Here is a 56,605-nt window from a genome sequence, read left to right on the forward strand (position 1 = left end):
TTCCAGCAACTGCGTGGCGCAGTGGCCAGCCTGCACGCCGCCGGCATCACCCACAACGACCTGCATGCCTCCAACATCCTGGTCTGCGGCACCACGCCGGTGCTGATCGACTATGCCTCGGCGCTGCGCACGCCACGCTGGCTTCGATCACTGCCGCTGGTGCGGCAGCTTCGTCGCAGCGACCTGGCCAATGTGTTCAAGATGCAACAGCGACTGACCGGTGAAGGACCTACCGCGACGCAGGCCGCTGCGCTGGCCGAGCCGACCTGGGTGCGCGCCATACGCGATGGCTGGCGGCGGTTGTACCGGGTGATCAAGCGGTAAAGGGGGCACCGCTATCGCGAGCGCTGCGACCGGACGATTGCCGACGCGCGCGCAGTTGCAGGAATGGTCTCTCGACGGCGTAGTGCAGGAGCGCGCCGCCGGCGAGCGTCGCCGCCGCATAGACGGCGAATGCAATCAGGCCGCTGCCCTGTAGCCATTCGCCGAGTTGGACATGGACCGCATGCAGTACCAGCATGTGGCTCAGGTAGAGGCTGTAGGACACCGCCGCGATCCATGCCGCGCCCGGCACGCTCCAGCGCCCGATCCAGCTGCGCGTGCTCGCACCGGCCACGACCAGGCTGGCAATGCCTGCCGACAACACCGGCCAGCCGATCGAGTTGCCCCGCAGTCCCGAGCGTTGCTGGAACAACCACATCGTCAGCGCCAAGATCGCCAGGCCGAACGCCGCGAATCCGTTGCCGAGTTTGCCCATGCGCGCCCACAGCCCCGGGCGGTACACCGAGATGGTGGCCAGCACGACGCCGGCCAGCAGGCCATCCAGGCGATTCCAGGTCGGGTAGTAGATGTCTTCGACGAACCAGTTGCGCGGCGGATCGAGCGCGGTGTTGTACAGCCACGTGCCGGTGCGCAACAAGACGCCCGCCAGCACGACGAACACGCACATGCCGATGACCTTCATCACCGATGGCCTGCGCGTCAGCCACCCCGCCAAGGCCGGGAAGGCCAGGTAGAAATGCCCCTCCACGCACAGCGACCACGCGTGCGAGAACGCTGCCTGCGCGTCCGAGAACGCGACATGCGGTTCGTAGTGGGCCTGCAGGTTCATGGTGAACGTTGCGAACTGCCACCACGGGGCAATTCCGTCGCTCTCACGCAGGCCCGGGAAGGCCAGGTAGATCGCCAGCGTCACCGCGAACGCCGGCAGGATCCGGTAGGCGCGGCGCGAGTAGAAGTCGGCGAACGACAGCCGCTCGCCGCGTGCCAGTGGCGCCAGCACCTGGCTGCCGATCAGGAAGCCGCTGAGGACGAAGAAGACGTCCACGCCCATCCAGCCAAAGCGCGACAGCCAGGCGAAATCGGGGCCGAGGCCGCCGACGAGAAACGAATGGAACAGCATCACCCAGATGACGGCGATGGCACGCAACAGCTCCAGTCCGGGAAGTCGGCTCATTGACACATCCTGTGTCGGTACCGCGCCGATCCGTGGCGCGACGGGCCTGTTGGACAGGCCTAGTGCGGAATCTAGAGCGCGTCGCCGTCCATCTCACCGGTGCGGATGCGCACTGCGCGTTCCAGGTCCCAGACGAAGATCTTGCCATCACCGATCTTGCCGGTGCCGGCCGCCTTCATGATCGCTTCGACCACGGCCTCGACCTGGTCGTCGGTGATGGCGACCTCAAGCTTGATCTTGGGCAGGAAGTCGACGACGTATTCCGCGCCGCGGTAGAGCTCGGTATGGCCCTTCTGCCGACCGAAACCCTTGACCTCCGTGGCGGTGATTCCGGCCACGCCGGCTTCGGCCAGCGCCTCGCGGACGTCGTCTAGCTTGAACGGCTTGATCACCGCCATGACCATCTTCATCGCATCTCTCCCGGTCCGGACCGGACCCCTGCTACGCGGCAGGATAGCGAAGACGGCGCCAGCGCGAGTAGCCATGCGCTACAGTGGCCCGCCCGCTCGGAATTTCCTGACAGCAGGTTGCAGCAGACGCCTACGGCGCCCTCACGCCCCCCGCCCCAAGCTGCGATAACTGCTGGAGGACACATCACCCATGATCGACCTCAACCATATCGACGACCTCGCCCGCCGCCTGAGCACCCTGGTCCCGCCGGGCCTGCGTGAGAGCCGCGAGGAGCTCCAGCAGAACTTCAAGTCGGTGCTGCAATCGGGCCTGGCCAAGCTCGACCTGGTCACGCGCGAGGAGTTCGAGGTGCAGCGCGCCGTGCTGCTGCGCACCCGCGAGAAGCTCGACGAGCTGCAGCGCACCGTCGCCGAGCTCGAAGCCCAGCTCGGCGGCAGCGCCACGCCGCGCCACTGACCCGGTTTCACCGTGAACCTGGCACTCGTGCACAGCCGTGCGCGATCGGGCGTTCGCGCGCCGGCGGTTCGGGTCGAGGTCTACCTGGCCGGCGGCCTGCCGTCGATGTCGATCGTCGGCCTGCCCGAGGCGGCGGTGCGCGAGGCCAAGGACCGGGTCCGTGCGGCGATCCAGTGCGCACAGTTCGAATTCCCGGCGCGACGCATCACCGTCAATCTCGCCCCGGCTGACCTGCCCAAGGAAGGCGGGCGCTTCGACCTTGCCATTGCGCTGGGGATCCTGGCCGCCAGCGGGCAGGTCCCGCTGCAGGCACTGAACGACCATGAATTCGTCGGCGAGCTCGGCCTGACCGGCGAGCTGCGCGCGATCGACGGCGCGCTGCCGGCGGCACTGGCCACGGCGCAGGCCGGGCGGCGGCTGATCGTCCCCGCCGGCAATGGCGCCGAGGCCGCGCTCGCCGGCCGGGTCGAAGTGCGCACCGCGCGCACGCTGCTGGAGGTGTGCGCTCACCTGGCAGGTCGCAAGTCGCTGCCGCTGGCCGAAGCGGTGCCGAGCGTGCGCGGCAACCAACCGGATCTGGCCGATGTGCGCGGACAGGCGCATGCGCGGCGCGCGCTGGAGATCGCCGCCGCTGGCGGTCACCACATGCTGCTGATCGGCCCCCCCGGCTGCGGCAAGACCCTGCTCGCCTCGCGCCTGCCCGGCTTGCTGCCGGATGCATCGGAAGCCGAGGCGCTGGAAGCCGCGGCGATCGCCTCGGTCAGTGGCCGCGGCCTCGATCCGGCACGCTGGCGCGAGCGCCCGTTCCGCGCGCCGCACCACACCGCAAGCGCGGTCGCGCTGATCGGCGGCGGCGCGCAACCGCGTCCGGGCGAAGTGTCGATGGCCCACCACGGCGTCCTGTTCCTCGACGAGCTGCCCGAATGGGAGCGGCGCGCGCTGGAGGTGCTGCGCGAGCCGCTCGAGTCGGGGGTGGTAACTGTGTCGCGCGCGGCGCGCAGCGCCGAATTCCCGGCGCGGTTCCAACTGGTGGCGGCGATGAACCCCTGTCCCTGTGGCTGGGCCGGCGATGCCTGCGGCCGCTGCCGTTGCAGCAGCGAGTCGATCACGCGCTATCGCGGCCGCGTATCGGGTCCGCTGCTCGATCGCATCGACCTGCATGTGGAAGTGGCGCGGCTGCCGCCGTCGGAGTTGCGCCCGGATGCGCCGCCCGCCGAAGACACCGCGACAGTGCGGACGCGGGTCGTGGCTGCGCGCGAGCTACAACTGGCGCGTGGCGGCAAGCCCAACTCGCAACTCGGCCAGGCCGAGACGGCGTCGACTTGCCGGCTGTCGGCGGGTGATCACATGTTGCTGGAGCGCGCAGTCGATTCGCTGCAGCTGTCGGCGCGTTCGATGCACCGGATCATGCGGGTGGCGCGGACGATTGCCGATCTTGCAGGCGAGGTGTCGATCGGCACGACACACCTGACCGAAGCGATCGGGTTGCGGCGCGCAGCGCGCGGACTGGAACCGCAGGAAGCCTGAGGGCGCCCCGGGTGCATCACGCTACCCGGGGGCCCGACGTGCGATCAGTTGCTGACGCAGCCCTGGCAGGCGCGGCGGCCTTCCATCATGTTGCGGGCGGCTTCGCGCTCTGCCTGCCACTGGGCCTGGGTCTTGCAGACGCGTTCCTTGCGGGTGCTGCCGAGGATCGGGCGGCGCTCGCAGACCATGCGCTCGTCGTCGTTGCTCTTGTTGACGACCGCTTCGATCCACTCGAGCGTGTTGAAGACTTCGGTCTTCTGCGCTTCGTTGAGTTCGTCGGTGGAGGTCTTGCCGTCGATCGTGCGCAGCATGCGGTCCTGCTTGCTCAGCAGTTCGCTGCGCTGGTCCGGCGTCAGATCCTTGTAGGGACCGGTGCCAGCTTCGACGCCTTCGCGGATCTCGTGTTGCTGGGTGCGGATGTCATCGATCATCAGCACGCGGCTGTCGACGGACGCGAATGCCGGCATGGCCAGGGCCAGGCCCAGCACGGCAGCGGAAAGGAGGCGGAGAACGCGCATCTGTGCGGACCTTGGTGAGGGCCTTCCAAAATAACTTGACCGATTTGGCAATGTCGACTGCCTTTTCGCGCAAATTTCGTTCAGGGTTGTGAAACCGGCTCCCCGTGCGTCCAGACCCGTTCGGCGGGATCGAGCTCGGCGGTCTCCATGACCTGTCCGCGCCAGCCGAAGCCGCAGATGGCCAGCGCCCCCTGGTGGATCGGGTCGAGGCCGAAGGCCTGCTCCAGCTCGACCTCGTTGATCGCGCCGGTGATGAAGGCGCCCAGTCCGGCCTCGGTCGCAGCCAGGTAAAGGGTTTGCGAGATGTGGCCGCCTTCCAGCGCGACCACGCGGTAGCCCTTGGCGTGGTGGCGGTACTTCCAGAAGGTGCGGTCGAAGCGCGGCGACAGCAGTACGACCACGTGGGCGTCGGCGAACCAGTGCTGCTGGGCGACCATGTCCATGACGAACTCGCGCAGCGGCTTGTCCGGCCCGGCCAGCGGTTCGAGCGCGTGCTCCTGCGCCCGGTAGTGGTACAGGCCCGGCGCCACGCCCTCGACGTGCTGGACGATCAGGTAGCACTCCATCGGGTGCAGGCCGCCGCCTGAGGGGACGTTTTTCTTCAGGAACACCATGTCGTCGCTGACGCGCACCTCGGCCTGGGCGGCGAAGACGCGTTGAAGCAGCTGGGCGAACAGTTCATGGGGCACCTTGCGGGCCGGGTCGAAGTTGCGGCAGGTGGCGCGACGGGCGAGGAGGTCGTCGAAGGCGGTAGGGGCGATACGGGGCAAGGGCAGCCTCGCACTGTCATCGGCGTGGCTGGCCCCGACCGATGGCGGCACGCCGAGCACGCTGCGCATTCCTACTGCGGTTCCGGTGCCGCTGTCTTCCATGTTCCTGACGGCATCGACGCCGGTCCAGCGACTGAAGGCATGCAGCGTCGCAGCCAGTGGGTGCCAGTAGACGTCCCGCAATCGTTCGTCGCGCTGGCGCATGTCGGCGTGGCGCTTGCCGCTCCCGATCAACAGCCCTTTGCGTAGCAGCTGCCTGACCGAGTCCGCGTCGGCGTCGATGGATGTCGTGTCGACCCATTGCGCGGGACTGAGCCTGCCAAGCAATTCCCGCTCGGCCTCATCGACTTCCACTTCTTCGCCCAGGTGTGCCGCCAACGCGATCCAGCGGCGCTCCCGCAGCAAGCCATCTCCGCCGCTCAGAAGCACGCCGAGGTCAAAGCTGACCTGCTCACGCGGTTCGAGCAGCAATACCGTGCAACGCCTGACTTTCATGATTCCCCGGGGAGCAGAACAGCCCGGTGACAGGTTAACCCCACTGCGCGCCAGGCGTGGATGCCTGGCACTGCAGGCGGACCCGCTAGACCAGGTGGACCAAGGTGGAACCGCTGGATTGGGCGCCGGCGCATTCGTCCCAACGCGGGTGCCGCTCTTGCTGACGCTTCGGTCTCAATGGACCGGTTCCGGCAGCGCCTTGTGACGAGCAGCACAGACGGTTAGATTCGTGCCCTGTCCGGCCCGCAACGGGCCGTCATCGGGGAAATGGGGAATGGCCGGCAAGAAGACTGCTCCACTGGATGCGAGGTCTGCGGACAAGCTGTTGGACCTGCTTAGCAGCGACAACGACTTCCGCCGATCCTTCAAGAAGGATCCGCGGGCTGCGATGCAAAAGGCAAAGATCGGCGTCGGCGCGGATCCGGCCCTGATGGCCTCGGTAGCCGCCTGTTGCCAGGTAACACGCATCGCCCCGAAGGCCGATGTCATCAAGGCCCGCGTGCAACTCAGGGAAATGCTGCTTGCCGGCCTTTCGCAGCATCCGATTCAGTTGGATGCCGCCAGCAACGCGTCCCTGCGTACCCGCAAGTAATCTGGCAGCGTCGCAGGATTCCACCGGCGATCGAATACCGCCAGGTCTTTCGTGGCGTCTTCCTTGCGGCCGAGCTGCATCTGCAGTTCGGCCGCACGCAGTTGCGACAAGTTGGTGTCCACTACATTGAGCGACTGCTGGCACCAGCCACAGCCAAGCTCGATGTACGCCCGGCCCCGATGCGTGGAAAGCCATTGGGCCTGCGCGAGCGCCTGCTCGGTCTTTCCCGCCTGGGCATAGGCCTCGAGCAGTGCTACCCGGACCTGGAACCGCTCATCCCCGTCGATGGCGTTTTCCAGGTTCGACAGCGCTTCGGCAGGCTTGCCCGATGAGCGAAGGTCATTGGCGACGAGCACGACCATCATGTCGCGCAGCGAGGGCGCGCCAAGCAACGCTTTTTGAGGCTGCAACCGCCTGGCCACCTCGCGTCCGAGTTCGACGTCACCCATCCGCTGCGCCAGGATGCCGGCGGACGCGGCCAGGTATGCGTCATCAAGGGCGCCTGCAGCGTTTCCCGGTGAATCCACTGCCTTCAAGGCGCTGCGCGCAGTGTCGCGGAGCCTGCGCAGGGACGCATCACGGCTGCCTTGCACCCACTCGCTGACCGCAATGGGGAATGTCGCCGCCCTCGCCCGGAACGAACCCGACTCGACGGCCTTGATGACCGATTCGGCCTCCCGGCGCGCCTGCCTCCATTGGCCCCGGTCCAGATAGACCGCGGCGTGGTTGAAGTCATCGCTTTTCACGTCGGCAGCTGCTTTGGCGAACAAGGCCTCTGCCGCGTCGAACTGCCCTTCGGCCGCATTTGCACTGGCGCCGCGCAGTATCGCCTTGCCAACTCCATCGCCCGTGGCGTGGGCGAATGCCGCCTTGGCCTCGTCGTAGTTCTCCAGCGCGAGCTGGAACTGGCCCACCAGATCGGTGGCAAGCGGCGAGAACTCGTACTGTGCCGCTGACGCCCGCTTTGCGAACACCAGACCTTCGGCAAAGCGATTGCGGGAGAACAGGTCGTACCCGACGTTCGCGGCTGCCGGAAAGAAGTCCGGATACATGGCCGACAGTTCGCGCCATCGATCGAGCGCCTGCAGTGGCGCGTCGACCTGGGCCAGCCAGGCATCCAGATACATGGCATCGCGCGGCGGCAGGTGATCACGCAGCTTCGCCGCCTTGCGAAGATTCGCCACGCCACCGGGCAGATCGTCCAGAGCGTTGTGGGCACGCAGCAGTCCGATATAGGCCAGCGCGAACGACCCATCGAGTTTCACGGCATTGGTGTAGAACCCCTTCGCATCCGCGTACTGCCCGCGCCCGTATGCCTTCTGCCCGAGGGCATAGGCGCGAAGGGCGTCGAGGTCGCCGGTGGTTGCTTCCGGAAGCTTGACGGAATCCTTGTCGATGGAGGCAATCGCCTCACCCAGCTTGCCGCGCAACGTCCGGGTGGCTTCGTCGATCGAGCTGAGGGCCGACTCGGCTCCATTTCCGTCGACGGACTCGGCATAGACGGTGGCCTGGGTGTGGGGATCGATCACCTCCACGCTGACGCGCAGCTTGCCGCCAACTTCCGCAACCGTCGGAAGGATCACGGCCCGGGCGCCATCGCGCATCGCAATCTCGGAGGCGATTGCACGGTCCAGGGGCGTTCCTGGTTGAAGCCTCATGCGCTCAAGCGTGTTCCGTGTCTTCATGTCGCTGAGCACGTTCACATACCGCGACTGTTCCAGACTGATCCGGAATGCCTGCTGCAACGAGTCGTCCAGCACCGTCTGACCGGTGAGGTTGCGCAGGTCCGCCACCACCACCCAGTCGCGCTGGTTGAAAGCGATCGCCGGCGCCGGGCGGGTCATGAACCAGATGCCGATGCCAAACATCGCCACCACGGCCGCCTCGGCCACGAGCGAAGCCGGCCGGCGCCACAGCGGGATGTCGCGCCAGGCCTTGGGCGTATTCGGCGGTGCACGCAGTGGGGCGATGCCCGGCTCGCCGACTTCATAGACGTGCTGGCTTTCGGGCATCCCCTTGAAACGCCAGCGGCCATGCGATTTCCACAACAACTGCTGGCCACGCTCGCCCAGTTCGCGCGAGGCGCGATGGGCCAGCGGTTCGGCCACCGACGACAGCAGGATCTGCCCGGGGCGCGCCATCGACATCAGGCGCGCGGCGGTCGGCTTGGCCAGGCCTTCGACTTCCAGCGGCTTGGCGCCGGCAAGAACGGCTTCGTCGGTGTTGCGCCAGGTCAGGACCTCGCCGACATGCAGGCCGGCGCGTGCCTTGATTTCCTTCCCGAGCGAGGCGCTCATCACTTCCAGCGTGCGGACGTAGTCGAGGGCGAAGCCGAGGCCGTCGATCGGGCGCTCGAACATCAGCAGCAGGCCATCGGAGCGGTCAATCAAGCGCCCGCGCCAGCGCTGCTGGAGATCCAGCACGAGCCGGTCGTGGTCACGGAACAGCGTCGCCGTTGCGACATCGCCGATGCTTTCGACCAGGGCGGTCGAGTCGCACAGGTCGGTCAGCAGCAACGTACGCAGTTGCGGTGAGTCGATCGACGGACGATGGGTCATCTCATTCATCGATGGTGCTTCCCTCTTCGGCCTAGGCCGAGGTCAGTTCCGCATCGTGATCCTGCCATTGCACGCAATTGCCGCCCATGCGCTTGGCCCGGTACAGGCCTTCGTCGGCACGGGCGTACCAGTCATTCCAGTCCTTCGTCGCGTCGACCAGGCAGGCGCCGACACTGAGCGGACACATCAGGGGGGCGCCGTGCACCATCTGCATCAGGCCCTGGGCGGTGGAGACGACGAACTCGGCGAAGCGCATCACCTCTTCGCGGTTGTCGGCCACCATCAGCAGGCAGAACTCGTCGCCACCGAGGCGGCAGGCCAGGTCGTCCGGGCCGGCAAGCGAACGCAGGATGTTGGCCACGCCCTGCAGCACACGGTCGCCGATCAGGTGGCCGTGCTCGTCGTTGACCTGCTTGAAGCGGTCGCAGTCGATCAGCAGCAGGCCCATCGCGTGCGGCATGCCAAGCCGGCGGTACTCCTGCAGGTGCAGGGTCAGGCCGCGGCGGTTGTAGAGGTTGGTCAGCTCGTCGGTGCGGACCAGCTCTTCAGTCTGGTTGAGCTGGTGCGTGGCGGCATGGAGGCTGTCGAGCGCGGACTCGAGTTCCTCGTTGCGGCGACGCAGGCGGCGGATCAGGCTCTGTTCGTTGAGCACCACGCGCAGGATCGCGCGACGCAGGAAATATGACACCAGGCCCGGGTCGCATTCGACCAGTCGCTGGAACTCCTCGTGGCGCAATTCGATCAGCAGGCCGTCGCTGGCGGCGACGGCGTCGGCGCTGCGGACGTGGTCGCCGATCAGCAGTCCCAGTTCGCCGAAGAATTCGCAGGGACCCAGGCGCTTGCCGACGAGGTCCTCGCCGAAGTCGAGGTCGATGACACCGCGCGCGATCACGAACATGGTCGTGCCCAGCTCGCCGCGGCGGAACAGCACCTGGCCTGCCTCGATGCGCCGCGAACGGCCAATCTCGGCAAACAATTCGTATTCCGAATCGGTGAGCACCGCCGTCGCCACATCCGCCGACGCCGTGCTGGGAGTGCCTGCGATGATGGTCTCGCGGCTGTGTACCAACGCCGCGTTTTCGCGATTCATCCCACGACCCCGGTCCGTGGTGAAGGTGGAGAATAGCACCTGAACACGGTAAACAACGGTGAAAAGGGGGGTTGGAGGACGCCTGCCCAAGGGTCTTGGCAGGGGTTTTCGGCGCGAAGCTGAGCAGGGCTTGATGTGCGCAGGAAGGCCTCAAAGCAGGCTTTTCCGGGCCCTCCCCTTTGCCGGGAAAAAGGGAGGGCGCCAAAACCGAGACTTTTTCTCAGGCGGCCGCGGCGCGCTTTTCGTGGAACTGCTCTTCCTCGGTCGAGCCCTTCAGCGCCACCGTCGAGGACTTGCCGCCCTGGATGGTCTGGGTCACCGCATCGAAGTAGCCCGTGCCGACTTCGCGCTGGTGCTTGACCGCGGTGAAGCCCTTCTCGGCAGCCGCGAACTCGGCTTCCTGCAGCTCGACGAATGCGCTCATCTGGCGACGGGCGTAACCGTGGGCGAGGTTGAACATGCCGTAGTTGAGGCTGTGGAAGCCGGCCAGGGTGATGAACTGGAACTTGTAGCCGTAGCTGGCGATTTCCTTCTGGAACTTCGCGATCGTGGCGTCGTCGAGGTTCTTCTTCCAGTTGAAGCTGGGCGAGCAGTTGTAGGCCAGCAGCTTGCCGGGGAACTTGGCATGGATGGCTTCTGCGAACTTGCGCGCGAACTCCAGGTCCGGCTTGCCGGTTTCGCACCACACCAGGTCGGCGTACGGCGCGTAGGCGAGGCCGCGGCTGATCGCCTGGTCCAGGCCATTACGGGTCTTGAAGAAGCCTTCGACGGTGCGCTCGCCGGTGATGAAGGGCGCGTCGTTCGGATCGATGTCGGAGGTGATGAGGTCGGCGGCTTCGGCGTCGGTGCGGGCGACGATCAGCGTCGGCACGCCCATGACGTCGGCTGCCAGGCGCGCGGCGACCAGCTTCTCGACCGCTTCGCGCGTCGGCACCAGCACCTTGCCGCCCATGTGGCCGCACTTCTTGACGCTGGCCAGCTGGTCTTCGAAGTGCACGCCGGAGGCGCCCGCCTCGATCATGCCCTTCATCAGCTCGAAGGCATTGAGCACGCCACCGAAGCCGGCCTCGGCGTCGGCCACGATCGGCTGCAGGAAGTCGATGTCGCCGCTGCCTTCGGCGCACTGGATCTGGTCGGCGCGCAGCAGCGTGTTGTTGATGCGGCGCACGACCTGCGGCACCGAGTTGGCCGGGTACAGCGACTGGTCGGGGTACATCTCGCCGGCGATGTTGGCATCGGCGGCGACCTGCCAGCCCGACAGGTAGATGGCCTTGAGGCCGGCCTTGACCTGCTGCATCGCCTGGTTGCCGGTCAGCGCGCCGAGCGCGTTGACGAACGGTTCGCTGTGCAGCGAGGCCCACAGCTTGTTGGCACCGAGCTTGGCGATGGTGTGCTCGACCGGCACGGTGCCGCGCAGGCGCACGACATCCTGGGCGCAATACGGGCGGTCAATGCCGGCCCAGCGCGGGTTGGTGGCCCAGTCGTGGCGGAGTTGTTCGGCGGTGTGCAGTGCGGTGGTCATGGCGGTGCCCTCTGCTTCTTTTTCTGGAGCCCTCCGCTTCAAGGGGAGGGTTGGGTGGGGATGGGTTCGCGTCAGTCGAGTCGGCCGTAGGCCGGCAGGGTGAGAAAGTCCTCCAGCACATCGGCGTGGGTGAGGCGGTCGAGCACGCCGATCGCTTCGTTGATGCGACTGGCGCCGGGCAGGCGTGCGCGGTCGCCGAGGCGGCCGGGCAGGTTGAGGAAGGCGCGTTCGAGCAGGGCGAAGTCGACGGGCGTGCCGTCGTCCAGGTGCAGGCTGTCCCCGGGAGGCACCCGGCCGACCGGCTGATCGGCGTGATGCAGCCATTGCCACAGCTGGGTGCGGGCGATCTCTGCAGTCGCCGCGTCTTCCATCAGCCAGTGGATCGGCACGCAGCCATTGCCGTCGAGCCAGGCGGCGAGGTAGCGCACGCACACTTCCACGTTGCCCTCGAAACCGGCGCGGCTGATCGTGCCCAGCGACGGCTTGATCAGGTCGTCGCGGGTGGCCCACACGTCTTCGCGCAGCACGTGGCGCTGGTTGGGCGTGGGCATGCGCTCGTCGAAGATCTCGCGTGCCAGCGGGATCAGCGCCGGATGCGCGACCCAGGTGCCGTCGTGGCCGGCAGTGACTTCGCGCAGTTTGTCTGCGCGCACCTTGGCCATCGCGATTTCGTTCGCAGCCTCGTCGCCGCTGATCGGGATCTGCGCGGCCATGCCGCCCATCGCATGGGCACCGCGCTTGTGGCAGGTCTGGATCAGCAGTTCCGAGTAGGCCTTGAGGAACGGCTGGGTCATCGTGACCTGGGCACGCTCGGGCAACACCTTGTCGCGATGGCGGCGGAACGTCTTGATGTACGAGAACACGTAATCCCAGCGGCCGCAGTTGAGGCCGGCGACGCGCGTGCGCAGAGCATGCAGGATCTCGTCCATCTCGAACACCGCCGGCAGCGTCTCGATCAGCACGGTGACCTTGATCTGCCCCGGCGGCAGGCGCAGCTCGCGCTCGACATGGTCGATCACGTCGTTCCAGAGCTGCGCCTCTTCCATCGACTGCAGCTTGGGCAGGTAGAAATAGGGTCCGCGATCCTTCGCGGCGAGCACGTCCGAGTTGTGGAAAGCGAACAGGCCCAGGTCGAACAGGCTGGCCGACATCGGCTCGCCGTCGATGCGGACGTGCTTTTCGTCGAGGTGCCAGCCGCGCGGGCGCACCATCAACACCGCCTGCTCCTCGAACGGACGCAGGGTGTAGTGCTTGCCGGTGCTGCCGTCGGCGCCCTGGGCGGTGAACTCGAGAGTGCCGGCAACGGCGCCGATCAGCGCGCGCTGGCCGGCGATCAGGTTGTCCCAGGTCGGCGAGGTGCTGTCCTCGAAGTCGGCCATGTAGACCTTCGCGCCGGAGTTGAGCGCGTTGATGACCATCTTCGGTTCGACCGGACCGGTGATCTCGACGCGGCGGTCGAGCAGCGCCTGCGGCAGCGGTGCCACCGTCCAGTTGCCGTTGCGGATGGCGACGGTGTCGGCCCGGAAGTCGGGCAGGCCGCCGGCATCGAAGTGCGCCTGATGGGCGAGGCGGGCGTCGAGGCGGACCTGGCGGGCCGTTTCGAAACGGCGGTGCAGCCCGGCGAGGAACCGGAGCGCGGCAGGGGTCAGTACCTGGTCCTGGCCCTCGGCCTGGGCCAGGACTTCAATATTGCCTTCGATGCCCCCCTGGGTATCGCCGTCTTGCCGCTTGGCCATCACTGCCGACATGCCTGTAACTCCGTGGTCACCTTGGAGAGTCACCATGCGGCGGCGTGTGTTATTTGACAATCAAGATTTTTCAATGCTAATCATTACTTTCCTTAATACGCATTGAAACCAATGGCCACCCAGCCGCCTTCCACCCCACGGTTCGCCTACAAGGGGGACCGGCTCAAGCCCCTTCGTGCGTTCTGCCAGACGGCCCGCCTGGGCTCGGTCTCAAGGGCGGCCGAGGCGCTGTACCTCAGCCAGCCCGCGGTCACGCTGCAATTGCAGGCGCTGGAGCGGGAGCTGGGGGTGCGTCTGCTCGAGCGCAGCGGCCGCCGGATCACCCTGACCCGCGAGGGCCAGGAGCTCTACGAGCTGGCCAGGCCGCTGGTGGAGGGCCTGGACGCGCTGGATTCGGTGTTCCGGGAGAAGATCCGCGGCTTGGATGCCGGCGAGCTCAATGTCGCGGCCGGCAGTTCGACCATCCTCTATCTGCTGCCGCGGATCGTCGAAGCCTTCCGCGCCGCCCATCCGGAGGTGAGGCTGACGCTGCACAACGTCACCGGCGCCGGCGGCCTCGACCTGCTGCGCTCGGACGGGGTCGACCTGGCCGTGGGTTCGATGCTCGACGTTCCGGCCGACCTGAGTTACGAGCCGGTCTACCGGTTCGAGCCGATGCTGATCACGCCGCGCGACCACCCCCTGGCGCGCAAGGAGGACCTGCACCTGCAGGACCTGTCGCCGTATGGCCTGATCCTGCCGCCGCAGCGGCTGACCACCTACCGCCTGATCGACCTGGTGTTCCAGCAGAACCGGGTGCCGTACACGGTGGCGCTGGAGGTCGGCGGCTGGGAGGTCATCAAGCAGTACGTTGCGATGGGCCTGGGCATCAGCATCGTCACCGCGATCTGCCTGACCGAAGCCGACCGCGAGCGGCTGTCGGCGCGGTCGCTGGCGGAGTACTTCCCGTCTCGGACCTATGGGGTCGTGGTCCGTAAGGGCAAATATTTATCGCCACAGGCCCGGGCATTTACAGAATTAATAAAGCCGGCGCTGTTCGAGCGCGGCGACTACTACTCGACCGGGCAGTCTGAACGCTGACCGTTCCCTCCCCTGCAAAACCGGGGGAGGAGACCCTCACGCGTCGTGGTTCTTGCCCTTCGACACGCCCCGGTACCAGTTGCGGATGCGGTTGGCGTCGCTGTCGTAGTCCTCGCCCAGGTCGAACGGCGGACCGATGCCGATGACCTTCTGGCCGTAATGGAAATAGGCCGGCACCACCGGCACCGCGGCGGCCTTGGCGATCCGCCAGAAGCCGGGCTTCCACCGCTCCACCACCCTGCGCGTGCCTTCCGGCGCCAGCGCATACCAGAGCTTGTCGGCCTCGCGGATCATCCGCGCCGCCTGCTCGACCACGCCATGGGCGGCCTTGCGATCGACCGGAATGACGCCGAGGTGGCGCATCAGGGCGCCCATCACCGGCAGCTTGAACAGCGAATCCTTGCCCAGCACTTTCAGGTCCAGGCCCATCGCCATCTTCGCGGCGAAGCCCCAGATGCCATCCCAGTTGGACGAATGCGGCGCGCCGATCAGGACCAGGCGCGGGATGTCGGGGAACGCACCGACCATGCGCCAGCCGCCGGCGCGAAGGATGGCGCGGCCGAGCCAACGGGTGAAGGCATTGGGTTTGACCCGCGGCGCGCTCGGCGGCAGCGTCAACACCCGTTGGTCGTCAGTCTCGGCCATTGGCCCCTCGATGGTCGTGCGCTTTCATTGTGCGGTGTGGTCGTCAGTCCCATTCGCGAACGACGCGGCCACGTTTGATCGTACCGCGTTCACGCTTGCCGCTCAGCCGCCGCTCCTTCGACGCCCGGGTCGGCCGGGTCGCCACGCGCGGGGTCGGCGCAACCAGCCCGGTGGCGATGAAGGCCGCCAGGCGTTCGCGCGCATCCTCGCGATTGCGGTCCTGGGTGCGGAAGCGCTGGGCGCTGATCACCAGCACGCCCTCGTCAGTGATGCGACGGTCGCGCTTGGCCAGCAGCCGCGCGCGCACCGGCTCGGGCAGCGACGGCGAGCCGGCCAGGTCGAAGCGCAACTCGACCGCGGTGGCGACCTTGTTGACGTTCTGCCCGCCCGGGCCGGACGAGCGCACGAAACGCTCGACCAGCTCGTCGTCGGGGATGGCCAGGTTGTCGCTGATCTGGAGCATGGCGAGACTTTAGCGATCCGCGGTGAATACCGCAGCTGTGTCGCCTGCATCGCCGAACAGGGCCAGTGCCCTGGCGAACTCCGCGTCCGGCGGTGCGATCACTTCGATACGTCGCCCGTCGAGCGGATGCGCGAACGCCAGCCGGCGCGCGTGCAGCAGCATGCGATGGATGCCGAGCATGCGGAACTGGCGGTTGTGGCGGCCGTCACCGTGGCTGGTGTCGCCGATCATGTGGTGCGAGAGGTGCTTGAGGTGGCGGCGGATCTGGCGGAAGCGCCCGGTTTCCGGTTGCGCGCACAGCAATGCGTAACGCGACGTCGGGAAGTTGGCCGACGGCAGTTCCAGCTCGGTTGTCGCCAGGCGCGTGAAGCGGGTGATCGCCGGCTTCTTGAGCGGCTTGCCCGGACCGCCATCGAGCGGATAGTCGACGACGAAGCGTTCCTCTGGCCAGCCGCGGCAGATGGCCCAGTAGTCCTTCTCGACCTCGCGCGACATCAGCACCTTGCCCAGCGCCGACGCGCTGTCGCGATCGAAGGCCAGCAGCAGGCAGCCGCTGGTCGCACGATCGAGGCGATGCACCAGGAAGATCGGCTTGCCGAACTGCTCGCGCAGCCGGTCGGCGGCGAAGTCGGTCTCGCCGCGCGCCAGGGCGCTGTCGTGGACCATCAGGCCGGCGGGTTTGTTGACCACGGCCAGCTGGTCGTCGACATGGAGGATGTCGAGGGCTGCGGGCTCTCCCTCCTCCGAATCGAGGAGAGGGTTGGGGAGGGGTGAAGCAGTCACAGATCAGGTCTCTCGTTCAAGCGACCTCCCCCTGCATTCGCAGAGGGAGGAGCAGAGCTAGCTGCGGCGGGGCCAGGCGGCCAGCAGTGCCCAGATGCCGCCGAGGCCGGCGATCCACGCCGCCGCCGGGATCGACCACAGGCTCGGGCCACCGGCTTCCAGTCCGTACAGCACCGTGGCGCAGATGAGCAGGCCGACACCGAGCACGGCGGCGACAGTGCGGCGCTGGGCCGAACGGATCGAGCGGTTGAGCTCGGCGAGGTCGCGCGAATGCAGGTGCAACTCGGACTTGCCTTCGACCTGCTGGGTCAGCCAGGCGTGCAGCAGGCGCGGCATCTCCGGCGCGTGCGTGACCAGCTCCGGCAGGCGCTTGCGGAACTCGCTGGCCAGGCGCTGCGGGCTGTAGCGCTCGACCAGGATCTTGGTCAGTACCGGCCGCGCCACCGCCCAGATGTCGAGCTTGGGATCGAGCAGGCGACCGACGCCTTCGATATTCAGCAGGGTCTTCTGCAGCAGGATCAGCTGCGGCTGCAGCGTCAGCTCGTAGCGCTGCGCGGTGCGAAACAGCTTGAGCAGCACCTCGGCCAGCGAGATCTCGCTCAAAGGCCGGGTGAAGTACGGCTCGCACACCGCGCGCGCGGCCGCTTCGAGCTCGTCGATGCGGATGTGCGCGGGCATCCAGCCGGCGCGCACGTGCAGCTCGGCGATGCGGCGGTAGTCGCGGTTGAAGATCGCCATGAAGTTCTCGGCGAGGTAGTACTGATCCTCGTCCGACAGCTGGCCCATGATGCCGAAGTCGAGCGCGATGAAACGCGGGTTGTTGCGCCGGTCCGGATCGCTGTCGACCCAGATGTTGCCGGCGTGGGCATCGGCATGGAAGAAGTTGTCGCGGAACACCTGCGTGTAGAACACGCGCACGCCCTTGGCGGCGAGCGCATGGCGGTCGATGCCGGCCGCGTCGAGCGCTTCGATGTCGTCCGACGGGATGCCGCGCACGCGCTCCAGGGTCAGCGCGCGCTCGGCGGTGTGCGACCAGATCACCTCGGGCACGTACAGGTCGTCGCTGTCGGCCCAGAACCGGCGCAGCACGCTGGCGTTGGCGCCTTCGCGCTGCAGGTCGAGTTCGGCCGCCAGCGTGTTCTCGATCTCTTCGACAATGGCGCGCGGGCGGATCTTGTCGGCGCTGGGATGGGTGCGATCGACGATTCCGGCCACGGCCTTGAGCAGGGCGATGTCGCCGCTGATCTGCTTTTCGATGTTCGGCCGCAGCACCTTGACCACGACTTCGCGCGACACGCCATTCGCATCCGGCGGCAAGGTCGCCGCATGCACCTGGGCGATCGACGCCGAGGCCAGCGGGCAGGTGTCGAACTGGGCGAAGGCTTCGCTGACCGGACGCTCCAGCGCGCGCTCGACGATCAGGCGCGCGGCCTCGCCATCGAACGGGGCAACGCGGTCCTGCAACAACGCCAGTTCCTGGGCGACGTCCGGCGGCACCAGGTCGCGGCGCGTCGACAGGATCTGCCCGAACTTGACGAAGATCGGCCCCAGTTCCTGCAGCGCCAGGCGCAGGCGCGCACCGCGGGGCTGTGCCGCTATTTCGCTGGAGGCACGCGGCACGAACGGCCGGGCCAGCTTGAGCCAGGGTTCGACCGGGGTGTCGTCGAGCAGATCATCGAGGCGGTAGCGCAGCAGCACGCGGCCGATGCGCCAGGCACGGAACACAGGCTTCATGCGCCGCCCCCGGCTCGCACCCGCAGGCGGCCCACGCGCGCGGCCAGGCGTTCGACGTCATCACGCAGCGTGTCGACGTCGTCGTGGAAGGCATTGAGCTCCTCGCGCGGGATCACGTCGCGCGATTCCTCGGTCACGTACTCGGCGGCGTTGCCGGCGAATGCGCCGGCGGCACCGCGGGCGTGGCGCAGGCCGGCGGCGAACGAGCTGGCGATCTGCACGCCGAGGACCTCACCGAAGACGCGCACGAACGGCTGCTGCCAGTCCGGATCGAAACGTTCGGCCAGGCGCTGCAACCGGCGCGCCAGCTCGGCATCGCCTTCGATGCGCAGCTTGCCCACCGGCGGCGCGTCGTCGTTGCGCAGGAACGGCAGCTGCGACAGCAGTCCGCCCAGGGTGCTGCGGACCGACAGGTCCGGTTCGCCCTCGCCTTCGATCGGACCCACCTCGAGCCGCTCGCCCGCCACCCGCACCTGCAGCGCCAGCGGTGGCGAGGCCACGCGCAGGGCGACTCGGCGCCCGTCGAGCGTGCGCAGTCCGTCGCGGGTGTCGGGGTCCAGTGCCAGCGCGCGGTTGAGCGCGGCCTCCAGGGCACGCCCGGCAATAGGCTTGAGCGCGGCCAACGCCGATGGAGCCGACTGTGAGGGAGATGGGTCTGTCATCCCGTCATTGTAGCCCTGCCCCTGCGGTCCCCAGCGCCGGACGACCCTTGCCCTGGCCGTCCGGCGCCACTAGCGGCCACCGGATCGCGGTGCGCGCCGGTGGCGCGCGATCAGACGCGTCTGCCGCGCAGCATCGAGACGACAGCCAGGATCAGGAAGACGACAAAGAGGATCCAGGCGATGTTGCTGGCCGTGCCGGCGATGCCGGTAAAGCCCAGCACAGCGGCAATGATCGCGATGACGAAGAACACCACTGCGTAGTGCAGCATCGGAAACCTCCGGCGCGTCGCGCCTGATGGGTGTGCTCCGATCCTGCATAGGCATTCGTTTTCAGTGGGTGACGGCGGTGTGTTCCGTCCATGCGGCCTTCAGCCGGGTGAGCCCCTCGTGAATGCTCACGCGCGGCACGTAGCCGAAGTCGCGCTTGGCCGGCGCCATGTCGTACCAGTGCGTCGTGCTCAACTGCTCGGCGAGGAAGCGCGTCATCGGCGGCTCGCCCTTCAGTGGCAGCGCATGCCACAGGCCTTCGCACACCACGCCCGCGACATAGGCGGCGCGGAACGGAATGGTCCGGGTCACCAGCGGCGCGCCGGCGGCCTCCAGCAGGCCGTTGACGATCTCGCGCACGGTCCGCGGTTCGCCGTTGCTGATGAAGTAGGGACGCCCGGCGCAGGCCGCGCCCGGGGCGAGATGATCGAAGGCATCGAGATGCGCTTGCGCGGCGTTGTCGACATACGTGGTGTCGATTCGGTTCTCGCCGTCGCCGACGAATCGCAGGCGCCCGGCCTTGGCGCGTTCGACCAGGCGCGGCAGCAACTGGTTGTCGCCCACGCCCCAGATCAGGCGCGGACGCAGCGCGATGGTGGCCAGCGAGGTGTCGTTGGCGGCGATCACGGCGCGCTCGGCGATCTGTTTGGTCGCTGCGTAGGGCGCCTTGAGGTGATCACCGTAAGGCACGTTCTGCGCCGTGCCGCCTTCGACCGGATGGGTGGCGCGATGGGTGACGCTCGGCGTGGACGTGTAGACCAGGCGTCCGATGCCGTGCGCGCGGCAGGCGGCGATGACGTTGTCGGTGCCCACCACATTGGCCAGGTGGTAGCTCTCGTAGCTGCCCCAGGCGCCGGCCTTGGCGGCGTTGTGGAACACCGCATCGCAACCGCGTGCGGCAGAGACGATCGCATCGCGCTGGGCGAGGTCGCCCTGCACCTGGGCCACGCCGATCGCATCGAGCGCCTCGTAGCGGCCGCGGTTGAAACTCACCACTTCGAATCCGCGCCCGCGCAGGCCGCGGCACAGCGCCTGCCCGAGGAAGCCACCGCCGCCGGTTACCAGAATCTTCATCCATGTCGCCTTTGCCGCGCGCGGCGTTGCCACTGTCTGGGTGGAATATCGTTGATTACATCATCCAGGCGAAGCAGCACGTCACGATTTCGGTAACGGATGCGCACATGGCTGCTCGCTCCCAGCTGGCAAGGTCTAGCGGCTGGACTTCGCCGCGGCCCACACCGCCAGCTTCTCGCGGCCGATCTTGGCGTTGTGGCGGATATCCACCGGAAACTTGGGATGCAGCGCGAACTGGTTGATCCCGGCCGTATGCCGCTGGGCCTGCCCCAGCGCGCGCAGCTCGCGCTCGATTCGCGGCCACTGCCCGGCATCCACGCCGGGTTGCAACTCCACGCACAGCACCGGCCGCTGTGATCCCTGCACTCCGATCCCGATCAGCGCCGTGCGCCGCACCTCTCGATGCGTGTTGAACACCGGCTCGACCTGCTCGGTGTACAGCGGACCCTGCGCGGTCTCGACCCGGTGCGACTTGCGCCCGCAGAACCACAACCGCCCCTGCGCATCGAGGTAACCGACATCGCCCATCCGGTGCACGATGCGCTCGCTTGCGTCGGCGAGCGCCTCGCGGATCTTGGCCAGGCGGGTCTGCGCCTCGCGGTTGAAGTACTGGTCGGTGACGCTGGGACCGGCCACGGAGATTTCGCCGACGACGCCGGCCGCGACTTCCAGACCAGGCGACCACTGCGCGATCGCGTCGTCGCTGATGGCGATGATGCGGACCTCGTTCGGCGCGACCGCGCGGCCGACGCAGGTGCCGGCACCGGCTTCGGTCGCCGCGCGCGTCGCCTGCAGCTCGCGCCCTTCGATGACGGCCACGGGCAGGCACTCGGTGGCGCCGTATGGCGTCCAGAACTGCGCGTCTGCCGGCAGCAGCTCGCGCATCCTGGCGACCACGTCGGCCGGCACCGGTGCGCCGGCGGACGTCACCCGCTTCACCGTCGGCAGCGCCGCGCCATGACCGGCGAGCACGGCCATCAGCGCCGGCGAACCGAACAGCTGGTCGACGCCGAAGCGGGCGATGGCGTCGTGCAGCTTGCGCGGGTCGGCCAAGGCCGGCTTGGTCGGGTCCATGTCGGGGATGATCGAGGTCAGCCCCAGCGCCGGATCGAACAGCGCGAACGGCGGGAAGGTCGGCAGGTCGATGCCGCCGGCACCGATGCCGAAGGCGTCGCGCAGCATCGCGATCTGGGCGACGAAGTGGCGGTGGCGGTAGACCACGCCCTTGGGAATGCCGGTCGAGCCGCTGGTGAAGAGGATCGCGGCCACGTCGTCGGGCTCGGTCGCGGCCAGTTGCGACCCCGCGCCGGCACCTTCGGCCTCGACCCGGGCAAGCGTGGCGTCGGCCAGCCAGGCGTGGCGGCCGGTGGTGATGCGCACCTGCGCCGACCGCGCCCAGCCCAGCAGCACCCGCGCCACCTGCGCCAGCGGTATGCCGATGAACGCCTCCGGCCGGGCTTCGTCCAGGCACTGCCGCAGCGCGCGCCGGTCGATGCCGGGGTCGACCAGCACCGGCACGGCGCCGGCCTTGAACAGGGCGAACATCAGCAGGAAGAACTCCGGCGACGGCCGGACCATCACCACCGTGCGTGTGCCGCGGACGATGCCGCGCCGGCCCAGGCCGGCGGCGATCGCATCGCTGCGGGCGTCCAGCTCCCGGTAGGTCAGGGTCTGGTCGAAGCGCGCCAGGCCGTCCGGACCGCGGCTGCCGGGGCAGCGCATTGCAACCCGGTCGGGGAATTGCGCGGCCAGGCCGGGCAGCGAGGAGGCGATGTTGCAGGGGGTGCTCATCCGTTCATTTTCACCTGTATGCGTGGCGCTTGCTTCGCGCCGGCAAAGCCTCAGAATCGCGCCCCCGAACTGCTGTTTCCGTGCACCGTCCGCCCATGCAACACCCCTGCCTGACCTGCGGCGCCTGCTGCGCCTTCTTCCGCGTGAGTTTCCACTGGTCCGAGGCCGACCCGGAGCTGGGCGGGCGGGTACCGCTGGAACTGACCGAGTCGCTGCGCTCGCACGAGCGGGTCATGCGCGGCACCTCGCAGGCGAAGCCGCGCTGCGTGGCGCTGGATGCCGACATCGGTCGCTACAGCCGCTGCAGCATCCACGACCGGCGCCCGTCGGTTTGCGCGGCGGTGCCGGCGTCGTGGGAGTTCGGCGCTGCCAGCGCGCAGTGCGACAAGGCGCGCATTGCCCATGGGCTGGCAGTGCTGACGCAGGACGACTGGGCGGGAATCGGCGAGGCGGAAAAGAACCCGTTGCCGGTGCTGTGATTCCTTCCGGCTGATCCTGTCCGAGTGACCCCATCGGCCTGCCGCCAGGCAGGCCGCCGGCGTTCAAAGCGGGTGCGTGTCCAGGAACGTGCGGATCTCCGGCACCAGCACCTCGGCCTTGTCCTCGAGCACGTAATGCCCCGCATCCTCGAAGGCATGCACCTGCGCCTGCGGCAGCGCGTCGGTGAAGCCCTTGAGGAAGTGCTTGTCGAACACGAAGTCGCGCAGGCCCCAGCCGATGAAGACCGGGCGGTCGGCATACTCGGGCAGCTTGCGGCCCATCGCCTGCACCAGCGGCCAGGCGGCATCGCCTTCGCCCAGCGGGATGTCCTGGACGAAACGCGAAGTGGCGATGCGATTGGCCCAGGTGTCGTACGGCGCCAGGTAGGCGCGGCGGACGTCGTGCGGCATCGCGTTCTCCACGCCCACGCGCGCGGTGACGGCGGCGAAGGCGTTGAGGCCGCGGATCATGCCGGTGCCCAGCGCCGAATCGCGCCCCAGGCGCAGGGACTTCGGTAGCGGCTTGGCCGCCGGCAGCGGGAACGCGCCGGTGTTGAGGACGACCAGCCGGCGGATCTGCGCCGAATGCGTCAGGCCCCAACCGAAGCCGATACCGCCACCCCAGTCATGCACCGCCAGCGTCACCGGACCGGTCACGCCCAGCGTCTGCAGCAGCGTCTCGACGTCGTCGATGCGCGATTGCAGCGTGTAGCGGTAGCCCGGGCTGGCGCCCGGGGCGTCGTCGGGCTTGTCCGACTGGCCCATGCCGACATGGTCGGGAACGATGCAGCGGTAGCGATCGCGCAGGCCCAGCACCAGCCGGCGCCAGTAGTAGCTCCACGACGGGTTGCCGTGCAGCATCACCACCACCTCGCCGTCCTTCGGGCCCTCGTCGAGGTAGCTCATCCCGATTCCGGGACGGACCTGCAGGCGCTGCGGGGTGAAGGGATAGTCGGGAAGCGGAGTCTCGATCGTCATGGCGGCTCGGTGGCGCTCGCGGGAGGGCCGCAAGCCGGGAACAAGCGACCATTATCCCGTGCGCAGGCGGTTGTGCGCACTTCGATGCCGCCCTCGATGTCCGTGCAGACCGCGGAAGTGGCCCGTATCCCAGTCCGGAACAAGTCCTGGGCCCGCGGAATTGCCCCCGCGGCCGCTCGCTGGGCGCGCACGCCCCGCTGACATCGCCATCACCTTGATGAGCCGCGCGCCGCGCGATCACCGGGAATTCACCCATACGCAACTGCCCGGGCAAGACGATCCGGACGATGACAGCCAACAGGAGCGTGTCATGACCGATCATGTGATCACCGGCGAAGTCTCCAACAGCAAGGTCGCCGCCGTACTCGACAACAAGGCTGCCGCATTGCAGGCGGCCGACACCATCCGCCGCACGCTGCACCTGAAGGACAGCCAGGTGCGCGTGGTCGCTCCGCACGATCCGCGCGCGGGCAAGAAACTCGAGCCGGAGAGCCAGGGCATCTTCTCGACGATGCTGCGCGCGCACTTCTGGCTCGGCCTGCTCGGTGCGGCGCTCGGTGCCGTGCTGTTCTGGGTGCTGTGGACGCTGCGCGTGCCCTTCATCGTCAACTCGGCCGGGTACGCCGCCGGCGCGATCATCTTCTTCGCCGCGGTGGCGGGCTTGATGTTCGGTGGCCTGGTCACGCTGCGGCCTGACCATGACCTCTACATCCTCAAGGTCCAGGACGCACTCGGCGAGGGCCGCTACGCAGTGGTCGTGCATGCGCTGTCGCACGCTCAGCGCACGCAGGTCGCCGAACTGCTGCGTCGCGCCAGTGGCGAGGTCATCACCACGCTGTAGAACGCTCCTGCTTTCACGCGTCTTGCACACGGCTGGGGTTGGCGTCGGTCCATCATGGCTTCGAGTCCGGTCACCTCGGAGAAGCCGGGATGGCGCAGCGCGAACGGCGTTTACGGTGGATCGCCTCGGCCACGCTCGTGTGCGGCGTGGTGCCGGTATCGGCGTGGGCGCAGAAGTGCAGCGATCGCGGCGGCCTGGCATACCTGGGGGTCACTGCGAACGAGCAGCGGACGGTGTGGCTGTCGGGAACGGGCGCCGGATCGTTCCAGCTCGAGTCGACGCAGGGCAACCAGGTCGTCGACCAGTGGAGCAAGCAGCGGCGCGGACTCCACATCTCGCTTTCGCCGGTGGTCTCGTCCGGTAATGGCGGCGTGCACCAGCTGCTCGAACTCGGCAGCAACAAGCCGTGCATGATCGATTCGCAGAACCAGAAGGGCGGGATCAAGTTTCCGTCGCGCCTGCCTCCCCTGCCCAGCCTGCCGCCGAACCTTCGTCCACCGGGTGGCTTTGGCGGAGGCGGAGGCTTCTCCGGGTTGATGCCGACCCGGCCTGGGCGGCCGGGCGGCATGGCGCCGCCCGCGGGCACGATGCCGACGCTGCCTGCTGCGCCCGGTGGTGTCGCGCCTCCGATCGGCACACTGCCACCTGCTGGAATCACGCCGACACTCCCGGGAGGAGTCACACCGCCCGCGGGCGCGATGCCGACGCTGCCTTCCGCACCTGGCGGTGTCGCGCCCCCCATCGCTACGCTGCCACCCACTGGAATCACGCCGACACTGCCCGGTGGGGTCTCGCCGCCGACGGTCGCGATGCCTACGTTGCCCACGTTGCCCGGTGGGGGTGTCGCGCCACCCATCGCCACGCTGCCGCCCACCGGAATCACGCCGACACTGCCCGGCGGAGTCGCGCCACCCATGGCCGTGATGCCGACATTGCCCACGTTGCCCGGTAGTGGTGTCGCGCCCCCCATCGCTACGCTGCCGCCCACCGGAATCACCCCGACACTGCCGGGTGTAGTTGCGCCGCCGTCAGGCGCCATGCCGACGCTGCCTGGCGCGGTAACGCCGCCGGTCGCGACGTTGCCGCCGACAGGGATCACACCGACCTTGCCTGCTGCGCCGGGCGCCGTGATTCCACCCGTCGGCACGCTTCCACCCGGCGGTGGCACCGCGACGCTGCCGCCGGCCGGCGCGGTTCCGGGCCTTCCCACCGCACCGGGCGTCGGCGTACCGCCGTCGGTGGCGGCGCAGGCGGCCATCGTGGCGGCCGGGCACGTGGTCCTGCCTGACGAATGCGTGCAGAGCGAGCACCAGAACGTCATCGACGACGCGACGCGTCAACGCTGCCTCGACTTGCAGGGCCTGGAAGGCGCCGAAGGATTCGGCCGCAGCGTGCCGGTCACGCCGGGCCGCGAGTTCGCCGAACAATCACGCTGGAACGCCTGGTTCGACGGACGCGGCACCGACACGTCCGATCGACGCGAGGGCCAGGATCTGGATGCCAGCGGAAGTTACTTCACGATCGGTGTCGATCGCCGCCTCGACAACGACGTCGTGGTCGGTGGCCTGGTCTCGTACGAAGACAACGACAGCGACAACTTCGAAGGCGCGATGCGCGTGCGGTCCGACGGGTTCGGCGCCGGCTTCTACCTCGCCCAGCCATTGTCGGCACGATGGGCGATGGACACCTCGGTGACGTATGCCGTGATCGGCAACGACATCGGCATCGACATCGTCCACGGCGATTACGACACGCAGCGCTCGTCGCTGGTGTTCAACATGACGGGGCAGTACGGCGGCGACGACTGGCAGTACCGTCCCAAGGTGTCGTTGAACTACACCCACTACGACAACGATGCCTACCTGCTCACCGGCATGCTGGAAGGAATTCCGCTCAGCTTCGAGGTCGCCGCCGACAGCTTCGACAACGGGTCGATCGAAGGCACCTTCGAAGTCAGTCGATTCATCGAGACCGCGCGCAGCGTCGTCATTCCCTACGCCGAGTTCGGTGCGCGCTACAGTTTCGTCCGGCCCAACGACGGCGATATCCTCACCGCCGAACTGGTACAGGCATCCACCTCGGCGTGGGTCGGTTCGCTGCGACTGGGCGCACGTGCGCTGGTGTCACGCGCCACCTTCCTCGAGTCCAGCATCGGTTATCTGAGCGTGGGACAGGACGGCACCGACGCCTGGGAGCTCAGGCTTTTCCTTTCGCGCGCCTTCTAGCGGGAACCCGGCAGGATTCGTGCCGGGCCGCGAGGCCCCGTAGCGCGGGCGTGTCCGCTGCGTGGCCTGCGCGCTGGTCGTTCCGCGTAACTCTTTTGCAGTCGATTCCAGTGCCGCCCCCCGGCGGTCGCGTCGCAATGACGCGTCCTCTGATGCAAGGAGTCCACCATGAAGTCCCCCCGGATGCATTCGTCCCGCTGGTTGCTGGCGGGTGTCCTGCCATTGGTCGTTCCGTGCCAGGCACTGGCCGACGCCGTGACTGACTGGAATGCCACGACCAACCAGGTCATCGGCGCGGCAGGGGGCCCGCCGCAGCAGTTCCGCGTGTTCGCGATGGTCCACATCGCCATCCACGATGCGTTGAATGCAATCGATCCACGCTACAAGACCTACGCCGCCGTCGGCGCCGGAAATCCGAACGCATCGCCCGATGCCGCGGTCGCGCGTGCAGCGCGCGATGTCCTGCTGGCGACGCTGCCAACCCAGGCCGCGACGATCAACACCGCCTACACCAACTTCATCGCTGCGCTGCCCGCCTGCGCTCCGGCGCAGCCGGCATGCATCAGCCAGGGCGAAGCCATCGGCGCCGTCGCCGCCGATGCCATCCTCGACATGCGCGTCCTCGATGGCTCGCAGACGCCGCATGTTCCGTACACGCTTGGACCTGCTCCTGGTGTCTACCAGCCGACTCCGCCCACTCCGCCTGCGCCGGCTCCATTCCCGCAGTTCGGCGGCTGGGGCAACCTCGAGCCGTTCGCGCTGTCGAGTCCATGGCAGTTCAACCCGGGCCGCGCGGCCATGCTCAACATCAGGAGCAAGGCCTACGCCAAGGACTACAACGAAGTGAAAGCCGTCGGTGACGCCGTGCTGCGCAATGCCGCGCCTGATTCCGAAGAAAGTCGCATCGCGCGCTTCTGGCCCGGCGGTGGCGGCAACCTCAACGGCGTCGCCCGCGTCATCGTCGCCGACTACGACTTCGACCTGTGGGAACACGCGCGCCTGTTCGCACTGATGAACATGGCCATCAACGATGGTCTGGTCGCCACGTTCCGGGTCAAGTACTACTACAACTTCTGGCGCCCCTACACGGCGATCCACTGGGTCAACGACGGCAACGCGGGCACGCAACCCGACGCCACGTGGACCTCCTACATCGTCACGCCGCCGTATCCGGACTACACCTGCGGCCTGCCCAACACCGTTGGCTCGTTCGCCGGCGTACTTCGCGAGTTCTTCGGCACCGATGCGGTGCCGTTCACCCTCACGGCAAGCGGGCTTCCGCCGGCGGTCACGCGCAGCTACACCAGCCTGTCACAGGCTGCGGATGAATCCGCGGATGCGCGCGTCTATGGCGGCATCCATTTCCGTACCGGGTGCGAGGCCGGGGTGAAGCTGGGCGAGAAGGTCGGCAAGTTCGTGTTCAAGACGCAGCTGCGGCCACAGCGCAAGCACCATTGAGTCGTCTGTTGCGTTGAGAACGGCAACCGGACCGGCAGCCTTGTGGCCGCCGGTCCGGTCACTGCGATTTCATCCGTTCGATGCGGCCACCGGCGTAGCGTGGGCGGTCATTACAGCTGAGTCGTGGAGAGCGGGATGTCGACCGTCAAGGCGTGGGCCGCCCAGGGCCCTGGCCAGTCATTGGCCTTGCAGGACCTCAACCTTGGACCGCTCGGCGCGGAAGAAGTCGAAGTGGATGTCGAGTACTGCGGCATCTGCCACTCCGACCTGTCGATGCTCGACAACGAGTGGGGCATGAGCCAGTACCCGCTGGTGCCTGGCCATGAAGCAATCGGCCGCATTTCTGCTGTCGGCAGCCATGCCAAGGGGCTTAAGGTCGGCCAGCGCGTCGGCGTAGGCTGGACCGCGGAAACCTGCATGCATTGCCGGCAATGCCTGTCCGGCGACCAGAACCTGTGCGCGTCCGTGAGGCCGACCATCGGCGGGCACCACGGCGCGTTCGCGCAGAAGGTGCGAGCGCACTGGGCCTGGGCGATTCCGGTTCCGGACGGTCTGGATGTAGCAAGCGCCGGTCCACTGCTGTGCGGCGGCATCACCGTCTTCAAGCCGTTCCTGGCGTACGACATCAAGCCAACGATGCGCGTGGGCGTGGTCGGCGTCGGCGGCCTGGGCCACATGGCGATCAAGTTCGCCACCGCCTGGGGCTGTGATGTCACCGCCTTCACGTCGACCGCGGCCAAGGCCGACGAGGCGCACGGCTTTGGTGCGCACCATGTGGTTGCCAGTCGTGACTCGGCCGCGATCAACGCCGTTGCCGGCAGCCTCGACCTGCTGCTGGTGACGGTCAACGTACCGATGGACTGGGATGCGATGGTCGGCACGCTTGCGCCGAAGGGGCGCATGCACGTCGTTGGCGCCGTACTGGAGCCGATCCCGGTGGCGGCTTTCAGCCTGATCATGAAGCAACGTGAGATCTCCGGTTCGCCTACCGGTTCGCCCGTCGACATCGCCAGCCTGCTCGCTTTCGCTGCCCGCCACGACATCCGGCCGCAGGTCGAGATGTTCCCGATGAGCAAGGTCAATGAGGCCCTCGAACATCTGCGGGCCGGCAAGGCGCGCTACCGCATCGTGCTCGATGCCTCGGCGATGTAGCCACGGCGCGCGCCCTCGATTGTGCCGATCTGATGCGTTGCACTGGCGGGCGCTCCGCTTGGACGCACCAAGCGTGTCGGCCCGGGCGGCATCAGCGACAGGCGCAATGAACTGGCCGCCTACACGGTGGTGCAGGCCGAAACGCACGAAGCGGCGGCGAAACTGTTCGTGAACCACCCCCATTTCACGATTTTTCCCGGTGAAGCGGTCGAGATCATGGAATGCCTGCCGATCCCGGTTGCGCCGGCCTGAGTCATCTACCAGGCACGCCCTGGGCAATCCAGTCGCGCGCCTGCGCTGGCGAGTCCACCAGCACCGCATCGGCTCCCAGCGCCTGCGCGTGCCGGTAGTCCGATCGCGTGTTGATTCCGATCCACAGCAATCGCGCGCTGCCGTGGCCCTGGCGGAAGCACGCCATTGTGGCATCGGTCCAAAGCTCAGCATCGACCTGCGAATGGCCCTCGCCCAGCGTGAAAGTCTCGGTGACCTCAAAGCGACGGCGCAGTTCGAACGCCGACCAGCGCGCGACCTTCGGCGGTTCGCAGCGCCCTGACAGCAACTGTGTCACCAGGCGGCCGCGGGTATCGTCGCGCGTCTCGAAACGCTGCGCGCGAGGGTAGCGTGCCCACAGCGGATCGAACGACGCGTCGGTCGAATAGAGCAGCACGCGTGACCATTCGTTCCGTCGCTGCAGCACGTTGGCGACGGCGGCAACCAGCGGCTCGGCCGGCAGCGATTTCATGTCGAGCACGACCGGCACGGAACGCGGAATCCGCGCCAGAACGCTCTCCAGGGTCGGCACCGGGACCTGCCTGGCACGGTACGGATACCGGATCGCTCCATGGGCGCCCTCGACGCGGAAGTTCCAACCCGCATTGACCCGCTTCAGCTCCCGCCACGTCCAGGCGCTGACCGGACCCCGGGAATTGGTAAGCGCCGACAGGTCCTGCGGCCGGTAGAGCACCGGGACCCCGTCACCGCTCAACTGGACGCTGAGCCAGATCGCATCGGCGCCGTTTGCGAGCGATCCCCTGACTGCAACCAGCGTGTTCTCCGGGAAGTCGGCGGCCCCGCCGCGATGGGCCACGATCAACGGCGATGCGAACCGCGCGGAAGGGTCCTCTACTGGCGGCTGAGCGAAGGCCGCAACACAGTGCATCGATCCGATCAGCGCGCACAGGCGCAATGCGGTACGCATGAAATTGCCTCCCTGGCAAATGCATGCAACCAACCTATCCGCAGCCGCTGCTTCGGGTCATGACCAATTGGAGTCGATCGTTGAACGCAATCGGCCGGGTTTGCACGCACAAGGCTCGACCGCGCAAAGAAAAAAACCCGGCCTGGGCCGGGTGCTTTGCATTGCGTCACACGGTTGCGGAGCGTCTTACCAGACCACTTCCGCCATCGAGCAGTTCAGGCCAGAGCCGATGCCGAGCAGCGCCACGCGCGTGCCCTTCTTCAGACGGCCGCCTTCGCGCAGCTTGCTCAGCACGATCGGCACCGAGGCCGGACCGATGTTGCCGTGCTCGCCGAAGATGGTCATGACCTTCTTCGGGTCGATGCCGAAGGCCTTGAGGAAGGCCTGGGTGTGGGCCTTGCTGACCTGGTGGATGACGAACTCATCGAGCTCCTCGACCACCCAGCCCATCGCGGCGCGCGCGGCGACAAAGGTCGTCTTGGCGAGCTTGAGGCCCTCGATCATCAGCATGCGGCCATCGGCCACCATGCGGTCGTGGTGCAGGTCACCGCGGCACAGCTGGTTCCACTCGGTGGCCGAACGGGTGACGCTGCCACGGTAACGCGGTGCGCCCGGGGCCAGCTCCGTACGCGCCAGCACCATCGCGGCGGCGCCGCTGCCGAGCGTGAGCGTGGCCATCTCGTCGCGGAACTGTTCCTGGGTGACGTCGTCCCGGCTCAGGCGCTCGAGGGTCTTCTCGTAGGCCAGGTCGGCGGTTTCGCCGTTGACAACCAGGGCGTAGTCGATCTCGCCGCGCTCGATCATGCGGCTGGCGATGTCCATGCCGTTGAGGAATGCCAGGCAGGCATTGGCGACGTCGAAGTTCTGGCAGGTGTTGGGCAGGCGCAGGTTGCCCGAGACGATGGAGGCCGTGGACGGCTCCAGGTAGTCGCGGCTGACCGACGTGCTGACGAGCAGGCCGACGCGATCGGCATCGATGCCCGCATCGGCCAACGCCTTCACGCCTGCAAGCGTGGCGGCATCGGAGGCACGCACTTCACCGTCCCACAGACGGCGTTCGCGAACACCCGCCACTTCTTCGAGCACGTTGTAATTGATGCCCAGCCGATCGAGCGTTGGCTTGAGGCGCGTATTGATCTCGTCCGAGGTCAGCCGGCGGGGGGCATCGATATGTGCGAGGCCGGCGATTGCGACGTGCTGGAACAACATGGTGGTCTGACCGGAGACGGATGAACACACCATCTTAACGCTTTATTGAAGACCCCACCATTCGGGGGCGTGTGGTTCACGCCCCCGGCGACGGACGGTCCGGGGCGGATCAGCGCCCGATCGGGTAGGTCTGCGCGCTGCCGGTGGCGGCCGGAGCCTTCGAGGCGGCGCCCCCGGCGCCACAGCTCCAGGCGGCATAGCGCTGGGCCCCGTTCAGCGGCTCGCCCATCGGCTGAACGGTATCGGCCTTCAGGGCCGGCGCTTCGTTGCGCGCCGAGGTCTCCAGCTCCTCGCGAACGCGCAGCGGATTGCGCTCGTAGAAGGCGACGCTCTTCCTGACGGTCACTTCGACCTCGCCCTTCTTGACGCAACCGGCCGGCAGGCCGCTGCCGTCGATGACGCGAACCGACGACGCGCCCGGCGCCATCTTCACCCAGGTGCATGCGCCGACGGCGAACGTCGAACCCACTGCCAGGACCATTGCCAACATCGACTGACGCATTTGCCTGCTCCGAAAACCTGTTTGACCGAATGCGGCGCGGCGCACATCGCGCCGGCCTCTCGAACCGGCGCGATTGTCGCCCTGTTGGCTGACGTTGTGAATGAGAGGAAGTGAACAGCAACTGAGGCGATCGTCGCGGTTCGGGAAAATGCAGCCTTCTCCCGCGAGGGGAGAAGGCAACGTCCAGCGCTTACTTCTTGTCCGGCGACGTCTTGTCCGGCGACGTCTTGCCATCGGCATCGAGGATCTGCACGTCCCCCAGCTTCAGAGCGCGCACCGGCTGTTCGATCTGCTTGAGGTCGCCCACGACCACCCAGGTCAACGCATCCGGGTCGATAGTGGCTGCGGCCGCCTTGACCTGGTCCGGTGTCAGCGCCTCGATCTCCGCCTTGCGCTTGAACACGTAATCGTCCGGCCGGTCGTAGCGGACGATCGCGCTGACCGCACCGAGCACCGCCGATCCGGTTTCGAATGAACCCGGCAGGCCGCGGATCTCGGTGGCCTGGATCTTCGCCACCTCTTCCGCGGTCGGCGGCTTCTGCCCGGTGGAGTACAGGCTGATCTCGCGCTGCAGTTCCTTGAGCGAGTCGGCGGTCTTGTCGATCTGCACCGGGGCAAAGGCCATCCACGGGCGCTGGCCGAGCGAGTTGGCCGAGAAGCTGTAGGCGCCATAGGCCCAGTGCTTGTTCTCGCGCAGGTTCATGTTCAACCGCGAGGAGAACTCACCGCCCAGCACGGAATTGGCGATGTCGAAGCGGACCGAGCTGGGGTCCTTGGTCGAGGGCACGACTTCGCCGGCGAAGATATTCGCCTGCACTGCGCCAGGCTGGTCGATGAGGAACACGCGCGGCGCCTTGGGCCTGGCCACCTCGCCAATCACCGGCTTGGCCGGCGCTTGACCGGTGCCCTTCCAGTCGCCCAGGTGCTTGTCGAGCAGCGGCACGATCTCCTTGAGCGTAGTGTCGCCGACGACGATGAGTGTTGCGTCCTGCGGGCGCACCCAGGCCTGGTGGAATGCGACCAGGTCGTTGCGGGTCAGCGAGGCGATCGACTCTTCGGTGCCGCTGCCGCTGAACGGCATCGCGTAGGGATGGCCCTCGCCGTACAGCAGCGGCGGCAGCACGCGCAGCGCGGCGCCGTTCGGGCGCGCCTTCTCCTGCTTGATGCCGGCGATCCAGGTTGCCTTGATCCGGTCGATCTCCTTCTGGTCGAAGCGCGGCGCGCGCAGCATCTGCGAGAACAGGTCGATCGACGGCACCAGGTTTTCCTTCAGCGCCGACAGGTAGACCGTGCCGCCGTCGAGCGATGCACCGGCACCCATGCTGGCGCCGAGCGATTCGACGCGGTCGCCGAACGCCAGCGAATCGAGCTTACCGGCGCCCTCGTCGAGCATGCCCATGGCGAAGCTCGAGGTGCCGAGCGTATGACCCTGGTCGGCGCTGAAACCGCCGAGGAAGGCGTAGCTCATCTGCACGACCGGGATGTCATGGCGCTCGGCCAGGATCAGGCGTGTGCCGTTCTTGAGCATCGCGCGCTGCAGCGAGGGGAACTTGAGGTCGGGGAACTGGCTGGTCACCGGCACGCCCTTGCTGCGGTCGACCGTGCTGGGCGTGGTGGCGTACTTCGGGTCCACCGGCGGCAGCGTCAGCGGCGCCGGCGTCACCGAGGGGTCTTCGGCAATGACGGTTCGCTCGCCCGGCACCACCAGGAGGGTGTGGCTGCCCTTGGTCAGCCACTTGTTGCCGATCGCCTTGAGGTCTTTGGGGGTCGCGGTCTCGATCACCTTGAGGCTGTCGCGGAAGCAGCCCGGGTTGCCGGTGTAGACCGTGCATTCGGCCAGCGCGTCGGCCTTGCCGCCGAAGCCGCCGATGCGCTCGATGCCGCGCACGAAGCCGGCCTTGAACACGGTGCGCGCCTGCTCGACCTCGACCTTGCTCGGGCCATCCTTGAGCAGGCGCTTGATTTCCTCGTCGATGACCGCTTCGACCCTGGCCGGGTCGACGCCCTGCTTCACGTCGGCGGTGACCAGGAAGCTGGAGCTCAGCTGCGAGCCGTAGGCCGAGGCGGAAACGCTGTCGACCAGCTTGTCCCCGTGCAGCAGGCGGCGATCCAGGCGCGATGACTTGCTGCCGCCGAGCACCTGCGCCAGCAGCTGCAGCTGGTCAATGTCGGTGGTGCCGGTCTGGGCGACATTCCACACGCGGTGGATGCGCGCCTGCGGCACCTTGTCGGTCATGGTGGCGCGGGTGGACTTCTCCAGCGGCGCGACGTCCACCTTCGGCTGGGTCATGGTCGGCGTGGCCGGGATGTTGCCGAAGTACTCGGTGACCTTTTCCTTCGCGGTGGCCAGGTCGATGTCGCCGGCGAGCACCAGCACGGCGTTGTTCGGGCCGTACCAGGTGCGGAACCAGCCCTTCACGTCCTCGATCGAGGCGGAATTGAGGTCGGTCATCGAACCGATGGTGCTGTGGTGGTACGGATGCGTCACCGGATACATCGCCTTGCCCAGCTCGTCCCAGACCTGGCCGTAGGGCTCGTTCTCGCCCTGGCGCTTTTCGTTCTGGACGACGCCGCGCTGCTCGTCGAGCGTGGCCTGGTCGATCGCGCCGAGCAGGTGGCCCATGCGGTCGGACTCCATCCACAGCGCCATGTCGAGCGCGGTGGTGGGCACGTTCTGGAAGTAGTTGGTGCGGTCGGAGTTGGTGGTGCCGTTCTGGTCGGTGGCGCCGACCAGCTCGAAAGGCTCGAAGAATTCGCCGCGATGATTTTCCGAGCCGTTGAACATCAGGTGCTCGAACAGGTGGGCGAAGCCGGTGCGTCCTGCCGGCTCGTCCTTGCTGCCGACGTGGTACCAGATGTTGACCGCGACGATCGGCGCCTTGCGATCGGTATGCACGACCACACGCAGGCCATTGGGCAGCGTGAACTCCTCAAACGGAATGTCCACGGCCGCCTTGGGCGCAGCCTGCACGGCGGTCGGTGCGAAGCCGGTGCCGGCGACGGCCGTGGCCAGGGCAACGGCGAGGACCGCGGCGCGCGGTCGAAAGGTAGCGGTCATGAAACACTCCTGATTGGGTGACGCCCGAACTCCCTTGTCCGGGTGAAGTCCTCATCCTAGGCCACCGGCGAAGGCAGGCAACAGGCCAAAAGTCCCACTGGGCGGCCTTGGGCTTGCATTGGGCAGGCATTGACCTGCGTTTGGGCCAACGCGGCACACAGCCGGCCCGGGCCATACACTGGCGCCTTCGTCGCCCCGGGATGACCGCAATGAGTGATTCCCCGCTGCCCCGCCGCTGTCTGGTCACCGGCGCCAACCGCGGCCTGGGCCTGGAGTTCGTTCGCCAGCTGCTCGCCCGTGGTGATCGCGTCGTCGCCACCAGCCGCCATCCGGGGCGCGCGCATGCGCTCAACCAGTTGGCCGGCCAGAACCCGGGCCGCCTGCACGTGCTGCCGCTGGACGTGGCCGAGCCGAAGACGCATGCCGAACTCGCCCGCGAGATCCCGCTGGTCACCGACGGCATCGACCTACTGATCAACAACGCCGGCGTGCTGCATTCGGGCGAGCGCTTCGGTCACGTCGCGGCGGCGCAGCTCGACGACAGCCTGCGCACCAATGCGGCGGGCCCGTTCCTGCTGACCCAGGCGCTGGCGCCGCACCTGGCCGAAGGCGCCAAGGTCGCCAACCTGTCATCGATGCTGGGCTCGATCGCCTCGGTCGACGGCTTCCACACGCCAACCTATGCGATCTCGAAGGCGGCGCAGAACATGGCGACGGTGCTGCTGGCCCAGGCCCTGCGCGAACGCGGCATCACGGTGATCGCCCTGCATCCGGGCTGGGTGCAGACCGACATGGGCGGCAGCGGCGCGCAGGTGACGCCGGCCGACTCGGCACGCGGGCTGCTGGGCGTGATCGACTCGGTCGGGCCGGACGACAGCGGGCGCTTCATTGACTGGCAGGGCAATTCGCTGCCCTGGTAAGCCGGCCGGTTGACCGCACCGGAAGAATCCAGACACTGTCGCGATGTTCGACGTCATCCTCTACCAGCCCGAAATCCCTCCCAACACCGGCAACGTGATCCGCCTGTGCGCCAACACCGGCGCGCGGCTGCATTTGATCCGACCGCTCGGGTTCGGCCTGGAGGACCGCCAGCTCAAGCGCGCCGGCCTGGACTACCACGAGTACGCCACGCTGCAGGTACACGACGACCTGGATGCGGCGCTGGCGGTCATCGCCCAGGCCAGTGGAGTGCCGCCGCGATTGTTCGCCCTGAGCACGCGCGGCACGACCCGCTTCGATGGCCCTGCCTACGCCGCAGGCGATGCATTCCTGTTCGGCCCGGAGACGCGTGGCTTGCCGGCCGATGTGCTCGAGCGCGTGCCGCCAGCGCAACGCCTTCGCCTGCCGATGCGCCCGGACAACCGCAGCCTCAATCTGTCCAATGCGGTGGCAGTGGTGGTGTTCGAGGCGTGGCGGCAGCGGGGATTCGAAGGCGGCCAGTAGGTGCGAGGCTGGAAGCTACGCACGCAAGGCACGGAACTGACGTCGACGCGCAGACTAGTAATAGTCGAGCGTATATATCAGCGTGGACTGGATGCGCCCGCCAGCAGGGGTAGCTCCAAACCGGTAGTAGTGCGCAGTGAAGGCCTGCTGGAAGCTGGTGCTGTCGACCGTCGTCTCGTAGCGCTTCGTCGTCGCGTCGATCACCGCCCCTGTACTTCCCTCCACGACCTGGATCCCATACCCCACTGCTGCCGTGGCGTCCATGAGCGTGTTTTTCAGGAGCGAGATGGAAGCGTTCTCGAAGCTGGTGGCAGCACTGAAGCGTAATGAGAACACCAGTCCTTCGCTGCAGTTTGCAGCGATCGTGAAGTTGCGCGGCGCAGCAGTGCTTCCGACGCTGGGCAGTTCCCGCGCCGGCACCTCCGGAAAGGCAATCGTCGCAAGCGGCTGCAGTGCGCAGGTCCTGGCACTGATCGTGCCCCCTGTCACCATGCCGTTGTACGCGCCTACTTGCGTAAAGGAGGTATTGCCACCCGTGTCCGAGGTTCGCGAATCGGTCCTTATGTAAGGAATGGTAGTCACCGCTCCGCTTTTGGAGCCGCTGGTCAGATTGATGAACTGCGCCGATCTGCCTAGGTTGACCGACCAAGGTCCGCCGTTGCTCGGCGGATGCGTTTCCCAGAAGAGGTAGCCGTTCTGGGTGGTTCGCCGTCCGGCCGTTGTCGCAGCCAGAGACGGGCCCGCTGCCGGAAAGTCGAAGAAGTAGCGAACCCCTATTCCTGGAAGGTTCGTGGTGTAGACATCACTGAAACCTGGGGCTAGCTTCCCCGCTTCAACGAAGAAGTTGAACCATGCATATGCGCTTGGCGCCCCTGACTGAACCACGCTGATCGTATAGGGCGCCAGCGGGATCTCGCTCGAGACAGGGGCCCCGACCGGCGTATCCGGTGCCACGTTGATCCTACCCGACACGGCCACCGCGATTTCGGGCCCCGTCCCGGTCAAGCAGGTTCTACCGGCGGGACAAGTCTGTGCCGATGCATCGACGCAAGCGAACATCGTCACAAGTAGCAGCAGGCAGAACGCGTACATCGAGTGACGACGACCCCGTCTTCCGTCTGGAGATCTTCTGGCCCGGAACGCAGGCAGTGACGGGACGCTCTCGGATATGCAGTTCTTCGCGATGTCCATTGGAACCTCTTCGGATTTGCCGCGGGCGTCGTCCGGGCGGACTCGCTTGGCGACCTGCGGAAGATGCATGCGGTCCGCGCCGGCAGGTGCTGTTGCGCGAGCGTCCTCGATCAGTTGCATGTTGCGTCCGCCGTCGTGTATCCCATCTTGATGTTGGTGACCTTGGGGAGCGAGTAGCGCAGCTTGCAGGTTTCATCGGCGGCAGTGCCCCAGCGCGCCGTCAGCTCACCACTGTCGGAACCCAGGCTGCGCGCAATCACCTTGCCGCCCTGCGCGACAGTGCCGATGCTGAGGCCCTGGGCATCCAGCACGTCGGCACCAAACGGCAGTGGCTCGCCATTCGCAAGCCGAGTGCGGAGGATGGCTGCGCGTCCTCCGGTGCTCGTCTCGAACCGGACCAGTGTGATCGCGCCCGACGTGGGTACCGTCTGCTCCTGGGTCGAGTCGAGCTGGACGTTCAACGGCAGGCCGTTGGGATCGATGTCGATTGAGCTGCGCGTGAAGGGCGACAGGTTCGATACGACGGCGTGGCCCCAGCGGTCGACCCGCAGTCCGCTGCCGTTGGAGACGATCGCGCCCTTGGCGCCCTTCGCTTCCACGATCGCCACCGTGTCGCCGAGCGTTGGCGTGAACGTAACGCCACCTGCGTAGGCAACGATGCCGCCGGAAACGCCGGCACTGACCTGGCTGTAGTTGTTGGACTTGCTGGCGCTGCCGGTGATCGTCGCGCTTGGCAGCGCGTAGGATGCGTTCGCGCCATAGGTGCTCGAACTTTCTACGCCAACGCCACGGTTGTGGCTGGCGTTAAGGCCGTAGCTGAAAGCGCTGTCGCGCCCCAACGTGCCGGTCACCGACTCCTGGAAGGTCGCCGCGCCCGATGAATCGCGCTGCAAGCTGGTCTGCGAGTACGGCGCGCGTGGGCCCGAACCCAGCGGGATGCCCACGGTGAACATCACCCGGTTATCCCAGTCGCCACGGCTCAGGTCGAACTGGCGCGATGCGGAGAACCCGAAGTTGATGCGCTTGTAGGTGTTGTTGTAGCCCAACTGGTACTGGGTGTCGGTTTCCCGGCGGTTCCAGTAGTCCTGGCGCGAGCCGGTGAGGTAAAACGAGCCCCAGCCGGCCGGCAATGTCTGGTTGACCGTCAGCTGCAGGCGGCCACGCTCTCGGTCTGGTGCTGGCAGCAGATCGTCCGGGGCGCGGGCGTTGAGCGCCACTGCGTCTTCCAGGTCGAGGAACCCCTCGCTGGAGTATCGGTATGCCGCAAGCGTCAGATTGGTATTGGTCGGCGCGACCAGCTTGCTGTAGCTCAGTCTGACGCTTTGCCCGCTCCGGTCCGGCTCGTGGTCGAGCTTGGCGTTGGACCGGGTGATGTCCAGGCCGATCGCACCGAAACGTGTGTTGAGCGCGGAGCCGACGGCAACAGCCTGGTAGTCCTTGGTCACCGTCGCACCGCCGTAGGCGGTGATGCCGTTGCTGAGGCCGCGCTGGTACGTGCCCTGTAGCAGCTCCGGCTCACTGTCGACAGTGGGATGGCGGTACAGGCCCGCCGTGAGGCTATAGCGGCCAATACCCGGTCGCAGCGCGTTCACCGCGGCGGAGTACGGCACCTTGGAGACATTGACGCTGCCATCGGCTTCGGTGACCACCACTTCGAGGTCGCCACCGTATCCGCTGGGGTACAGGTCATCGATCTCGAACGCGCCGGGAGCGACGTTGGTTTCGTACAGGATGCTGCCGCCCTGGCGGACCTGCACGCGCGCGTTGCTGTTGGCGATGCCGTGGATCGTCGGCGCGTAGCCGCGCTGCGACTCCGGGTACATCCGGTCATCGCTGGCCAGCTGCACACCGCGAAAGCCGAAGCTGTCGAAGATGGTGCCATCGGTGTAGGCGTCACCAATGGTCAGCTGGCTCTTGATCGGAATGAGCGATCGTTGTGCGTAGGTCTGCACACCGTCGTACTTGCCGCCATTGTTTTCGTCGTAGCTGAAGTTGCCGATGTGCCGCAGGCGCCACGGCCCTATGTTGGCGCCGGCATTGATGCCGACGTAGCCCTGCGTGATCGCATTGCCCTGCGATTCGGCGCGGTAGGCGTTGGCGTTGTACTGGAGGCGGAACGCGTTGATGCCTTCGTCCCAGAACCGGGGATCGACGTAGCCACGTGCGTGCCGGTCGAGCGCTGCTTGCGGAACGCTGATGTCCAGGCGCTGCTCGCCGTTGTCGAACACGGCGGACGCGCCTTCGATCAGGCTTGGCAAGGTGACGCAGGTGTCGCCGGAGCTGTCCTCCAGCCTTGCCATGCTCTCCGGCGTGAGCTTGGTCATGTCGAGGCCAAGACGCCCGATCAGTTCCAGGTCGAAGCACGGCTGGACGTTGTCACCACCTGGCGTCAGCGGCCGCAGCGTGATCTCGGCCTTGCCCAGCAATTGCTGGTTTACCTGCAGGTCTGCCAGGTAGGTGCCCGGCAGCGCGGCATTGCCCCGGGCGAACCGACTCAGGTCGACGTTGCCGCCGCTTCCTTCGAATGCGTGCAGGAAAGCTTCATTGAACTCGACCAGCGTGCCCGAATCATCCGCGTTCGGACCACCCGTCCACGCGCCGGCGCCGCCACTGGTCAACAGTGCGGCGACCGCCAGGCTGATCGGGCGAAGACGTGGATACTGGTGATTGCGATGTTGCTTGCGCATGCTTCTGGTTCGGCCGGGCAAGCCGCGTCCCTGCCGAGGAACACGGCTTTGACGGGCAGTTCATTGGTGTGCGGGCCACGGGTCGGCACCGCCGCGGATGGTTCAGGGCGAATTGCCCTTGGGCGCCGACTGACTGATCAGTCCGGCTTCGCCATCGATCGGTCCACCGTAGTCATTGATGGCGTGGTAGGTAACCTTTGCAGCAGATGCCATTGGTACCTCCCCCTGCAATGCAAATGCCCTGGTTTCTCCAGGGGCGACCATGCCACCGTCGGTAAAGCGCGCCGTTCGGCCGCCTCCGGTCACATCAACCGAAGCGAAGGACACGAAGTAGGGCGTCGGGTTGTGCATCTGGATGGCATCGCGACCGGCGTCCTTGACCAGACTCCAGCGAATCTGCGCCGGAGCGTCGGCGGCACCGGCGGCCTTTAGCGACGACGGTCGGAAGAAGAGCTTGATACGGGTACGGAACGCCATCTGCAGCACATTGGCTTCCAGCGCATCCGCGCCGGGCTTGGGCGGCACTTCCAGCAGGTTGAACCAGAAGACCGACTCCTTGTCCTGCGGCAGCGCCTCCCCCGTGTAGATGATCCGCACGGCCTGGCCCTTGCCAGGATCGATTCGCGCGACCGGCGGAGTAACGGTGAAAGGAACATCAATGGTCGATGGCGCGGCATCGGGATCACCGCGGTCGAGCCAGATCTGCGTCAGGGCCGGCGTCTTCCCGTCATTGGTCAGCTTGACCGTCACCTCCCGCTCCTGCGCCGGATACACGACGCGCGTTCCGGCGATCACCACCGAGGCATCCGCATTTGACGCGCACATACCGCCGACTGCGAGCAGACAGGTTGCCGTGAGTGCCTTGAAGTCCTTCTTCATCGGTTCATTCGCATCCGCAAGTGGACGGAGGAGAACCCTCCTCCGTCGGCCCGAGCCACAACTCAGTTGTAGGCCATTGAGTAGGTGACACTGGACGTCACCGCGCCCACTGCGAGCGGCGTCGAGTTGATGTTGTGGTACCGGGCGATGTAGTTGAGCGTGACCGCGCCGGTGGCGATGGTGCCGGGTGCGGAGTTCTGCGCCACGTCGGCAGCACCGACCGCGATCACAGTGCGGTCCTGGTTGAGCAGCTGGATGCGCAGGCCTGCCGAGGAGCCGGCACCACTGGTGAGCAGCTCGCCGCTTGCCACGTCCACGTTGGGACCCGACTCGAAGCGCGTGTGAACCGTGCCGCTGGTCGGCGTGCAGGACGTCAAAGCGATCTGGAACGCCGTTTCGCCGGACGTGGAACCCACGGTCCTCAGGTTCGACTGCGAAGCGGCAGGCAGCGTGACACTGACGTTACGGTTGCCGTCTGCGGCGGTGCCGTTGATCGAGCAGGTCTGGGTGGTGAGTTCACCGGTGAAGTTGATCGTGCCGTCGGAAGCGAACGCCGACTGGGACGCCAGCGCGATGGCGCCGACTGTCATTGCCTTGAAGAGGGTGGTTTTCATGTCTCAGTAGATCCAAAGAAGTGGTGCTGACAGGTTGGCGTTCGTCGCGACGTTGCCGGTTGCCGCCTGTTGGCATGGCTGCGGCAGCGCAGGGACGTTCGCATCCTGGCGATCGGTCAGTTGTAGACCAGCGAGTAGGTGACGCTAGACGCGATGACGCCCGTGCCGAGGGCCGGCGAGGCGGCCGCGCGCTTGTAGCGGGCGAAGTAGTTCAGGGTCACTGCGCCACCGGCAGGAATGGTCTTTGCCGTCGAGTTCTGGGATACGTCCGGCGCGCCGATGTTGATGATGCCGCGGGTCTCGTTGAGCAGCTGCACGTGCAGGCTGGTGGTACCGCCGACACCGCTGGTCAGCAGTTCGCCGGTCGTGGCGTCGACATTGGCGCCGGACTCGAAGCGCGTGGCCACCGTTCCCGACGCCGGGGTGCACCCGGTCAGGGCGATGGAGAACGGGGTCTCGCCGGCGACGGAGTTGAGCACTGCCAGGCTCGACTGCGGCGTTCTCGGCAGGGTCACGGAGATGTTTCGGTTGCCGTCGGCAGCGGTGCCGTTGATCGAACAGGTCTGGCTGGTGATCGAGCCGGTGAAGTTGATCGTGCCGTCCGAGGCAAACGCCGACTGCGAGGCCAACGCAATCGCAGAGAGCGCGAAGGTGCTTAGAATCTTGTTTTTCATACGGGTCCAGATTTGGATGGGGTCAGGGTTGACGAGGTGTCTGCAGGCGGTTTGCAACCACAGGCTTGGGCATGTCAGTGACCCCCGCCTGCTGCAGAACGGCGCAAGGTTAGGCACGCGACAGGACGCGGAGTATGAGAATCGTCTTGTTTTCCCGGCGAGACGCTGATGGCCGCGGGAGCGGTTGGCGACAGGCGTGTATATGCCGAAGATGCATTTGCCGAACCGGCAAATTGGATCGCTTTGCGCGATCTGCGCCGGGGTGCTGGCCTGGCTGCGCCGTTGCGGCGGGCGACTGTCAGGCGCGGATCCCTGCCAGGCGTCTAGCGGGTGACGGCACCGGCGACGCAGTGCGCCGCCACCGTCGTTCGATCAGGTGAGCAGGCCGTGCTCGCGGGCGTAGGCGTAGACCTCGAGATCGTTCTTGAGGCCGAGCTTGGACATGCCGTCCATTTTTTGCCGACTTACGGTCTTGATGCTGCGGTCGAGCTGCTCGGCAATCTGCGACACCGTCAGCCCGGAGACGAACAGACCGAGCACCTCGGCTTCACGCGGCGACAACGGCAGTCTGGTGGAATCATGACCCTCCATCTGCTCCAGTTGGTGACCGCCGCTGGCACTGACGTAGTCGCGGCCATGGGATACGGCCTGGATCGCCAGCGGCAGCTCCGACAGCGCGTCGGACTTGTTGAGCAGGCCGCGCACGCCGGTGGAGAGGATCGAACTGAGCACGCCGGGGTTGTTCATCATCGTCAGGACGATGATCGGCAGCTTCGGCCACTTGCCGCGAAGGTGCTCAAGCATCGCAAGGCCATCGGCGAGCTGGCCGCCGGGCATGCTGAAATCCGTTAGCAGCACGTCGCATTCGTGGCTTGCCAGCGCCGCGACAAGTTCATCGGTACTGCCGGCCTCGGCAACAACGTGCAGGTTGTTGCGCTCCAGCAGGGCGCGAACGCCGCTGCGGACTATTGGATGGTCGTCGGCCAGAATTATGCGTAGCGTCATGGCTTCGTTGTGGCCTGTTCAGGGTGGGATGATCGCTCGCACGGTGCACATCCGCAACTCGCAACCACAATTAGGACGATTCTGATGGAGGCACGGAATCAAGCTTATTAGCGTGGTTCCTTCAGGGGCTCAATTCAATGCGATCGGTCATGCCAACCCGACTTGCACGCCCGCTCCTGTTGGCGGCGATGTTGTTCGCCGTCTTCGCCTCGCTGTTGATCGTGACACGCACCGCCTCCGCGGAGGAAGGTGGCGTTGCGACGCTTGACGCCGAAGAAGCGCAATGGCGCAGGGAACACCCGGTGGTGCGGGTGGGAGTGTTCGCCGGTGACCACCTGCCTGCCGAAACCTGGGTGGCCGGTCACCCGGAAGGGCTGGGGCCCGATTACGCCAGGCTGCTTGCGGCCAAGGTCGGCCTGCGACTGTCGTTCGATCCATTCACCGACTGGGAGGCTATCTCCTGGCCGGCCGCTTCACAGCCACCTCGTTACGACCTGTTGCTGGCACAGCCGGACACGCCAGCCCGACGCAGCCACCTGTCGTTCCTTCGTCCTTACCTGAAGGGCTACGTCATGCTGGTGGCGCGTCGCGGCGACACCCGCATCCGCGGCGAAGCCGACCTGGCGCGTGCGCGGATCGTGGTGGAGCGACGCTATCTCGAGACGGCCGGTCTGGTGGTGAAGCGTTTTCCGCAGTCAATCGTCCTCTACGCGCAGGACGGCCGCGAGGCATTGCGCATGGTTGCCGATGGTGAGGCCGATGCCTATGTCGGCAACACCGAGTACCGCACGCGTACGCTGTTGCACCAGCGCTCGGTGGACGACCTGGTACTGCTCGGCGCGATGGACCTGCCGGCACTGCGGCTCAGCCTTGCCGTGCCCACCCGCGAAACGATGCTCCTGCGCCTGTTGCGCAAGGCCGAGGCCACGGTCAAGCCGGAAGAACTGAAGAGTCTCCAGGCGCGCTGGGGCGTGGACATGCTGCCTTCGACGACCGAACCGGCCGCGGTACTGACCGGTCGCGAGCGTCGCGTTCTCGAAGGACTGCCGGTTCTGCGGCTTGGCTACGAGACCAATCGGCCGCTGTACTCGTTCGTCAACGTCGATGGCGAGTTCGATGGAATGGCGGCCAACTATGTCAAGGCAGTGCAGAAAGGGCTTGGACTTCGTCTCGAGCTGGTGCCTGCGAAGGACTGGACCGACCTGCAGCGGATGGTCCATGCCGGCGAGATCGACATGGTCGCAGCCGCCATGGCCGACGACTTCCGCGGTGACGACCTGGTGTTCAGCAGGCCCTACGAGCGCTTCCCGGAAGTGCTCGTCGCGCGCGTGCACGGGCCCACCGTGGCAGGCCCGGAAGACCTGCGCGGACGGCGCGTGGCCGCGCGTGGCGAAGCAGGTCTGATGGCACGGCTGAAGATCGTGCTCGACCAGAGCACGCTGGTGCCGGTGGGTAGCAACGAGGAGGGGCTGGCCATGGTCGCTGACGGCCAGGCCGATGCGTTCGTGGGTACGTTTCCCGCGATCGATGCGCTGATACGCGACCGTTACGCGGCGCGCCTGCAGATGGTCGGGCCGACCGGACTCGATCACGAACTGTCGTTCGGTGTCCGCCGTTCGCACGCGGACATGCTGCCACTGGTCAACAACGCGCTGGCGGGGATCAGTGACCAGGAGAAGCAGGCAATCCGCACGCGCTGGTTGAGCAACGAGTACAGCTTCGGCGTTCCATGGGGTTGGGTGTTCGGCATCATCCTGGCCGGCTGCATCATCGTGGGCCTGATGTCGGTCGCGCACCTGAGCATGCGCCGCCAGGTGCGTGCGCGCACGGCTGCAGAGCGCAAGCTTGCGGATCAGCTGCAGTTCCAGGAACGGCTGCTCAACAACATCCACTATCCGGTATTCGTCAAGGACACGCAGGGACGTTACCTGGCGGTCAATCTCGCCTATACGTTGCGATACGGCGTCGAGGAGAGCGACCTTGTCGGGCGCACGCTGCTGGAAACCCGGCACCTGCCGCAGATCGAGATCGAGGCGATCCACGATTTCGAGATGTCGGTGTTCACGACCGGCAAGCAGTTGAGCAAGGAGCTTCGCACCGAGGCACCCGACGGCAGCGAGCGCCATGAACTGTTGTGGGTCCAGATGTTCGAGCTCGGCAACGGCGAGCCGGCGGGGTTGCTCGGCACGGCGGTGGACATCACCGAGATCCGCGTTGCCGAGGCGCGGGCACGGGCGTCGGAGCTGCGCCTGGCGCAGATCGCGCGGACCCTGCCCTCGGCGGTGTTCGAGTTGCGGGTGTGGCCCGACGGCAGGCGAGAGTTCACCTATGCCGATGGCGACACCCTTTCCACGATCGGCATCACTCCCGACGAGATGATGGCCGATGAGGCACTGGCCTTCTCGCACGTTTACGTGGACGACCGCCAGCTCGTGGCCGACAACGTCGCTGCCGCCGCTGCCGCGATGCAGCCAATGCCGCAGTTCGACGTGCGCCTTCACTCGGTGCAGGGCCTGCGCTGGGTACGCACCGCCGGCGGTCCGCCACGGCACGGCCCGGACGGATCGGTGGACTGGAGCGGCTACTGGATCGATGTCACCGACAGCCATGAACAGGCCCAGGCGCTGGCCCGCGCCAATGCCGAAGCCGAGGCTGCGGTGGCGGCCAAGGCAGCGTTCCTGGCGATGATGAGCCACGAGATCCGCACGCCGATGGCGGGCGTGCTCGGGCTGGTCGAACTGCTGGCGCAGACCCGGACCGATCGCGAGCAGGCCCAGATGCTGGCAATGGCGCAGGACTCGGCGCGCACGCTGCTGCAGTTGCTCGACGACATCCTCGATTTCTCCCGGATCGATTCAGGCCGCCTCGAGCTGGAAAACGCGCCGTTCGACCTGCGCTCGCTTTGCGACGGCGTGATCGGCCTGTTCACCGCGAAGGCGCACGAGAAAGGCCTGCGTCTTTATTGCATGATCGACTGGCGACTCGCGGCGGAGTTTGCAGGCGACGCGGTGCGCGTGCGCCAGATCATCACCAACCTGCTCAGCAACGCGGTCAAGTTCACCCACCGCGGCCATGTCGAGCTGCGCATCGAACTCCTCGAGGAGTGTGTTGAAGAGGGCGCGAACCTGCAGAAGCTTTCCGTCACCGTCACCGATACCGGCATCGGCATTTCCGGCGAACAGTTCCTGCGGTTGTTCCGGCCATTCACCCAGGCCGAGTCGTCCACGACCCGCCGCTTTGGCGGCTCCGGCCTTGGCCTGATCATCTGCCAGCGCCTTGCCAACCTGATGGGCGGGACGGTGCAGCTGAAGAGCACACCGGACGTGGGCACGCGCGCAGTCCTCGAGCTGAAACTGCCGGTGGTGGCGAAGTTGCGGCCCTTGCCGGAGTTCGCTGGCAAGCCCGCGGTGCTGTGTGCGCAGGACCCGATGTTCGCGCTGGAACTGTCCAATGCACTGTCATCGATGGGGTTCAGCGTTGTCGAGATCGAGGTGTCGGACCTGCCGACGCTGGACTGCGATCGCGCCGAACTTTTCCTGATCGATCGCCGTCTGGCGGAATCGGGGCAGCGGCCGCCACGCGGGCGGTGCCTGTTGCTGGAAGAAGTCGCGAGCAACCGGCTTCCGGCCGTGGCTGGTCGTGCGGCCGACAGGATCGTGCACGGCAATCCACTGCTCTGGCGTTCGCTGCGCGACGCCTGCCGCGCAGTGTTCGAGCGCGCATCTCCAGACGAACCCACCCTGGGCTCGCCACGGCTGTCGCTGCAGGCCGCGCGCATCCTGGTCGCCGAGGACCATCCGGTCAACCGGGCCGTGATCGCGCGGCAGTTGGCCCACCTTGGTTTCGAGTGCGTGGTGGCGGTCGATGGCGAGCAGGCATTGGCTGCGCTCGTCGGTGGCGGCTTCGATCTGCTGATCACCGACTGCGACATGCCGAAGATGGATGGCTACGCGCTGGCCCGGCGGATCCGCGCCGACGAAGCCGGCCAGGCGCGCCGGCTGCCGATCATCGCTCTGTCGGCCAGCGCACTGCCCGCGGACGTTCAGCGGTGCAACGACGCCGGCATGGACGGTTTCCTGGCCAAGCCGATGACGCTGCAGGAGCTCGAAACGATGCTGGCCCGGCACCTGTCCGCCGATCCGGAACCCGTGCCGGCCATGGCGGAGCCGTTGCCCGTTGATCCGATGACCTTCCTGACCGATTCGCTGGGCAGCGCGGAGGAAGCGCGGCGCCTGCTGCACGAACTGCTCTCTACCTGCCGCGAGGACATGCGCGCGTTCGATCTTGCGCTCGCATCCGGCGACACACGCACGCAGCACAAGCTGCTGCACCGGATGAGGGGCGCGTTGGCGCTGTTGCGCGATGCGCCTCCTGCAAATACCGACCACGACATGGTCATTCCCCTCGTGCGTCAGCGCGATGAGTTGCTGCTGCGACTCGACCGGCTCGACAGGTTGTTGCACGACCCGGACGTCGTTCCGGTCGCCGCGAACGAAGCCCGGCACCAGGCTTGAACCCGACAGGAAGACCGCGTCGATGCCACGCGACCGCTGCTTTGCGCGGTTAGTTCCTGCACGCCTGAGTTTAGTATTCAGGTTAAATTTCGGTTACGTCTGGATACTGTCGCCACCGGTGCCGGAAACGTTTCCCCCGAATGACTCTGATGTCGAGAGTGCGGCGCCGGATCCAAAACCATAACGAGGCTGAGACCTTATGAAGCGTTCCCTGCTTGCCGCCCTGACCCTGCTCGCTGCCGCCCCGCTCGCCGCTTCGGCTGCCGAAGGCGTGTCGTACACCTACGTCGAGGCTGGCTACGCCGCCACGTCGGCAGACAACAGCTCCCTCGACTCCGATGGCTGGGCCATCAACGGTTCGGCCGCCATCGCGCCGAATTTCCACATCTTCGGCGGCTACAGCGGCCAGAAGACCGACGACTTCAACACCGTGCTCGGCCGCGTTGACGGCATCGACGTCGACCAGTGGAACGTCGGCATCGGCTACAACCACGAGCTCAACTCGCAGGTCGACCTGCTGACCCGCGTCGGTTACCAGAAGGCTGAAACCGATGGTTACTCGGTCGGCGGCCTGAATTTCGGCGGCAACGATGCCGACGGCTGGAACGTTGAAGCCGGTGTGCGCGCTGCGCTCACGCCGAACATCGAAGGCTACGCGCTGGCCGGTTACGAGGACTACGAACGCGTTGACGGCGAGTTCTACGGCCGTCTCGGCGCCCAGGTGAAGTTCAACCAGACCTGGGGCGTCAACGGTGAAGTCAAGTTCGTCGACGGCTACACCTCGTACTTCGTCGGTCCGCGCATCAGCTTCTAAGTGGCACCCGTGTAGGTTGCACCCGTGTTCCTCCTGCCCAGCGGGAGGAACACGGCGAAGTGTGTTTCATCGCGATTGCTCTCTCTCCCCCACATCGCGACCTGGAAGCCCGGCTACCCAGCCGGGCTTCTTTTTTTGCGCGCGTCGCGGTGCCGCGCGCAACTGCGACCGGCATTGCAGTTCGGGCCGCAGGGCAAAGACAGATTGTTACGAATTCGTGAAGTTCCGCGATAATGCCGCGACCCCGCATGCAGCGGGCCGGATTCCATCAGAAGGACACCATGAAGAATCAACTGATCCTGGCGCTTGCGCTCGCCGCCGCACCGTTCGCGGCCAGTGCCGACGGCCACAGCTACACCTACATCGAAGGCGGCTACGCGCAGCTGAACCAGGAACTGCCGCAGATCGAAGGCTTCCGCATCGATGACGTCGAGGCCGGTGGGTTCTTCGTCGGCGGTTCGGCCGCACTGGGCGACTCGTTCCATGTGTTCGGCAGCTACCGCATGGGCGACGACGACGTCGGCGTGTCGGCGCCGATCATCGGCGACCTCGGCGACGCCGGCATCGACATGAGCCAGGCGATTGTCGGCCTGGGCTATCACCACAGTCTGTCGCAGCGCACCGACCTGATCACCGAGCTGAGCTACCTCAGCACCGAGATCGACGTCGAGGACGACGGCGAAGGCAGCCAGGAAGGCGACGATTTCCGCGTCGCGGTGGGCGTGCGCCATCTGATCGCCAACAACGTCGACATCTGGGCCAAGGGCAACTACACCGATGGCGACGTCTACGACAGCGCCTTCAGCGCCACGCTCGGCCTGCAGTACCACCTGACGCCGGTCTGGGGCATCGTCGGTGAAGCCGAGCTGGGCGATGAGTTCTCGCAGGTCACGGCGGGCATGCGCGCAAGCTTCTAAGCCAGGCGCCGCAGAAGAAAAAACCCGGCTCAGGCCGGGTTTTTTTGTGCCTCCGCGACGCGGCGCAATCAGCCGAACAGGTCGCGCGGGTACTCGGGCTTCTGTTCGCGCGAGAGCAGCAGGCGCAGGCCTTCGGCCGGCGTGATCTCGCCATGCAGCACTGCCTGCACGGCGCTGGAGATCGGCAATTCCACGCCATGGCGCTCGGCCTGGCGCATGACTTCGTCGGCAGTCTGCACCGACTCGACCACCTGGCCGATCTCGCGCACGGCATCGGCAATCGATTGGCCACGGCCGAGGGCCAGGCCCAGACGGCGATTGCGCGACAGGTCGCCGGTGCAGGTGAGCACCAGGTCGCCCAGGCCCGCCAGACCCATCAGGGTCTCGGCCTTGCCGCCGATGGCGTGGTTGAGGCGCAGCATTTCGTTGAGGCCGCGCGTGATCAGGCCGGCGCGCGCGTTGAGGCCGAGCTGCATGCCATCGGCGACTCCGGTTGCCACGGCCAGCACGTTCTTCATTGCGCCGCCGAGCTCGGCACCGAGCATGTCGTTGCCGGTGTAGGCACGGAAGGCCGGGCCATGCAGTGCATCGGCGACCTCCTGGGCAAAGTCGGCGTGGCTGCCGTGCACGGTCAGTGCAGTCGGCAATCCCTGCGCGACTTCCTTGGCGAACGACGGGCCAGTCACCACTGCCAGGGGCACGTCGGCACCGAGCACATCCTCGGCGACTTCGTGCAGGAAGCGGCCGCTGCCGGGTTCGAAGCCCTTGGTCGCCCAGGCCACGCCGGCGTGGGCCGGTCGGTGCGGTGCGAGCTTGCGCAGCGTTTCGGCGAACGCGTGCGACGGCACCACCACCAGCACCAGGTCGGCTCCCTTCAGGGAGGCAGCCAGGTCGGTGGTTGCGCGCAGCGATTCGGGCAGGGCGATGCCCGGCAGGTAGCGCGGGTTTCCGTGGGTGCCGTCGATGGCCGCGACGCCGTCGGCGTCACGGCCCCACAGCACGGTCGGATGACCGTGCCGTGCGATCAGGGCCGCCAGGGCGGTGCCCCAGGAGCCCGCTCCCAGAACCGCGACGGTGGGCAGTGCGTTCGCCTCCATGCCGCGGTCGCGATCAGGCGTTGCCGGCGGTCTCGGCGTCGGCCAGGCCGGCCTCACCACCCTGCTGGGCGGCGCGCTGGCGCAGGCCTTCGGCGTACAGCGCTTCGAAGTTGATCGGCTGCAGGTAGAACGGCGGGAAACCACCGGTCTGGATCAGCTCGCTGATCAGCTGGCGCGCGTACGGGTACAGCACGTTCGGGCAATGGGTGCCGAGCATGCCGTCGAGGGTCTGGGCGTCGAATCCGGCCAGGCCGAACACGCCGGCCTGCTTCACTTCGGCCACGTACATGGTCTTGTCGCCGGCGTTGCAGGTCAGGGTGATGCCGAGCACGACTTCAAACGCGTTCTCGTTGAGGCGCTGCACGCTCTGGTTGAGGTTCATCTGCAGCTGCGGCTGGGCCTGCTCGTTGAACACGGCCGGTGCACCGGGGACCTCGAAGGAGACGTCCTTGGCGTAGATCTTCTCGACGGTGAATGCCGGGCCGTTGGCTTCGGCAGACGCTGCGCCGCCGTTGACGTTTTCTTCGGACATCTCGTAACTCCAGACAATTAATGCGGAAAGTGGTCGATTATGGCACGCACCCTCGGTGCGGCCGGCTGTTCAGATTGCGCGAGGTGAAGTGTCTGCGGCAAGCCGTCATCGCCTTCCCCATTCAATCCCCAAGGGTTGTGTTTGGGGCGCCGGGACGGCTATCAAGCCCGCCCGTGAAACTTCTTTCGCGGCGCCAGCCGGCTAGCTCAGGCGCGACCCTTCACCAGCGGCAGGTCGGCCTGTTGCCATGCCGCAATGCCACCGTCGAGCCAGAAAACCTTGGTAAAACCGGCCTTCTTCAGGCGCTTGGCGGCATCGGCCGAGCCCTGGCCGGTACGGCACACCACCACGACCGGCAAATCCTTGGCGTTGGCCAGCAGCTTGTTCTCCGGATCGAACTGGCTGGGCTGCACCGACTTGCTGCCGGCGATGTGGCCCTTCTCGAAGTCGTTGCTCGCCGACAGGTCGATGACCAGTGCGTTGTCGCGGTTGATCAGGCCGGTCAGCTCGGCCGGACGCAGCGCCTTGTAGCCGCGGAACAGGCGCGCGATCTCGGTGTAGATGATCGCGATCGTCAGGCCGACCAGCGCCAGCGACAGGTAGGGGTGGCGCTCGGCGAAGGCCAGCAGTTCTTGGAAGGTCACGGCATCACGGCAGCTGAAACGGGGGCGGGATTGTCTCCCAGTGCCGGCGGCGGCGCAAAATTCGCGGCGTGGCGGCCTGCCTGCGGGCTCTGGCAGGCTGCAGGCCAGGCGTTGGCCCGCGGTCCGGCGTCGTCCGGTTTCCCGCCGACGACGGTTACTGCCCTTCCCAGAGGTCCGGCAGGCCGCCGGTGGCCCACCAGTTCTTGGCTTCATCGTCCCAGCGCCATTGTTCGCGGTAGCGCACGGTGCGCTCGGCCTGGGTGTGGCGGTTGACCACGGCGATCTCGACTTCGCGCACGGCAACCCCGGCCTTCAGGTCGACGCTGCTGCCGCGGTCGCGGTAGGCGGTGATCTGGACCTGCTCGTAACGGGCCAGCTCGATCTCGCTGACCGGGTGCTCGGCAAGGTACGTCGGGTCGACCAGGGTCAGGGCAGCGTCGAAATCGCCCCAGCGGATCGCACCGGCCCAAGCGTACTGGTTGCGCTCGAGCGTATCGGACTTGCGACTGGCCGCGGCGCTGCCGGCGACCGTCAGCAGGCCCAGGAGCAGGGCCAGGTTCATCAGTTGGGTCAGACGGCGCATTAAGACAGTTCCCCCGGGTGCCGACGCCATCCTAAGGGCAAACCGCGGCATTTCGCCGCGGCCCCGATCACGCCCGCGGGGGTTGCTTCAGGATCGCGACATAGCGGGCGGTGAACTCGGTGGCGATGGCGCCGTCCGGCAACATCGCCCGCGCCACCAGGCCGGTGCGGGCACGCCCGCGCTCGCGCAGGGTGGCGATGAAGCCGGGCCAGTTCGAATCCGCGGCCAGTTCGGCCTGCACGTCCAGATCGGCGAACAGGGGCGCCAGGTAGCGGATCTGGCTGTCGGCGACGAAAACCTCGGCTTCCAGGCCGGCCGCCTCGATGTGCAGCGAGACCACGCCCCAGGACGCCAGCGTCATCATCGAGGCCAGGCTGCCGCCGAAGGCGCAGCCCTTGTCATTGACGTGTCGCGACAACGGCGCATGCAGACAGAGGCGTTGACCGTCGTAGGCCGCAACTCGCACGTCCATCGCCGCGACCGGCGGCATCGACTGGTAGTGGTGTTGCAGACGCTCCAGGGCAGCGGCGTGGTCGTAATCCTGTTCGGGGGAGAGGGTGTTCGGGTTCATCCGGCGTGCGTGGAAGCGATGGGGGACGCGGGCGGGACGGCTATGCTGGTGCCATGCCAACCCCTGCGCCGCCCGGATGGTACGTGATCTCGCTGCGTCCGCGTGGCGAGCATGCGGCCTTGCGTCGCGCCGCCGCGCGCGTGGGTGCCGGATTCGTCGCACTTTCGCCGTGGCAACTGCGCCTGCGCGACGACGAGGCCACCCGCGAGGCATTGCGCATCGCCACGCAGGCAACGCGCGTCGTGGTCACAAGCCCGACGGCGGTGCGTGCGGCGCGGTCGCTGCAGGCGCTGCATGCCCGGCCGGGGCAGCAATGGTTCGCGGTTGGCGCCGGCACCGCGGCGGCATTGCGCCGTGCGGGAGTGGCCGATGTCGCGGCGCCGACGAGGATGGACAGCGAGGGGCTGCTGGCGTTGCCGGGATTGCAGGACCTCGCCGGGAGCGCACTGGGATTCATCAGCGCACCGGGCGGCCGCGGCGTGCTCGTGCCGGCGTTGCAGGCCCGCGGGGCGCGGGTGCTGCGGGCCGATGTCTACGATCGTGTCGCGATCACGCCGTCAACGCGTGCGGTGAACCAACTGCTTGCACTGGCCGCGCCCAGCGTGGTCGCGCTGTCGAGCGGGGACGCCATTGAGACCATTCTCAATGCATTGCCTGCGCCGGCGCGCGAACGGCTGCTGCAATCGTCTGTCGTTGCCGCCAGCGAACGACTGGCAGGGCTGGCCCGGCAACAGGGCTTCGCCGACGTGGCCGTCGCCCGCAGCGCACGTCCGCAGGACCTGCTGGCCGCGGCGCCAATCAACGGGCAGGGCCGGCAAACGCGACAAAGGCGCGCCTGAACGACCGTCCGTGACGCGCATCGCATCCGGTAGCATGACGGCGTCCCTTCCGACCTGACCCTTGCCGTGTCCACCACGCCTGAATCCACCCCTGCGCCCGTCCCTGCCTCTTCGGCTCCGCGTCGATCGCGCGGCTGGCTGTGGCTGGTACTGCTGGCGGTGGTCGCCGGCGCCGGTGGTTACGGCTGGATGCAGTGGCAGGCCAAGCTCGAACGCGATCGTGAGCAGGCCAGCGATGCCGGGCAACGCCTGGACGCGCTCGATGGCCGCATCGATTCGATCCGCCGCGACCAGCGCGCACAGGTCCAGCGCCTGCAGCAGGCCGACGCGACCAACCGCGTGCTGCGCGACGAACTGCTCGGTATCGGCCAGCGCGCGGCACTGCTCGAGGACACCGTTTCCAAGCTGGCCGATCCCGACCGTCACGGCGAGCAGGCGTTGCGACTGGACGAGACCGAGCTGCTGCTCAGCCTCGGCCAGCAACGCCTGCTGATTGCCGGCGACCTCGACGGCGCGCGACGCGCGTACGCGCTGGCCGGTCACGTGCTCGACGGCGTCGACGACCCTGCCTACCTGAGCCTGCGCCAGACACTGCAGCAGGAGCGCGCCGGCCTGGAAGCACTGGGCATCGAACCGCGCGTGCAGGCCATGGCCGACCTTGATGCGCTGGCGCAGACGGCGATGATCGCGCCGGTCGAATCCACCACGCAGGCGCAGCCCGAGGCGCCGTGGTGGCGTCGCGCGTTCGCCACCCTGATCGATGTGCACCCCAGTGACCGCATGGTCGCGGTGCAGGCTTCCGACCGGGTTGCCGCGATGGCGGGACTGCAACTGGAAATCTCGCTCGCGCGCGCCTGCGCCGAGCGTCGCGACCAGGCCGGCTTCCGCGCCGCACTGCAGCGCGCCGAGGGCTGGCTGACGCGACTGTGGCCGGACTCGCCGTCGTTGCAGAAGCAACGCGCGCGCATGCAGGCGCTGGCGCAGCAACCCCTTTCACTGACGCTTCCGACACTCGGCAGCACACTGCAGCAACTGCGCCAGATGCGCGCGGACTGACGGACGCCCAGGAGCCACGCGCCCATGAACATCTTCCGCAACCTGCTGTTCTGGATCGTGCTGGCGCTGGCCGGCGCGCTGGTTGCACAGGTACTGCTGCAGGATCCGGGCTACGTGCTGGTGCGTTACGGCGGCAACGACTACATCACCAACGTACCCAAGGGCGTGGCGTTGCTGTTGCTGGTGTCGGCCGGACTGTGGCTGCTGTGGAAACTGCTCAGCCTGCCGTTCGCGGCGATGCGACGGCACCGCAAGCGCCAGGCGCGCGCGCAGCTGATCGACGGCCTGTCCGCGCTCGATCAGGGCCAGTGGACCCGTGCCGAGAAACTGCTCGACCAGGCCTCCGCGCAGGCCGACGTGCGCGCGCTCGCGCATGCCGGTGCCGCGCGGGCCGCGGCAGCGCGCGGCGACGACACGTCCGCGCAACGCCACCTGGCCGCACTCGACGCTGGACACGCCACCACCCGCGCCCTGGCCGGTGCCGAACTTGCACTGGAGCGCGGCCGTCCCGCCGATGCACTGGCGGCACTCGATGCGGCAACGGCGACGCCGCTTCCGCCGCGTGGCCTGGCCTTGCGCGCACAGGCGCTGGTAGCCCTTGGTCGCAGCGGCGAGGCCTACGGGCTGCTCGGTGCGTTGCGCCAGCAGCAGGTCTGGCCGGCCGATCGGCTGTCAGCGCTGGAGGCGCAATGGGGCGCGGCCTCGCTGCGCGAAGCCGGCGATGCCAACGTCCTGGCCGATCGCTGGGAAGCACTGCCCAAGCCGCTGCGCAGCGATCCGGCTGCCGTTGCCGCCTACGCCGAACGCGCCGCGGCGCTGCGCTGGGACGAAGCTGCGGCCAGGAGCATCGAGCAGGCCCTCGATGCGCGCTGGGACGAGTCACTGGCTGGCCTGTATGGGCGGCTGGCCATCGGTCGCCTCGATGCCCGCCGCGGCAATGCCGAGCGCTGGCTGGAGGCGCATCCGGCAAGCCCGGCGCTGCTGTTGACGCTCGCTCGCCTGGCACGCGCGCAGGGCCAGTGGCCACAGGCGGAGACCTATCTGCATCGCGCGCTGGCGCAGGGCGCCAACAGCGAAGCATGGGAAGAGCTCGGGCACGGCTTCAGCCAGGCCGGCGACGAGAAGCTTGCGCGCCTTTGCTATGCCAACGCATTGAACGCCGCGCGCGGTGCGGCGACCCAGGAACTTCCCGGGCGCGACCTGCGCCAGAAGATCTTCGACCAGGCCGTGGTCGAGGAGCGCAACGAACACGGCGTGCCGCGATTGCGCGGTTGAGCCGTAGCCCGGATAAGGCCAAAGGCCGCATCCGGGACGCACCAGCCCCCGGGTGCGCTTCGCTTACCCGGGCTACGGGGATGTGAGCCGGCAGCCCCGGATGCGCCTCAACGCTCGAGGATGGCGACCACGCCCATGCCGCCGGCGGTGCAGATCGACACCAGGCAACGGCCGCCACCGCGCTGCTTGAGCTCCTTGGCCGCGGTGGCCACGATGCGCGCGCCGGTCGCGGCAAACGGATGGCCGGCGGCCAGCGAAGAACCGTTCGGGTTGATCTTCGCTACGTCGATGCGACCCATCGGCGCGTCCAGGCCGAGGCGGTTGCGGCAGTACTCCTCGCTCTCCCACGCGCGCAGCGTGCACAGCACCTGCGCGGCAAAGGCTTCGTGGATCTCGTAGAAGTCGAAGTCCTGCAGGGTCAGGCCGTTGCGCTTGAGCATCTCCGGCACGGCCACGGTCGGCGCCATCAGCAGGCCCTCGCCATGGACGAAGTCGACCGCGCCCACATGCGCGTCGCGCAGGTAGCAC

At 67.2% G+C, this 56,605-nt stretch carries 51 protein-coding genes and 1 pseudogene (2 of these 52 only partly in view); 19 read left to right on the forward strand and 33 right to left on the reverse strand.

Annotation, left to right across the window (positions count from 1 at the left end; all coding sequences use genetic code 11):
* Window positions 1-324: the end of a kinase gene (locus MNR01_RS10005; protein ID WP_241920586.1), read on the forward strand. The gene continues 330 nt to the left of window position 1, outside the view; only the last 324 of its 654 coding nucleotides appear in the window; its start codon lies beyond the left edge, outside the window; it ends in the stop codon at window positions 322-324.
* Here MNR01_RS10005 and MNR01_RS10010 read toward each other — a convergent pair.
* On the reverse strand, window positions 314-1,456 hold the full coding sequence (locus MNR01_RS10010; protein ID WP_241917668.1) for an acyltransferase: 1,143 nt from the start codon (window positions 1,454-1,456) through the stop codon (window positions 314-316). The two genes, MNR01_RS10005 and MNR01_RS10010, sit on opposite strands and share 11 nt — an antisense overlap.
* Window positions 1,457-1,527: 71 nt before the next feature.
* Window positions 1,528-1,866, reverse strand: a complete 339-nt coding sequence (locus tag MNR01_RS10015) for a P-II family nitrogen regulator (protein WP_158732151.1) — start codon at window positions 1,864-1,866, stop codon at window positions 1,528-1,530.
* A gap of 190 nt (window positions 1,867-2,056) precedes the next feature.
* Here MNR01_RS10015 and MNR01_RS10020 point away from each other — a divergent pair, with 190 nt between their 5' ends.
* Entirely contained in the window at window positions 2,057-2,323 is a 267-nt protein-coding gene (locus MNR01_RS10020; protein ID WP_241917669.1) for an accessory factor UbiK family protein, read from the forward strand.
* A gap of 12 nt (window positions 2,324-2,335) precedes the next feature.
* Window positions 2,336-3,850, forward strand: coding sequence for a YifB family Mg chelatase-like AAA ATPase (locus tag MNR01_RS10025; RefSeq protein ID WP_241917670.1), 1,515 nt, complete (start codon window positions 2,336-2,338; stop codon window positions 3,848-3,850).
* A gap of 44 nt (window positions 3,851-3,894) precedes the next feature.
* Here MNR01_RS10025 and MNR01_RS10030 read toward each other — a convergent pair whose 3' ends face one another.
* Together MNR01_RS10030 and MNR01_RS10035 are read right to left on the reverse strand one after the other, a co-directional pair.
* Complete coding sequence (locus MNR01_RS10030) at window positions 3,895-4,368, reverse strand: hypothetical protein (RefSeq protein WP_241917671.1); 474 nt, start codon at window positions 4,366-4,368, stop codon at window positions 3,895-3,897.
* Between the two features lie 80 nt (window positions 4,369-4,448).
* Window positions 4,449-5,633: a putative peptide maturation dehydrogenase gene (locus MNR01_RS10035; protein ID WP_241917672.1), complete on the reverse strand. Its 1,185-nt coding sequence runs from the start codon at window positions 5,631-5,633 to the stop codon at window positions 4,449-4,451.
* Window positions 5,634-5,907: 274 nt separating this feature from the next.
* On the opposite strand from MNR01_RS10035, the gene MNR01_RS10040 reads away from it, so the two are divergent.
* On the forward strand, window positions 5,908-6,225 hold the full coding sequence (locus MNR01_RS10040; RefSeq protein ID WP_241917673.1) for an NHLP-related RiPP peptide: 318 nt from the start codon (window positions 5,908-5,910) through the stop codon (window positions 6,223-6,225).
* Here MNR01_RS10040 and MNR01_RS10045 read toward each other — a convergent pair.
* The 4 genes from MNR01_RS10045 to aceB all read right to left on the reverse strand — a co-directional run bounded on the left by MNR01_RS10045 (window position 6,180) and on the right by aceB (window position 13,143).
* Window positions 6,180-8,792 carry a putative peptide modification system cyclase gene (locus MNR01_RS10045; RefSeq protein WP_241917674.1) on the reverse strand — a complete coding sequence of 871 codons (2,613 nt, stop codon included), beginning with the start codon at window positions 8,790-8,792 and terminating at the stop codon, window positions 6,180-6,182. The two genes, MNR01_RS10040 and MNR01_RS10045, sit on opposite strands and share 46 nt — an antisense overlap.
* A 22-nt stretch (window positions 8,793-8,814) precedes the next feature.
* The gene (locus MNR01_RS10050) at window positions 8,815-9,873 is read right to left on the reverse strand and encodes a GGDEF domain-containing protein (protein WP_241917675.1); all 1,059 of its coding nucleotides are present in this window, start codon (window positions 9,871-9,873) and stop codon (window positions 8,815-8,817) included.
* 220 nt (window positions 9,874-10,093) lie between these two features.
* Window positions 10,094-11,395: an isocitrate lyase gene (gene aceA, locus MNR01_RS10055; protein WP_241917676.1), complete on the reverse strand. Its 1,302-nt coding sequence runs from the start codon at window positions 11,393-11,395 to the stop codon at window positions 10,094-10,096.
* Window positions 11,396-11,466: 71 nt separating this feature from the next.
* Complete coding sequence (gene aceB / locus MNR01_RS10060; protein WP_241917677.1) at window positions 11,467-13,143, reverse strand: malate synthase A; 1,677 nt, start codon at window positions 13,141-13,143, stop codon at window positions 11,467-11,469.
* A gap of 111 nt (window positions 13,144-13,254) precedes the next feature.
* Between aceB and MNR01_RS10065 the strand changes: the two genes are divergently transcribed.
* Entirely contained in the window at window positions 13,255-14,223 is a 969-nt protein-coding gene (locus tag MNR01_RS10065; protein WP_241917678.1) for a LysR family transcriptional regulator, read from the forward strand.
* A gap of 36 nt (window positions 14,224-14,259) precedes the next feature.
* On the opposite strand, the gene MNR01_RS10070 is transcribed toward MNR01_RS10065, so the two are convergent.
* The 8 genes from MNR01_RS10070 to oleC all read right to left on the reverse strand — a co-directional run bounded on the left by MNR01_RS10070 (window position 14,260) and on the right by oleC (window position 21,642).
* Window positions 14,260-14,868, reverse strand: coding sequence for a 1-acyl-sn-glycerol-3-phosphate acyltransferase (locus MNR01_RS10070; protein ID WP_241917679.1), 609 nt, complete (start codon window positions 14,866-14,868; stop codon window positions 14,260-14,262).
* Window positions 14,869-14,911: 43 nt separating this feature from the next.
* Window positions 14,912-15,331: an alternative ribosome rescue aminoacyl-tRNA hydrolase ArfB gene (gene arfB / locus MNR01_RS10075; protein WP_241917680.1), complete on the reverse strand. Its 420-nt coding sequence runs from the start codon at window positions 15,329-15,331 to the stop codon at window positions 14,912-14,914.
* Window positions 15,332-15,340: 9 nt separating this feature from the next.
* Window positions 15,341-16,114, reverse strand: a complete 774-nt coding sequence (locus MNR01_RS10080) for a pseudouridine synthase (RefSeq protein ID WP_241917681.1) — start codon at window positions 16,112-16,114, stop codon at window positions 15,341-15,343.
* Between the two features lie 57 nt (window positions 16,115-16,171).
* Complete coding sequence (gene ubiB / locus MNR01_RS10085; RefSeq protein WP_241917682.1) at window positions 16,172-17,848, reverse strand: ubiquinone biosynthesis regulatory protein kinase UbiB; 1,677 nt, start codon at window positions 17,846-17,848, stop codon at window positions 16,172-16,174.
* Window positions 17,845-18,510 carry an SCP2 sterol-binding domain-containing protein gene (locus tag MNR01_RS10090; RefSeq protein ID WP_241917683.1) on the reverse strand — a complete coding sequence of 222 codons (666 nt, stop codon included), beginning with the start codon at window positions 18,508-18,510 and terminating at the stop codon, window positions 17,845-17,847. The genes ubiB and MNR01_RS10090 overlap by 4 nt, the downstream gene beginning before the upstream one ends.
* A gap of 110 nt (window positions 18,511-18,620) precedes the next feature.
* On the reverse strand, window positions 18,621-18,779 hold the full coding sequence (locus MNR01_RS10095; RefSeq protein WP_241917684.1) for a DUF1328 domain-containing protein: 159 nt from the start codon (window positions 18,777-18,779) through the stop codon (window positions 18,621-18,623).
* 61 nt (window positions 18,780-18,840) lie between these two features.
* Window positions 18,841-19,851, reverse strand: a complete 1,011-nt coding sequence (gene oleD, locus MNR01_RS10100) for a 2-alkyl-3-oxoalkanoate reductase (protein WP_241917685.1) — start codon at window positions 19,849-19,851, stop codon at window positions 18,841-18,843.
* Between the two features lie 135 nt (window positions 19,852-19,986).
* A complete protein-coding gene (gene oleC, locus MNR01_RS10105; RefSeq protein ID WP_241917686.1) occupies window positions 19,987-21,642 on the reverse strand; it encodes an olefin beta-lactone synthetase in 1,656 nt (551 codons plus the stop codon).
* Window positions 21,643-21,737: 95 nt separating this feature from the next.
* Between oleC and MNR01_RS10110 the strand changes: the two genes are divergently transcribed.
* A complete protein-coding gene (locus MNR01_RS10110; RefSeq protein ID WP_241917687.1) occupies window positions 21,738-22,121 on the forward strand; it encodes a YkgJ family cysteine cluster protein in 384 nt (127 codons plus the stop codon).
* 63 nt (window positions 22,122-22,184) lie between these two features.
* Here the strand turns inward: MNR01_RS10110 and MNR01_RS10115 are convergent, their stop codons facing one another.
* On the reverse strand, window positions 22,185-23,099 hold the full coding sequence (locus tag MNR01_RS10115; protein ID WP_241917688.1) for an alpha/beta fold hydrolase: 915 nt from the start codon (window positions 23,097-23,099) through the stop codon (window positions 22,185-22,187).
* Between the two features lie 310 nt (window positions 23,100-23,409).
* On the opposite strand from MNR01_RS10115, the gene MNR01_RS10120 reads away from it, so the two are divergent.
* The 5 genes from MNR01_RS10120 to MNR01_RS17470 all read left to right on the forward strand — a co-directional run bounded on the left by MNR01_RS10120 (window position 23,410) and on the right by MNR01_RS17470 (window position 29,027).
* A complete protein-coding gene (locus tag MNR01_RS10120; RefSeq protein ID WP_241917689.1) occupies window positions 23,410-23,940 on the forward strand; it encodes a hypothetical protein in 531 nt (176 codons plus the stop codon).
* Between the two features lie 89 nt (window positions 23,941-24,029).
* On the forward strand, window positions 24,030-26,165 hold the full coding sequence (locus MNR01_RS10125; RefSeq protein ID WP_241917690.1) for an autotransporter outer membrane beta-barrel domain-containing protein: 2,136 nt from the start codon (window positions 24,030-24,032) through the stop codon (window positions 26,163-26,165).
* Between the two features lie 168 nt (window positions 26,166-26,333).
* Window positions 26,334-27,623 (forward strand): vanadium-dependent haloperoxidase, encoded by a 1,290-nt coding sequence (locus MNR01_RS10130; RefSeq protein WP_241917691.1) that lies wholly within the window; start codon window positions 26,334-26,336, stop codon window positions 27,621-27,623.
* 135 nt (window positions 27,624-27,758) lie between these two features.
* Entirely contained in the window at window positions 27,759-28,775 is a 1,017-nt protein-coding gene (locus tag MNR01_RS10135; protein WP_241917692.1) for an NAD(P)-dependent alcohol dehydrogenase, read from the forward strand.
* Between the two features lie 126 nt (window positions 28,776-28,901).
* Complete coding sequence (locus tag MNR01_RS17470) at window positions 28,902-29,027, forward strand: hypothetical protein (protein WP_256451839.1); 126 nt, start codon at window positions 28,902-28,904, stop codon at window positions 29,025-29,027.
* Window position 29,028: 1 nt separating this feature from the next.
* Here MNR01_RS17470 and MNR01_RS10140 read toward each other — a convergent pair whose 3' ends face one another.
* The 4 genes and pseudogenes from MNR01_RS10140 to MNR01_RS10155 all read right to left on the reverse strand — a co-directional run bounded on the left by MNR01_RS10140 (window position 29,029) and on the right by MNR01_RS10155 (window position 34,742).
* Complete coding sequence (locus tag MNR01_RS10140; RefSeq protein ID WP_241917693.1) at window positions 29,029-29,973, reverse strand: glycerophosphodiester phosphodiesterase family protein; 945 nt, start codon at window positions 29,971-29,973, stop codon at window positions 29,029-29,031.
* Between the two features lie 186 nt (window positions 29,974-30,159).
* Entirely contained in the window at window positions 30,160-31,182 is a 1,023-nt protein-coding gene (locus tag MNR01_RS10145) for a 3-oxoacyl-ACP synthase III (protein ID WP_200608278.1), read from the reverse strand.
* A gap of 181 nt (window positions 31,183-31,363) precedes the next feature.
* A pseudogene (locus MNR01_RS10150) lies at window positions 31,364-31,684 on the reverse strand (DUF4156 domain-containing protein); the annotation flags it as partial.
* Window positions 31,685-31,874: 190 nt separating this feature from the next.
* Window positions 31,875-34,742 carry a pitrilysin family protein gene (locus MNR01_RS10155; RefSeq protein ID WP_241917694.1) on the reverse strand — a complete coding sequence of 956 codons (2,868 nt, stop codon included), beginning with the start codon at window positions 34,740-34,742 and terminating at the stop codon, window positions 31,875-31,877.
* A 209-nt stretch (window positions 34,743-34,951) separates the two neighbouring features.
* Between MNR01_RS10155 and MNR01_RS10160 the strand changes: the two genes are divergently transcribed.
* Both MNR01_RS10160 and MNR01_RS10165 read left to right on the forward strand, forming a co-directional pair.
* Complete coding sequence (locus tag MNR01_RS10160; protein WP_241917695.1) at window positions 34,952-35,662, forward strand: SDR family oxidoreductase; 711 nt, start codon at window positions 34,952-34,954, stop codon at window positions 35,660-35,662.
* 43 nt (window positions 35,663-35,705) lie between these two features.
* Window positions 35,706-36,185, forward strand: a complete 480-nt coding sequence (locus MNR01_RS10165) for a tRNA (cytidine(34)-2'-O)-methyltransferase (RefSeq protein ID WP_241917696.1) — start codon at window positions 35,706-35,708, stop codon at window positions 36,183-36,185.
* A gap of 54 nt (window positions 36,186-36,239) precedes the next feature.
* Here MNR01_RS10165 and MNR01_RS10170 read toward each other — a convergent pair whose 3' ends face one another.
* The 6 genes from MNR01_RS10170 to MNR01_RS10195 form a co-directional block, all read right to left on the reverse strand.
* Window positions 36,240-37,496, reverse strand: a complete 1,257-nt coding sequence (locus MNR01_RS10170; RefSeq protein ID WP_241917697.1) for a fimbrial protein — start codon at window positions 37,494-37,496, stop codon at window positions 36,240-36,242.
* The gene (locus MNR01_RS10175) at window positions 37,487-40,063 is read right to left on the reverse strand and encodes a fimbria/pilus outer membrane usher protein (protein WP_241917698.1); all 2,577 of its coding nucleotides are present in this window, start codon (window positions 40,061-40,063) and stop codon (window positions 37,487-37,489) included. The genes MNR01_RS10170 and MNR01_RS10175 overlap by 10 nt, the downstream gene beginning before the upstream one ends.
* A gap of 102 nt (window positions 40,064-40,165) precedes the next feature.
* Complete coding sequence (locus MNR01_RS10180) at window positions 40,166-40,942, reverse strand: fimbrial chaperone (protein WP_241917699.1); 777 nt, start codon at window positions 40,940-40,942, stop codon at window positions 40,166-40,168.
* 62 nt (window positions 40,943-41,004) lie between these two features.
* Complete coding sequence (locus MNR01_RS10185) at window positions 41,005-41,556, reverse strand: fimbrial protein (RefSeq protein WP_241917700.1); 552 nt, start codon at window positions 41,554-41,556, stop codon at window positions 41,005-41,007.
* 116 nt (window positions 41,557-41,672) lie between these two features.
* A complete protein-coding gene (locus MNR01_RS10190; RefSeq protein ID WP_241917701.1) occupies window positions 41,673-42,230 on the reverse strand; it encodes a fimbrial protein in 558 nt (185 codons plus the stop codon).
* Between the two features lie 372 nt (window positions 42,231-42,602).
* Entirely contained in the window at window positions 42,603-43,235 is a 633-nt protein-coding gene (locus MNR01_RS10195) for a response regulator transcription factor (RefSeq protein WP_241917702.1), read from the reverse strand.
* A 149-nt stretch (window positions 43,236-43,384) separates the two neighbouring features.
* Between MNR01_RS10195 and MNR01_RS10200 the strand changes: the two genes are divergently transcribed.
* From MNR01_RS10200 to MNR01_RS10210, 3 genes are all read left to right on the forward strand, one after another.
* A complete protein-coding gene (locus MNR01_RS10200) occupies window positions 43,385-47,749 on the forward strand; it encodes a transporter substrate-binding domain-containing protein (protein WP_241917703.1) in 4,365 nt (1,454 codons plus the stop codon).
* Between the two features lie 199 nt (window positions 47,750-47,948).
* A complete protein-coding gene (locus MNR01_RS10205; RefSeq protein WP_241917704.1) occupies window positions 47,949-48,563 on the forward strand; it encodes a diffusible signal factor-reguated Ax21 faimly protein in 615 nt (204 codons plus the stop codon).
* A gap of 281 nt (window positions 48,564-48,844) precedes the next feature.
* Window positions 48,845-49,480 (forward strand): outer membrane beta-barrel protein, encoded by a 636-nt coding sequence (locus tag MNR01_RS10210; protein ID WP_241917705.1) that lies wholly within the window; start codon window positions 48,845-48,847, stop codon window positions 49,478-49,480.
* A 68-nt stretch (window positions 49,481-49,548) separates the two neighbouring features.
* Here MNR01_RS10210 and MNR01_RS10215 read toward each other — a convergent pair whose 3' ends face one another.
* From MNR01_RS10215 to MNR01_RS10235, 5 genes are all read right to left on the reverse strand, one after another.
* The gene (locus MNR01_RS10215) at window positions 49,549-50,577 is read right to left on the reverse strand and encodes an NAD(P)H-dependent glycerol-3-phosphate dehydrogenase (protein ID WP_241917706.1); all 1,029 of its coding nucleotides are present in this window, start codon (window positions 50,575-50,577) and stop codon (window positions 49,549-49,551) included.
* A gap of 13 nt (window positions 50,578-50,590) precedes the next feature.
* Window positions 50,591-51,109, reverse strand: a complete 519-nt coding sequence (gene secB, locus MNR01_RS10220; RefSeq protein WP_158732118.1) for a protein-export chaperone SecB — start codon at window positions 51,107-51,109, stop codon at window positions 50,591-50,593.
* Between the two features lie 206 nt (window positions 51,110-51,315).
* Window positions 51,316-51,753, reverse strand: coding sequence for a rhodanese-like domain-containing protein (locus tag MNR01_RS10225; RefSeq protein WP_241917707.1), 438 nt, complete (start codon window positions 51,751-51,753; stop codon window positions 51,316-51,318).
* A gap of 154 nt (window positions 51,754-51,907) precedes the next feature.
* On the reverse strand, window positions 51,908-52,336 hold the full coding sequence (locus tag MNR01_RS10230; protein WP_241917708.1) for a hypothetical protein: 429 nt from the start codon (window positions 52,334-52,336) through the stop codon (window positions 51,908-51,910).
* Window positions 52,337-52,403: 67 nt separating this feature from the next.
* Window positions 52,404-52,907, reverse strand: coding sequence for a YiiD C-terminal domain-containing protein (locus MNR01_RS10235; protein WP_241917709.1), 504 nt, complete (start codon window positions 52,905-52,907; stop codon window positions 52,404-52,406).
* Between the two features lie 83 nt (window positions 52,908-52,990).
* On the opposite strand from MNR01_RS10235, the gene MNR01_RS10240 reads away from it, so the two are divergent.
* The 3 genes from MNR01_RS10240 to MNR01_RS10250 all read left to right on the forward strand — a co-directional run bounded on the left by MNR01_RS10240 (window position 52,991) and on the right by MNR01_RS10250 (window position 56,077).
* Window positions 52,991-53,746, forward strand: a complete 756-nt coding sequence (locus MNR01_RS10240; protein ID WP_241917710.1) for a uroporphyrinogen-III synthase — start codon at window positions 52,991-52,993, stop codon at window positions 53,744-53,746.
* 66 nt (window positions 53,747-53,812) lie between these two features.
* Window positions 53,813-54,802 (forward strand): uroporphyrinogen-III C-methyltransferase, encoded by a 990-nt coding sequence (locus tag MNR01_RS10245; protein WP_241917711.1) that lies wholly within the window; start codon window positions 53,813-53,815, stop codon window positions 54,800-54,802.
* Between the two features lie 24 nt (window positions 54,803-54,826).
* Window positions 54,827-56,077 carry a heme biosynthesis HemY N-terminal domain-containing protein gene (locus tag MNR01_RS10250; protein ID WP_241917712.1) on the forward strand — a complete coding sequence of 417 codons (1,251 nt, stop codon included), beginning with the start codon at window positions 54,827-54,829 and terminating at the stop codon, window positions 56,075-56,077.
* A gap of 107 nt (window positions 56,078-56,184) precedes the next feature.
* On the opposite strand, the gene MNR01_RS10255 is transcribed toward MNR01_RS10250, so the two are convergent.
* Window positions 56,185-56,605: the 3' portion of an acetyl-CoA C-acetyltransferase gene (locus tag MNR01_RS10255; protein ID WP_241917713.1), read on the reverse strand. 857 nt of this gene lie beyond the right edge of the window; the window shows 421 of its 1,278 coding nt (coding positions 858-1,278); its start codon lies beyond the right edge, outside the window; it ends in the stop codon at window positions 56,185-56,187.

Origin of the sequence: Lysobacter sp. S4-A87 (genome assembly GCF_022637455.1) — a bacterium.
Taxonomy (GTDB): domain Bacteria; phylum Pseudomonadota; class Gammaproteobacteria; order Xanthomonadales; family Xanthomonadaceae; genus Lysobacter_J.

Coding starts and splice junctions, on each gene's coding strand:
- MNR01_RS10160 (WP_241917695.1), top strand. CDS start 34,952: ATGAGTGATTCCCCGCTGCCCCGCCGCTGTCTGGTCACCGGCGCCAAC.
- aceA (WP_241917676.1), bottom strand. CDS start 11,395: ATGACCACCGCACTGCACACCGCCGAACAACTCCGCCACGACTGGGCC.
- MNR01_RS10250 (WP_241917712.1), top strand. CDS start 54,827: ATGAACATCTTCCGCAACCTGCTGTTCTGGATCGTGCTGGCGCTGGCC.
- MNR01_RS10235 (WP_241917709.1), bottom strand. CDS start 52,907: ATGAACCCGAACACCCTCTCCCCCGAACAGGATTACGACCACGCCGCT.
- MNR01_RS10185 (WP_241917700.1), bottom strand. CDS start 41,556: ATGAAAACCACCCTCTTCAAGGCAATGACAGTCGGCGCCATCGCGCTG.
- MNR01_RS10035 (WP_241917672.1), bottom strand. CDS start 5,633: ATGAAAGTCAGGCGTTGCACGGTATTGCTGCTCGAACCGCGTGAGCAG.
- ubiB (WP_241917682.1), bottom strand. CDS start 17,848: ATGAAGCCTGTGTTCCGTGCCTGGCGCATCGGCCGCGTGCTGCTGCGC.
- MNR01_RS10045 (WP_241917674.1), bottom strand. CDS start 8,792: ATGAATGAGATGACCCATCGTCCGTCGATCGACTCACCGCAACTGCGT.
- oleC (WP_241917686.1), bottom strand. CDS start 21,642: ATGAGCACCCCCTGCAACATCGCCTCCTCGCTGCCCGGCCTGGCCGCG.
- MNR01_RS10015 (WP_158732151.1), bottom strand. CDS start 1,866: ATGAAGATGGTCATGGCGGTGATCAAGCCGTTCAAGCTAGACGACGTC.
- MNR01_RS10120 (WP_241917689.1), top strand. CDS start 23,410: ATGACCGATCATGTGATCACCGGCGAAGTCTCCAACAGCAAGGTCGCC.
- MNR01_RS10180 (WP_241917699.1), bottom strand. CDS start 40,942: ATGAAGAAGGACTTCAAGGCACTCACGGCAACCTGTCTGCTCGCAGTC.
- MNR01_RS10090 (WP_241917683.1), bottom strand. CDS start 18,510: ATGACAGACCCATCTCCCTCACAGTCGGCTCCATCGGCGTTGGCCGCG.
- MNR01_RS10175 (WP_241917698.1), bottom strand. CDS start 40,063: ATGCGCAAGCAACATCGCAATCACCAGTATCCACGTCTTCGCCCGATC.
- MNR01_RS10030 (WP_241917671.1), bottom strand. CDS start 4,368: ATGCGCGTTCTCCGCCTCCTTTCCGCTGCCGTGCTGGGCCTGGCCCTG.
- MNR01_RS10125 (WP_241917690.1), top strand. CDS start 24,030: ATGGCGCAGCGCGAACGGCGTTTACGGTGGATCGCCTCGGCCACGCTC.
- MNR01_RS10115 (WP_241917688.1), bottom strand. CDS start 23,099: ATGACGATCGAGACTCCGCTTCCCGACTATCCCTTCACCCCGCAGCGC.
- arfB (WP_241917680.1), bottom strand. CDS start 15,331: ATGCTCCAGATCAGCGACAACCTGGCCATCCCCGACGACGAGCTGGTC.
- MNR01_RS10205 (WP_241917704.1), top strand. CDS start 47,949: ATGAAGCGTTCCCTGCTTGCCGCCCTGACCCTGCTCGCTGCCGCCCCG.
- aceB (WP_241917677.1), bottom strand. CDS start 13,143: ATGTCGGCAGTGATGGCCAAGCGGCAAGACGGCGATACCCAGGGGGGC.
- MNR01_RS10010 (WP_241917668.1), bottom strand. CDS start 1,456: ATGAGCCGACTTCCCGGACTGGAGCTGTTGCGTGCCATCGCCGTCATC.
- MNR01_RS10155 (WP_241917694.1), bottom strand. CDS start 34,742: ATGACCGCTACCTTTCGACCGCGCGCCGCGGTCCTCGCCGTTGCCCTG.
- MNR01_RS10210 (WP_241917705.1), top strand. CDS start 48,845: ATGAAGAATCAACTGATCCTGGCGCTTGCGCTCGCCGCCGCACCGTTC.
- MNR01_RS10065 (WP_241917678.1), top strand. CDS start 13,255: ATGGCCACCCAGCCGCCTTCCACCCCACGGTTCGCCTACAAGGGGGAC.
- MNR01_RS10145 (WP_200608278.1), bottom strand. CDS start 31,182: ATGTTGTTCCAGCACGTCGCAATCGCCGGCCTCGCACATATCGATGCC.
- MNR01_RS10095 (WP_241917684.1), bottom strand. CDS start 18,779: ATGCTGCACTACGCAGTGGTGTTCTTCGTCATCGCGATCATTGCCGCT.
- MNR01_RS10070 (WP_241917679.1), bottom strand. CDS start 14,868: ATGGCCGAGACTGACGACCAACGGGTGTTGACGCTGCCGCCGAGCGCG.
- MNR01_RS10050 (WP_241917675.1), bottom strand. CDS start 9,873: ATGAATCGCGAAAACGCGGCGTTGGTACACAGCCGCGAGACCATCATC.
- MNR01_RS10130 (WP_241917691.1), top strand. CDS start 26,334: ATGAAGTCCCCCCGGATGCATTCGTCCCGCTGGTTGCTGGCGGGTGTC.
- MNR01_RS10020 (WP_241917669.1), top strand. CDS start 2,057: ATGATCGACCTCAACCATATCGACGACCTCGCCCGCCGCCTGAGCACC.
- MNR01_RS10140 (WP_241917693.1), bottom strand. CDS start 29,973: ATGCGTACCGCATTGCGCCTGTGCGCGCTGATCGGATCGATGCACTGT.
- MNR01_RS10200 (WP_241917703.1), top strand. CDS start 43,385: ATGCCAACCCGACTTGCACGCCCGCTCCTGTTGGCGGCGATGTTGTTC.
- oleD (WP_241917685.1), bottom strand. CDS start 19,851: ATGAAGATTCTGGTAACCGGCGGCGGTGGCTTCCTCGGGCAGGCGCTG.
- MNR01_RS10190 (WP_241917701.1), bottom strand. CDS start 42,230: ATGAAAAACAAGATTCTAAGCACCTTCGCGCTCTCTGCGATTGCGTTG.
- MNR01_RS10040 (WP_241917673.1), top strand. CDS start 5,908: ATGGCCGGCAAGAAGACTGCTCCACTGGATGCGAGGTCTGCGGACAAG.
- MNR01_RS10135 (WP_241917692.1), top strand. CDS start 27,759: ATGTCGACCGTCAAGGCGTGGGCCGCCCAGGGCCCTGGCCAGTCATTG.
- MNR01_RS10230 (WP_241917708.1), bottom strand. CDS start 52,336: ATGCGCCGTCTGACCCAACTGATGAACCTGGCCCTGCTCCTGGGCCTG.
- secB (WP_158732118.1), bottom strand. CDS start 51,109: ATGTCCGAAGAAAACGTCAACGGCGGCGCAGCGTCTGCCGAAGCCAAC.
- MNR01_RS10215 (WP_241917706.1), bottom strand. CDS start 50,577: ATGGAGGCGAACGCACTGCCCACCGTCGCGGTTCTGGGAGCGGGCTCC.
- MNR01_RS10170 (WP_241917697.1), bottom strand. CDS start 37,496: ATGCAACTGATCGAGGACGCTCGCGCAACAGCACCTGCCGGCGCGGAC.
- MNR01_RS10165 (WP_241917696.1), top strand. CDS start 35,706: ATGTTCGACGTCATCCTCTACCAGCCCGAAATCCCTCCCAACACCGGC.
- MNR01_RS10110 (WP_241917687.1), top strand. CDS start 21,738: ATGCAACACCCCTGCCTGACCTGCGGCGCCTGCTGCGCCTTCTTCCGC.
- MNR01_RS10195 (WP_241917702.1), bottom strand. CDS start 43,235: ATGACGCTACGCATAATTCTGGCCGACGACCATCCAATAGTCCGCAGC.